Annotated in this window: 44 protein-coding genes (2 of these 44 cut by a window edge); 27 read left to right on the forward strand and 17 right to left on the reverse strand. The window is 53.0% G+C overall.

The genetic code is table 11. The annotated features are described in order from the left end of the window. Both MT343_RS06730 and MT343_RS06735 read right to left on the reverse strand, forming a co-directional pair. Positions 1-101, reverse strand: partial view of a DUF4442 domain-containing protein gene (locus MT343_RS06730; protein WP_145469372.1) — the beginning only. The gene continues 382 nt to the left of window position 1, outside the view; the window shows 101 of its 483 coding nt (coding positions 1-101); its start codon is at positions 99-101; the stop codon falls past the left edge of the window. A gap of 123 nt (positions 102-224) precedes the next feature. Beyond that, entirely contained in the window at positions 225-986 is a 762-nt protein-coding gene (locus MT343_RS06735) for a GNAT family N-acetyltransferase (RefSeq protein ID WP_145469373.1), read from the reverse strand. Positions 987-1100: 114 nt separating this feature from the next. On the opposite strand from MT343_RS06735, the gene MT343_RS06740 reads away from it, so the two are divergent. After that, positions 1101-1700 (forward strand): hypothetical protein, encoded by a 600-nt coding sequence (locus MT343_RS06740; RefSeq protein WP_145469374.1) that lies wholly within the window; start codon positions 1101-1103, stop codon positions 1698-1700. Positions 1701-1712: 12 nt separating this feature from the next. Here MT343_RS06740 and MT343_RS06745 read toward each other — a convergent pair whose 3' ends face one another. Next, positions 1713-2300 carry a TlpA family protein disulfide reductase gene (locus tag MT343_RS06745; RefSeq protein WP_186435939.1) on the reverse strand — a complete coding sequence of 196 codons (588 nt, stop codon included), beginning with the start codon at positions 2298-2300 and terminating at the stop codon, positions 1713-1715. After that, positions 2269-3648 carry an oxygen-independent coproporphyrinogen III oxidase gene (gene hemN / locus MT343_RS06750; protein WP_145469376.1) on the reverse strand — a complete coding sequence of 460 codons (1380 nt, stop codon included), beginning with the start codon at positions 3646-3648 and terminating at the stop codon, positions 2269-2271. Before hemN ends, MT343_RS06745 begins: the two co-directional genes overlap by 32 nt. Before the next feature lie 224 nt (positions 3649-3872). Here hemN and MT343_RS06755 point away from each other — a divergent pair, with 224 nt between their 5' ends. Further along, on the forward strand, positions 3873-4535 hold the full coding sequence (locus MT343_RS06755) for a TetR/AcrR family transcriptional regulator (RefSeq protein ID WP_145469377.1): 663 nt from the start codon (positions 3873-3875) through the stop codon (positions 4533-4535). Between the two features lie 97 nt (positions 4536-4632). Here the strand turns inward: MT343_RS06755 and MT343_RS06760 are convergent, their stop codons facing one another. Both MT343_RS06760 and fliK read right to left on the reverse strand, forming a co-directional pair. Then, on the reverse strand, positions 4633-4920 hold the full coding sequence (locus MT343_RS06760; protein WP_145469378.1) for an EscU/YscU/HrcU family type III secretion system export apparatus switch protein: 288 nt from the start codon (positions 4918-4920) through the stop codon (positions 4633-4635). An 11-nt stretch (positions 4921-4931) separates the two neighbouring features. Continuing rightward, positions 4932-6899: a flagellar hook-length control protein FliK gene (gene fliK, locus MT343_RS06765; protein WP_145469379.1), complete on the reverse strand. Its 1968-nt coding sequence runs from the start codon at positions 6897-6899 to the stop codon at positions 4932-4934. A gap of 114 nt (positions 6900-7013) precedes the next feature. On the opposite strand from fliK, the gene ccmA reads away from it, so the two are divergent. From ccmA to ccmI, 9 genes are read left to right on the forward strand one after another with little or no spacing between them, the layout of a single operon-like run. Next, on the forward strand, positions 7014-7661 hold the full coding sequence (ccmA, locus tag MT343_RS06770; RefSeq protein WP_145469380.1) for a cytochrome c biogenesis heme-transporting ATPase CcmA: 648 nt from the start codon (positions 7014-7016) through the stop codon (positions 7659-7661). Further along, positions 7658-8326, forward strand: a complete 669-nt coding sequence (gene ccmB, locus MT343_RS06775) for a heme exporter protein CcmB (protein ID WP_145469381.1) — start codon at positions 7658-7660, stop codon at positions 8324-8326. The genes ccmA and ccmB overlap by 4 nt, the downstream gene beginning before the upstream one ends. A 5-nt stretch (positions 8327-8331) precedes the next feature. Further along, positions 8332-9078: a heme ABC transporter permease gene (locus tag MT343_RS06780; RefSeq protein ID WP_145469382.1), complete on the forward strand. Its 747-nt coding sequence runs from the start codon at positions 8332-8334 to the stop codon at positions 9076-9078. After that, positions 9078-9266, forward strand: coding sequence for a heme exporter protein CcmD (gene ccmD, locus MT343_RS06785; protein WP_145469383.1), 189 nt, complete (start codon positions 9078-9080; stop codon positions 9264-9266). Before MT343_RS06780 ends, ccmD begins: the two co-directional genes overlap by 1 nt. Further along, positions 9250-9711 carry a cytochrome c maturation protein CcmE gene (gene ccmE, locus MT343_RS06790; RefSeq protein ID WP_145469384.1) on the forward strand — a complete coding sequence of 154 codons (462 nt, stop codon included), beginning with the start codon at positions 9250-9252 and terminating at the stop codon, positions 9709-9711. The genes ccmD and ccmE overlap by 17 nt, the downstream gene beginning before the upstream one ends. 19 nt (positions 9712-9730) lie before the next feature. Further along, positions 9731-11707: a heme lyase CcmF/NrfE family subunit gene (locus MT343_RS06795; protein ID WP_145469532.1), complete on the forward strand. Its 1977-nt coding sequence runs from the start codon at positions 9731-9733 to the stop codon at positions 11705-11707. Continuing rightward, entirely contained in the window at positions 11704-12219 is a 516-nt protein-coding gene (locus MT343_RS06800) for a DsbE family thiol:disulfide interchange protein (protein WP_145469385.1), read from the forward strand. Before MT343_RS06795 ends, MT343_RS06800 begins: the two co-directional genes overlap by 4 nt. Beyond that, complete coding sequence (locus MT343_RS06805) at positions 12216-12677, forward strand: cytochrome c-type biogenesis protein (RefSeq protein WP_145469386.1); 462 nt, start codon at positions 12216-12218, stop codon at positions 12675-12677. Before MT343_RS06800 ends, MT343_RS06805 begins: the two co-directional genes overlap by 4 nt. After that, positions 12674-13891, forward strand: a complete 1218-nt coding sequence (gene ccmI, locus MT343_RS06810; protein WP_145469387.1) for a c-type cytochrome biogenesis protein CcmI — start codon at positions 12674-12676, stop codon at positions 13889-13891. The genes MT343_RS06805 and ccmI overlap by 4 nt, the downstream gene beginning before the upstream one ends. 86 nt (positions 13892-13977) lie before the next feature. Here the strand turns inward: ccmI and MT343_RS06815 are convergent, their stop codons facing one another. The 8 genes from MT343_RS06815 to MT343_RS06850 form a co-directional block, all read right to left on the reverse strand. Next, positions 13978-14967 carry a hypothetical protein gene (locus MT343_RS06815; protein WP_145469388.1) on the reverse strand — a complete coding sequence of 330 codons (990 nt, stop codon included), beginning with the start codon at positions 14965-14967 and terminating at the stop codon, positions 13978-13980. A 132-nt stretch (positions 14968-15099) separates the two neighbouring features. Continuing rightward, entirely contained in the window at positions 15100-16122 is a 1023-nt protein-coding gene (locus tag MT343_RS06820; protein WP_145469389.1) for a DUF2804 domain-containing protein, read from the reverse strand. A gap of 158 nt (positions 16123-16280) precedes the next feature. Further along, positions 16281-22160, reverse strand: coding sequence for an OmpA family protein (locus MT343_RS06825; protein ID WP_145469390.1), 5880 nt, complete (start codon positions 22158-22160; stop codon positions 16281-16283). A gap of 2 nt (positions 22161-22162) precedes the next feature. Beyond that, positions 22163-23338 carry a DUF11 domain-containing protein gene (locus tag MT343_RS06830; RefSeq protein WP_145469391.1) on the reverse strand — a complete coding sequence of 392 codons (1176 nt, stop codon included), beginning with the start codon at positions 23336-23338 and terminating at the stop codon, positions 22163-22165. 14 nt (positions 23339-23352) lie between these two features. Continuing rightward, positions 23353-23814, reverse strand: coding sequence for a DUF11 domain-containing protein (locus MT343_RS06835; RefSeq protein ID WP_145469392.1), 462 nt, complete (start codon positions 23812-23814; stop codon positions 23353-23355). 13 nt (positions 23815-23827) lie between these two features. Further along, complete coding sequence (locus MT343_RS06840) at positions 23828-24847, reverse strand: hypothetical protein (protein WP_145469393.1); 1020 nt, start codon at positions 24845-24847, stop codon at positions 23828-23830. 10 nt (positions 24848-24857) lie between these two features. Beyond that, positions 24858-27899, reverse strand: coding sequence for a DUF11 domain-containing protein (locus MT343_RS06845; protein ID WP_145469394.1), 3042 nt, complete (start codon positions 27897-27899; stop codon positions 24858-24860). Between the two features lie 728 nt (positions 27900-28627). After that, positions 28628-29779: a DcaP family trimeric outer membrane transporter gene (locus MT343_RS06850; protein WP_145469395.1), complete on the reverse strand. Its 1152-nt coding sequence runs from the start codon at positions 29777-29779 to the stop codon at positions 28628-28630. 653 nt (positions 29780-30432) lie between these two features. Here MT343_RS06850 and acs point away from each other — a divergent pair. Continuing rightward, positions 30433-32385, forward strand: coding sequence for an acetate--CoA ligase (acs, locus tag MT343_RS06855; protein WP_145469396.1), 1953 nt, complete (start codon positions 30433-30435; stop codon positions 32383-32385). A 168-nt stretch (positions 32386-32553) separates the two neighbouring features. Next, positions 32554-33228, forward strand: coding sequence for a response regulator transcription factor (locus MT343_RS06860; RefSeq protein WP_145469397.1), 675 nt, complete (start codon positions 32554-32556; stop codon positions 33226-33228). 159 nt (positions 33229-33387) lie between these two features. Here the strand turns inward: MT343_RS06860 and MT343_RS06865 are convergent, their stop codons facing one another. Further along, positions 33388-36768, reverse strand: coding sequence for a PAS domain-containing hybrid sensor histidine kinase/response regulator (locus MT343_RS06865; RefSeq protein ID WP_145469398.1), 3381 nt, complete (start codon positions 36766-36768; stop codon positions 33388-33390). A gap of 202 nt (positions 36769-36970) precedes the next feature. Between MT343_RS06865 and MT343_RS06870 the strand changes: the two genes are divergently transcribed. The 8 genes from MT343_RS06870 to MT343_RS06905 all read left to right on the forward strand — a co-directional run bounded on the left by MT343_RS06870 (position 36971) and on the right by MT343_RS06905 (position 46041). Further along, the gene (locus MT343_RS06870; protein WP_145469399.1) at positions 36971-37285 is read left to right on the forward strand and encodes a DUF485 domain-containing protein; all 315 of its coding nucleotides are present in this window, start codon (positions 36971-36973) and stop codon (positions 37283-37285) included. A gap of 9 nt (positions 37286-37294) precedes the next feature. After that, complete coding sequence (locus tag MT343_RS06875; RefSeq protein WP_145469400.1) at positions 37295-38956, forward strand: cation acetate symporter; 1662 nt, start codon at positions 37295-37297, stop codon at positions 38954-38956. 163 nt (positions 38957-39119) lie between these two features. Then, positions 39120-40919, forward strand: coding sequence for a DUF294 nucleotidyltransferase-like domain-containing protein (locus MT343_RS06880; RefSeq protein ID WP_186435940.1), 1800 nt, complete (start codon positions 39120-39122; stop codon positions 40917-40919). After that, entirely contained in the window at positions 40919-41536 is a 618-nt protein-coding gene (locus MT343_RS06885; protein ID WP_145469402.1) for a 3'-5' exonuclease, read from the forward strand. The genes MT343_RS06880 and MT343_RS06885 overlap by 1 nt, the downstream gene beginning before the upstream one ends. Positions 41537-41622: 86 nt before the next feature. Further along, the gene (locus MT343_RS06890) at positions 41623-42342 is read left to right on the forward strand and encodes a methylamine utilization protein (RefSeq protein ID WP_222428570.1); all 720 of its coding nucleotides are present in this window, start codon (positions 41623-41625) and stop codon (positions 42340-42342) included. Positions 42343-42351: 9 nt separating this feature from the next. Beyond that, positions 42352-44751 carry a bifunctional diguanylate cyclase/phosphodiesterase gene (locus MT343_RS06895; RefSeq protein WP_145469403.1) on the forward strand — a complete coding sequence of 800 codons (2400 nt, stop codon included), beginning with the start codon at positions 42352-42354 and terminating at the stop codon, positions 44749-44751. Continuing rightward, complete coding sequence (locus tag MT343_RS06900) at positions 44748-45605, forward strand: DUF3034 family protein (protein ID WP_145469404.1); 858 nt, start codon at positions 44748-44750, stop codon at positions 45603-45605. The genes MT343_RS06895 and MT343_RS06900 overlap by 4 nt, the downstream gene beginning before the upstream one ends. Positions 45606-45651: 46 nt before the next feature. Next, the gene (locus tag MT343_RS06905) at positions 45652-46041 is read left to right on the forward strand and encodes a group I truncated hemoglobin (RefSeq protein WP_243989471.1); all 390 of its coding nucleotides are present in this window, start codon (positions 45652-45654) and stop codon (positions 46039-46041) included. Between the two features lie 111 nt (positions 46042-46152). Here MT343_RS06905 and MT343_RS06910 read toward each other — a convergent pair whose 3' ends face one another. Next, positions 46153-47928 carry a sodium:solute symporter family protein gene (locus MT343_RS06910; RefSeq protein WP_145469406.1) on the reverse strand — a complete coding sequence of 592 codons (1776 nt, stop codon included), beginning with the start codon at positions 47926-47928 and terminating at the stop codon, positions 46153-46155. Positions 47929-47942: 14 nt separating this feature from the next. Next, complete coding sequence (locus tag MT343_RS06915; RefSeq protein WP_145469407.1) at positions 47943-48212, reverse strand: DUF4212 domain-containing protein; 270 nt, start codon at positions 48210-48212, stop codon at positions 47943-47945. Positions 48213-48681: 469 nt separating this feature from the next. On the opposite strand from MT343_RS06915, the gene MT343_RS06920 reads away from it, so the two are divergent. The 6 genes from MT343_RS06920 to phnW form a co-directional block, all read left to right on the forward strand. Then, the gene (locus MT343_RS06920) at positions 48682-49221 is read left to right on the forward strand and encodes a DUF2147 domain-containing protein (RefSeq protein WP_145469408.1); all 540 of its coding nucleotides are present in this window, start codon (positions 48682-48684) and stop codon (positions 49219-49221) included. A 223-nt stretch (positions 49222-49444) separates the two neighbouring features. After that, a complete protein-coding gene (locus tag MT343_RS06925) occupies positions 49445-52240 on the forward strand; it encodes a TonB-dependent receptor (RefSeq protein WP_145469409.1) in 2796 nt (931 codons plus the stop codon). A gap of 157 nt (positions 52241-52397) precedes the next feature. Further along, complete coding sequence (locus tag MT343_RS06930; RefSeq protein WP_145469410.1) at positions 52398-53633, forward strand: NAD(P)/FAD-dependent oxidoreductase; 1236 nt, start codon at positions 52398-52400, stop codon at positions 53631-53633. Positions 53634-53731: 98 nt separating this feature from the next. After that, entirely contained in the window at positions 53732-55081 is a 1350-nt protein-coding gene (locus MT343_RS06935; protein WP_222428571.1) for a DUF5690 family protein, read from the forward strand. Between the two features lie 2 nt (positions 55082-55083). Beyond that, positions 55084-55812, forward strand: a complete 729-nt coding sequence (locus MT343_RS06940; protein ID WP_145469411.1) for a UTRA domain-containing protein — start codon at positions 55084-55086, stop codon at positions 55810-55812. Positions 55813-56743: 931 nt separating this feature from the next. Next, positions 56744-57671 carry the 5' portion of a 2-aminoethylphosphonate--pyruvate transaminase gene (gene phnW / locus MT343_RS06945; protein WP_145469412.1) on the forward strand. It continues 188 nt past the right edge of the window, so 928 of the gene's 1116 nt are visible here — the first part of the coding sequence; it begins with the start codon at positions 56744-56746; its stop codon lies off the right edge, out of view.

Below are 57671 nucleotides of genomic sequence, written 5' to 3' on the forward strand. Positions count from 1 at the left end.
TAGCGGACTTTGACACCCGCGCCGAGATAAGGCCCGTAAACATTAAGGATGCGGCGTAAACCGGATGCAGAGGTCAGCCACTGGGTGAATTTTTTAATCATAACTTTCTCACGGCATTATTGGCGGCCGCGCAGTCTAGCGGTTGTGGCTGATGCGGAAAAGACAGAAATAAAAAGGAGCCCGCAGGCCCCTGATTATCTTAAGCAGCAGACGCCGGTTCAGCGTCAGAGATCAGTTTTGGTGAAGTGACGTAGGTAGCGCTGGTTGATGTCTTCGCGGGCGAGCAGAATCAGGGCGTCGGCGACATTAAAATCTTTATCGAGACAGGGCTCGCCGCAGACTTTGACGCCAATGCGCAGATAGGCTTTCAGCAGCGATGGCACCAGCGATTTACCGTCGATATCGACATCAATACGTGGCATATGCACTTTAGGTTCAGCACGCATGTGCTCGGGCGTGAAGTGTTTTTCGCGCAGATGATTCACAATGGCGATGGTGCGGGCATAGCCTTCGTTCAGTGGAATACTGGCGCAGCCCATCAGGTAATCGATATTGTGCGCTGACATAAATTGAGCGATGCCGGACCACAGCAGTCCGATGGCGGCGCCACTGCGGAAATCCGGATCAACGCAGGTGCGGCCAATTTCCATATAGGTTTTTCCCGGCAGCACGATGTTGCTGAGGTCAAACTCGGTGGCGGAGTAGAATCCACCGGCGCGTTGTGCCAGCTCGTTGGTCAGGATGCGGCTGTAGCCAATCACCTGGTCGCTCATCACGTCTTTTACAATCAGGTGCAGACAGAGGTCGTCGAAATCATCTTTATCGATGCCTTCGCTGGCGGTGGGCAGGCTGGCGCCCATGCCTTCGGCAAAAACACGATAACGCAGTTCGAGAGCCTGACGTATCTCCTTTGGATCCTGTGTAATACGGGCAACCAGTGGCGATTCGAGGGTTTCAGTCTGTTGGCGTGCAGTGGCTTGCTGCATAGTCAATCCTGTTATCTTGTTGATCAGCGCGACTCTAAGTCAGGGCTGTGACATTTCTATGACAAGTCCGACATTCGTCTAAAGGGCGGCTATGCTAAGTGACGGGGAGGATTTATGAAACCGTTAATTATTACAATTCTGTTACTGTGTTGTGGAACAGTTTCTGCGCAGCCGGTTCTTGGTGAAAACACCGCTGCGGAGCTGGTTTCCCGTGCATTGCAGGCTGAGCCCCTGCTGTGGCTCCCTTTTCCTATGCCTTATGAAATTGAGCGCAGCAGTAAAGATAAAGATGCCGGATTGCTGGATGGCCTGTTCCGTTATGGGCTGTTGCAGCGTGATAAGCAGATGAGAGTGGCAGAGGTTGAGGAAGACGGCCGGCGTAAACGCAAAGTGCTGGCGACCTGGATTTACGATTATCCGCTGGAACACCGGGAGCAGGGTACTCAGGAAGGGTTTTATTACGGGACCGGCAAACTGAAAAAACTGGTGGAGTTATCGAGCCCTTATAAGATCGGTGATTACTATTACGCCGAGGCCTATATTCAGTGGTATGTCGATGACCTGCAGCACTGGGCTAAAGATCCGGCTTTCCGTACCGCCCGTACCCTGCGCCGTAGTCTGGAGTCCTTTCAAAAGCCGTTTGAAAAACGGGTTTATCTGCAATACGACGGGGATAGCTGGGGTTTCTGGAATGGTGAACCTGGTTTGCTCTGAATCGTTATCTGTTTATAGCTGAGTACGCAGCCACAGCCCGGGAGGTGTACTCAGTCCTCTGTCCTGATGCAGAATTTCCCCGTTGTTGTCCATCACGTAATAGCTCGGGTAGCCCTGTACCTGATACTGCTCGGCGGTGCTCTTGTTACCCAGCAGAACTTCGCCTGTGAAGCCTATCGAATGAATAAAAGTTTCAACTTCCTGCCGGGTTTCCCAGTCCAGCGCAACCGCTACAACGCGCAGATCTTCACTACCCAGCAGATTGAGTCCGGGCATGCTGACGCGGCAGATGCTGCACCAGGGCGCAAAAAAGTATACCAGTGTACGCGGATGGGCTGCAGGCCAGTTCAGATCTCCGGACGTCAGATGATTGCCGGGGTTCTGGCTGCTATTGGCAGCGTCTGGCTGATTACCTTGTAGTATGGGGAGCTGCAGTGAGGGGGCATAACTGCCGGCATGCAGCATATGGCGGCTGAGCCAGTGACTCAGGGCGCTGAACAGTAAAACAAACAGAAGGAGTTCGGCCGCGCGGCGCAGCCATTTGCTGCGCGCGCTGCGGGGAGAGGATTCAGATGGCTTTGGAGAATCGTTGCTGCTCATGTTGTTGCAGATAGGTATCAAATGCCATACAGGCATTACGTACCAGTAAGCGTCCTTTGTCGGTGATGCGGATGGCATGCTGATCGATGATTACCAGGCCATCATTCACCATCGGTGCTAACTCATCAAGGCTGCTTTGCAAATGTTGACGACTGTCGATGGCAAACATCTGATCGAGTGCGGCAAATTCGCATTTCAGATGACAGAGCAGTTCGGCAATCACGGTGCGCCGCAGTTTGTCTTCGGCGCTGGCAATCAACAATTTCATCGTCGGCAGGCGGTCATCATTCAGCGCATGCTCCCAGGTTGCCTGAGTTACCTGATTCTGCAGGTAGTAATCGCCAATCTGGCTGATGGACGACACGCCAAAGCCTATCAGATCGCAATCACCGTGGGTTGTGTAGCCCTGAAAATTACGGTGCAGTTTCCCTGCCGCCTGAGCGCGGGCCAATTCATCATCGGGTTTGGCAAAATGGTCCATGCCGACGTAGTGGTAATCAGCAGCAGAGAGTTTAGTGATGCAATGACCCAGAATGGCCAGTTTTTCATCGGCGCCCGGCAGATCGTCGGCACAGATACGGCGCTGTGGCTTAAAGCGCTCCGGCAGGTGGGCATAGTTAAAAACCGATAAGCGGTCGGGAGACATATCAATAATGCTGTCCAGAGTGCGGTCGAAACTTTCCAGTGTCTGGAAGGGCAGACCGTAGATCAGATCCATATTAATAGAACGGAAACCCAGCGCGCGGGCATCGTTCATAACGGCGCGGATCATGGATTCCGGCTGAATACGGTTAACCGCTTCCTGCACCTTGTGCTCCAGATCCTGCACGCCAAAGCTCAGGCGGTTAAAGCCCAGTGAACGCAGTACTTTCAGAGTGTTTGGGCGCAGCTCGCGCGGGTCGATTTCAATAGAGTAATCGGCGCTGTCGGCGTTGCTGAAGCTAAAGTTCTGACGCAGGAACTGCACCAGATCAACCAGCTCGTCATCACTGAGAAACGTCGGTGTACCGCCGCCCAGATGCAGCTGTTCAACCACGGCTTTCTTATCCAGAAGGGCACGTTTCAGCAGAATTTCTTTCTTCAGTTGCTCCAGATAGGGGGCGGCACGCCCGGTATCTTTGGTCACAATTTTATTACAGCCACAGTAGTAACAGACGTGGCGGCAGAACGGGACGTGAATATAGAGCGACAGTGGCTTGCCGGAATCACGTTGACTGAATGCTGCCCGTTCACCCAGATCGTCGGTTGCCGGGCGGAACTCAACGGCAGTCGGGTAGGAGGTGTAACGCGGACCGGGTTTGTTGTAACGCTGGATCAGCAGAGGGTCCCACAGGAGTTGTTCAGTCATGGTGTCGTCACAGGTAACAGAAATCAGCCGTCATTGTAGAGCGTAGGGCTCGCCGGGCCTTGCGCCATATCAAGATGCCAGTCGTGACGTTTAATTGACATTTATTCAACTTTTTACGACTTTGGCCGCTAACAGTCTTGATTTTGCAAAAGATCAGACGTTTTATAGTTAAATTCGATATATAACGACATCTGTAGAAGCAGAGACTTGGAAGGGGTGGGGACATGCCAAAGAAGCCGTTTACAGCGGAAGAGATTGCGGCACAGCGTGAGCGAATTATGGACAGTGCCTCCAGCGTGATGGCCGAAGTTGGCTTTCATCATCTGTCCATGCGCAAGCTGGCGTCGCAGCTGGGAATGACTGCGAGCAATATTTACAACTACTTCCCGAACAAAGAATCTTTATTTATTCATACCCGCCGTCGTGGGTTTGATCTGGCGTTTGCTGATATCAACGAGCAGATGTCGAGCAGTAACAGTCCCACCGATTCTCTCTATGCTTTTGCCGGACAGCTGATTGCCTTTGCCCAGCGCTTTCCCGGTTATTACCAGCTGATGTTTCAGCCACCACTGCTCAGTCTGGATGAAACTGAAGCTGTTGATCAGGATATTCAGCTGCAGGTCGGACGTCTGGTTGAAGAATGGCAACGACATCTTTTATCGCTGCTCAGTGATGCTGTGCCATCGCTGGCGGAGCGCAGCGAAGCTGCGCAACAGCAACTGGCGTTGTTCTTCGTTGCTTCTATTCACGGTCTGATTGATTCCTACCGCTACCGCGCATTGCCAATGTTGCTGGCCGGCGTGGATCTGATTCCGGATGAAGTGGTGCAGGCGCATATCAGCTGGTTACTGTCGACGCTGGAGCGCCAGGCCGAACGTATCGTCTGAGCCGTCTGATGCTTAAATAAAAAACGCCGGTTTAACCGGCGTTTTTTTGCTTCTTTGGCAGCCAGTCTTAGGGCCGTCAACACTAATTAAACAGGCTCTAAGATACCTGCCCCGGAGTCTTACCTTCCAGCGCATACACAAAGGCCAGAATCTCGGCAATCACCTGATACAACTGCTGCGGGATTTCATCCCCCAGATCGAGCTGTCCGAGCCAGCGCATGAGTGAGGCATTTTCGTAAACCGGCACCTGATGCTGCAGTGCCAGCTGAATAATGGCCTGAGCCAGCTCATCCTGTCCTTTGGCACTGACTTTGGGTGCACTGACACCGTCATAACTCAGGGCGATGGCTTCGCTGGCTTCAAGCAGTGATTGTGGAATGCTCATTGTGCGTCTCCTCAGCTGTGCACATCCACCAGGCTCTGTCTGATGCTGTTGCGGCTGGTTTCCGGCAGCCGGCCATGGCGGGCGCGTAACTCGCTGACTTCGACTCCCATCTGTTGCAGGCGACTGCGTAACGGCTGCAGGCTGCGTTGCAGTTGCGCCAGTGTGTCCTGCTGTTCTGACCAGAAGGTCGCGGCCAGCTGCGGCAGGGTCATGTCCAGCTCCACGTCCAGCGGCCCCAGTTGCTGCAGTTCGAAATGCAGTTTCAGACGCCAGCGTATGACTTTTTTCTGTTCGTTGTCGCTGCTGCTGGTTTCTTCTTTCTGTAGTTGCAGGCGGATTTCTCTGGGCTGCTGATCATCACGGAAATACAGCGGAATACTGAGGCTGTTGTCGCCGCCATTCTGCAGACGCTGGGCCTGGTCAACTTCAAGTTGAGCCAGAGTACTGTGCAGCAGGCGAAAGCCTTCCGGCAGGTTGTCACGCAGACCGGCTGGCAATGACAGTGGCAGCTCCCGTGGTGCGGAGAGCTGTCCATCTCTGCCACGGTGTTGGGCAATGACCTGCAACCAGGCAAGCAGCGCTTTGCCCATCGCGGCTTTAGTGTCGCTGTGCAGAAGGTGCTCAATCTGTTGCAGCAGGCTGTTGCTGATTGCAGGAGCGGGCGTTTCTGTTGCTGTTTCAAGTCGCTCGCGCGTCGTCTGCAGGGCTGCTGTTAAGGCATCTGCTGGACTGACCGGTGCAGCTCCGGAAGTGGTATTTGAAGTATCGCCTGCAGCCTGTAATGCCGTTTTGAGTGTTTGCAGATGTTCCGCCGCTTGCGCCATTCCGGCTTTGGCCCAAAGGGTACGGAACAGCGAGCTGCTGTCAGAGGTTACTGCAGAGTCTGGTGTCGCTGCGCCAGAAATACCTGGGCCAGAAATACCCGGAGCTGGCTGTGTGAGTGCGCTTTGCAGCAGGGTCATTACTTTGTTTTCGTACATAAGGCCACTGTTCAGCACACTTTCACGCAGGGCTGCGGGCTGTTGCAGCTGCGGTATTTGCGGCAGCTGGTTCAGCCACTGCTGCAGCGGCTGACGCACACTGGCTGGCAGTCCGGGCTGTTGTAACAGTTGTTGCAAAGCTGAGGCTGAGCCCGATAAGAGCCGCGCACTATCCGTTCTTGATCCCATCTGAGTTGCGCTGGGAGGTGCCTGTTCTGAACCGGATGGCGCGGTCACCGTACCGGGCAATCCGGCTGCTGAGCCTGCGAGTAGTGCAGTATTGTTGCCCGCTTGTGCTCTGGTCGGGTTGGTATAGATACCGGCTGAATTTACTCCGGCTGGCAATATGCTGCTGAGCGACGCAGAGGTTGTGGCTGTTGTGTTCAGCAAGGGCAGGCGACTGGCCAGAAACTGGCTGATCAGAGCCGGCAGAGGCGCTGCCGGTTGTCCTGGCTGTGAGACACCGGGGTTGTTGCCTGTGGCAGCAGTTGTTGGCGATACAGGTATCTGTGCCGCGGTTTTGTCGTTGCTTTTCAGACTCGCGAGCAGCGCTTCGGCGGCCAGTTTCAGAGTGCTGGCTGAAGTTTCTGGTAACGGGCTGGTCTGCGGCGGGAGTTTTATATCCGTTATGCCCAGGCGCATCTGGCCGTCTGCATCCTGGCTCAATTGCAGGGTTAACCGGGTATTGCGTGGCAGTGGGTACTGACTGCTGACCTGCAGGGTTTGAGGTTTGCCGGAGCTATCCTGGCCTTCGAGGGTCAGACGGTAACCTTCATCGGTGGCGATGCTGCTGATCACCCGGGCATTAAAATTCTGCGTGGCAGACTGGCGCGCGGCTTCTGAGCTTGTCCCGGCAGTGCCTGTCGCAGCTGTACTGCTTTGCTGAACATGGCCGGATGCCGGGGTGTCCACAGCCTTGCCAGCCTCCGCCTGAACCTTATTCAGAGCGGCCGCCTTCAGGGTCGCGGATGAGATAAGAGGGACGGATTCGGGTTGCATAATGTTGATATCGGCCAAGGTTTACGCATCTTTACCCATCTTAGTTCGGCGGCTTCCGTCCTGACAGAGGGATTTTGTATATAATGCCGCGGATTTTTTCGAATAAGGTTCATCATGACCGCCACGTCAGGCTCCACCATTATCGACTTGCAGGCCCGGCAGTTGCTGTGTGAACGCGACGACCGGGTGTTGTTTGAGCAGCTGGATGTAGCGGTTGGCAACGGTGATCTGCTGCAACTGGCGGGGCCGAACGGCGCCGGTAAAACCACGCTGCTGCGTTTGCTGGCCGGACTGAACCGTGACTATGAAGGCGAACTGCTGTGGTGCGGAGAGCCTCTGACCGATGATTTTTCTGCTTATGCTTCACAGCGTTTATATCAGGGCCATCTGGCGGCGGTGAAAAAAGCGCTGACGCCGCTGGAAAACCTGCGCTGGCTGGTCAGCAGCTGGAACGTCAGTGACGATCAGCTGTGGGCGGCACTGGATGAGGTTGAGCTGGGCGGTTATGAAGAAACCACCTGTCAGCAGCTGTCAGCCGGCCAACAGCGTCGCGTGGCTTTGGCACGTTTATGTGTGGCGCCAACCCCGTTGTGGATTCTCGATGAACCCTTTACCGCACTCGATAAAGCCGGCGTGCGCTGGCTGGAAGGTCGCCTGCAGCGTCAGGTTGAAAGTGGCGGCGCGGTGATTATTACCAGCCACCACGCACTGGAGAATATTGCCAGTCTGCGACAGCTGGAACTGGGGAGTGCCCGCGCATGAGTCTGGTAACCGCAACCATTAAGCGTGACCTGTTACTGGCAGCGCGCAATCCCGGTGAATGGCTGAACCCGCTGATGTTTTTCTTAATGGTCGCAGCACTGTTTCCGCTGGCCGTTGATCCGGACCCTAAGTTTTTAAGCAAGATTGCCGGTGGCGTGATCTGGGTTGCCGCCTTGCTGGCAACCCTGTTGTCGCTGGATGCTCTGTATAAAGCCGATGTGGAAGATGGCTCGCTGGAGCAGTGGCTGGCGTCGGGAGAATCGCTGTATGCGATGTCGCTGGGCAAGGCGCTGGTGCACTGGTGTATCAGTGGTCTGCCGTTAACCCTGATGGCGCCGGTGCTGGGGCTGATGCTGGCGCTGCCGGATGATGCTTTCTGGGCGTTGATTCTGAGTCTGGCGGTGGGAACTCCGGTACTCAGTCTGCTTGGCGCGGTCGGCGCGGCGTTAACGGCGGGTGTGCGCAGCGGTGGTTTGTTACTCAGCCTGCTGATTCTGCCGCTGTATATTCCGGTTCTGATTTTTGCTGCCAGTGCGGTGTACCATGCGGGCATTGGTATGGCCTGGAACGGCCAGATTGGTTTTCTCGGCGCCATGCTGGCGCTGGCGTTATGTCTGACGCCCTTTGCTTCGGCGGCGGCGTTAAAACTCAACTTATCGCGGTAGTTGTTATGTGGCAGTGGCTTAAACAGCTGTATCACCGTCTGGGATCACCCAAATGGTTTTATGAAATTACCACCGGCTGGATTCCCTGGCTGGCCGTTCTGTCGGTGATCGGCACGGTGGTCGGACTGGTTCTGGGGCTGCTGTATGCGCCCGCGGATTATCTGCAGGGCAACAGTTTCCGCATTATTTATATCCACGTACCGGCGGCCATTCTGGCGCAGAGTGCTTTTATGATGATGGCCGTGGCCGGTGCGGTGTACCTGATCTGGCGGATGAAAATGGCGGCCTGGGTGGCGAAGGTGATTGCGCCGATCGGTGCCAGCTTTTGTCTGATTGCGTTGCTGACCGGGGCCATCTGGGGCAAACCAACCTGGGGTACCTGGTGGGTGTGGGATGCGCGTTTAACCTCGATGCTGTTGCTGCTGTTTTTGTACTTCGGCGTGATGGCGCTGCAGCAGGCGATGGAGTCTGAAGACAGTTCTTATCGTGCCGGCGCCATTCTGTCGCTGGTTGGGCTGGTGAATATTCCGATTATCAAATATTCAGTGGAGTGGTGGAACACCCTGCATCAGCCGGCCACGCTGAAGCTGACGGAGAAGCCCAGCATGCATCCGGACATGCTGATACCGCTGCTGATCATGATTGTTACCACCTATGTGTTCTTCGCTCTGCTGGTCATTCTGCGTACGCGCAATGAAATTTTATGGCACGAACGTAAGCGCAGCTGGGTCAAACAGATTCTGGAGTCCTGATGGAATTCAACAGTGTTAGCGAATTTCTGGCCATGGGTCACCACGGCCTGTACGTCTGGCTGTCTTATGGTCTGACTGCCGTGATTATTGCTTTAAATGTGGCTCAGCCGTTGCTGCGTCGTCGTCGTTTACTGAAAGAGCAGGCCCAGCGTCTGCGCCGGGAGAAAAAGCATGCACCCCAAGCGTAAAAAACGTCTGACTCTGATTCTGTTTATGGTGCTCGGTGTGAGTACTGCCGTTGGCCTGCTGATGTATTCGCTCAGCCAGAATATCAATCTGTTTATGACGCCGACCCAGATCGCCAGTGGTGAAGCACCGGTTGGCCGTACTATCCGCGCTGGTGGTCTGGTCGAACCGGGCAGTGTCGTGCGCGATGACAGTGGCCTGGGTGTGCGCTTTGTGGTCAGTGACGGTATGTCGGAAGTGACCATTGCCTACGAAGGTATCCTGCCGGATCTGTTCCGCGAAGGGCAGGGGATTGTGGCGATGGGCAAACTGGGTGAGGACGGTGTATTCGTCGCCTCGGAAGTGCTGGCCAAACACGATGAAAACTATATGCCGCCGGAAGTGAAGGATGCGCTGGAAAAAGCGCACCAGAACGGTAAGCAGGCCTTAGAAGAAGCGAGATACTGACATGGGAAATCTGTCCGGAATGCTGCCTGAGTTTGGCCAGCTGGCACTGATTTTTGCGCTGCTGGTGGCTGCGATTCAGGTGGTGGTACCGCTGGTCGGTGTGCGCCGTGGTCAGGGTTGGCTGATGGCTTATGCCCGCCCGCTGGCCAGTGCACAGGCGTTATTTCTGATCATCAGTCTGGTGATTCTGGCTTACTGCTTTGTGGTGGATGATTTCTCGGTGGCTTATGTTGCCAAAAACTCCAACACCGCTTTACCGACTGCGTTCAAGATCAGTGCTGTGTGGGGCGCTCACGAAGGCTCGCTGTTGCTGTGGGTAACCATGCTGGGCTGCTGGGGGCTGGCGGTTGCCTGGTTCAGTAAATCGCTGCCGCTGGATATGGTGGCGCGGGTGCTGTCGATTATGGGGATGGTGTCGGTGGGCTTTATTCTGTTCACCCTGGAAACGTCTAATCCCTTTGAACGTAACCTGCCGAGCATGCCGCAGGAAGGCGCTGACCTGAATCCGCTGCTGCAGGATTTTGGTCTGATTGTGCACCCGCCAACGCTGTATATGGGCTACGTCGGTCTGTCGGTTGCCTTTGCTTTTGCTCTGGCGGCGTTGCTGGGTGGGCGTCTGGATGCCGCCTGGGCACGCTGGTCACGTCCGTGGACTATGGCTGCCTGGATTTTTCTGACCCTGGGTATTGCTCTGGGCAGCTGGTGGGCCTATTACGAGCTTGGCTGGGGCGGCTGGTGGTTCTGGGACCCGGTTGAGAATGCTTCATTAATGCCGTGGCTGGTGGCCACTGCGTTGCTGCACTCGCTGGCGGTGACTGAAAAACGCGGCCTGTTTAAAAGCTGGACGGTGTTGCTCGCTATCTTTGCTTTTTCCCTGAGTTTGTTGGGTACCTTCCTGGTGCGCTCCGGTGTACTGACCTCAGTACATGCCTTTGCCTCTGACCCTGAGCGCGGGGTGTTTATTCTGGCGCTGCTGGGTATCTGTGTGGGTGGCTCCTTATTGCTGTATGCCATTAAAGCGCCGACCGTGGCGTCGGTGGGCCGTTATAGCTGGGTGTCGCGTGAAAGCTTCCTGCTGCTTAATAACCTGCTGTTGCTGGTGGCGGCCTTTGCCATTCTGCTGGGCACCCTCTATCCGCTGATTATCGACTTTATGGGCATGGGCAAGCTGTCGGTGGGTGCGTCCTGGTTCAACTTTATGTTTGTACCTATCAGCGTCGTGCTGGGGCTGGTGATTGCGCTGGGTGCTATGGCGCGCTGGAAAGCCGATGACCTCAAGCGTCTGGGCTCTGAAACCGTGGCGGCGATGGTTGCCGCTGTGCTGCTCGGTTTTGCCGTCCCACTGCTGGCTGACGGCACAATGAACTGGAAAGTGCTGCTGGGTATGGGCGTCAGTTTCTGGTTGATTGGCGCCACGCTGGTGGATGTCTGGAAAAAAGCCCGTGGCCGTTTAAGCCGTATTCCGCAGCTGGGTCTGAGCTATCAGGGCATGGTACTGGCGCATCTTGGTGTGGCGATCACTATTATCGGCGTCACCATGGTCGCGAATTACAGCACAGAAGTGTCGGTTCGTATGGCCAAAGGCGATTCGGAAATGCTTGGTGATTACCGCTTTGAATTTGTTGATGCCGGCCATGTGGAAGGACCGAACTACGTGTCTGATGCCATTCGTTTCCGTGTCTATGACGGCGAGCGCGAGATTGCTCTGCTGCAGCCGGAGAAACGCCGTTACAACGCCAGCGGTTCGATCATGACCGAAGCGGCGATTGATGTATCGTTGTTCCGCGATGTGTATGTCTCCATGGGGGAACCTCTGGCCGATGGTGCCTGGGGTATGCGTCTGCAGGTAAAACCTTTTATGCGCTGGGTATGGCTGGGGGCGATCTTTATGTCGGTGGGTGGTTTGCTGGCCATGCTGGATAAGCGTTACCGCCAGCGTAAAAATGCACCACAGAATAATGCTCAGGCAAACACTGCACAGGAGGTGAGCGCATGAACCGCGCGTTCCTTTTTATTCCACTGGTCGGTTTTATTGCCATGGGCATTCTGTTCTGGATCGGTCTGGGTCAGGAGGATAAAACCTCGCTGCCGTCACCATTAATCGGTAAGCCGTTTCCGACCTTTATTCTGAATACCGTTGAGTCTGGCGAAAGCACCAATCATTTACCGCAGGAGCCGGTGTTGGTGAATGTTTGGGCAACCTGGTGCCCAACCTGTAAAGCCGAGCATGCTTTTTTAAATGAGCTGGCCAAAGAGGGCGTTAAAATCGTCGGCATTAATTACAAAGACGATGATTTTAAAGCCCGTCAGTGGTTGCAGGCTTACGGCAATCCTTATCTGTTTAATATCGCCGATCCTGATGGCAAGTTAGGTCTGGAACTCGGCGTTTATGGCGCGCCGGAAACCTTTCTGGTCGATAGCAAAGGGATTATCCGCGCTAAGCATATCGGCGATCTGAATCCTGCGGTCTGGGACAAACTGCAGCCGCAATTTGAGGCGATGCAATGAAGCAAATTTTCCTGTTTCTCTGCCTGTTGCTGCCACTGTCAGCACTGGCAACGGTTGATGGTTATAAATATCCCTTTGACGATCCTGACGATGCCGCGCGCTTTGAGCAGCTGGCACAGGATTTACGCTGCCCGAAATGTCAGAACCAGAATCTGGCGGACTCCAATGCCCCGGTCGCGGTTGATCTGCGCGATAAAGTGTACGAGCTGATGCAGGAAGGTCAGAGCGACGAAGAAATTGTCGGCTATCTGGTCGACCGTTATGGCGATTTTGTGCGTTATAACCCGCCATTCCGCGCAGAAACCTTTTTGCTGTGGTTTGGTCCTGCGCTGGTTTTCGTATTTGGTTTGTTATTACTGGTGCTGATCCGTCGCGGTCAGAAACAACCAGCAGCACCGTTAAGTGCAGAAGAGCAGGCACGTCTGCAGGCATTAAAAAATAAGGCGAAATCTTCATGATCTGGGCACTGTTATTACTGAGTCTGTTACTGCTGATGTTTTTGCTGGTGCCGGTCTGGCACCGGGAAAAAGCTGATGACCGTTATCAGAGTGAAGAAAATCTGCGTCTGTATCAGGAACGCACCGATGAGCTGGCGGCCAGCGATCTGGATGAGGAACAAAAGCAGGCACTGCAGCTGGAGCTGGATCGTGAATTTCTGGCGTCCAGCGGTAATGCCGGTCGTCAGGCAGTAGCATCTCCTGCACGTTATCGCTGGCCGGTTGCTCTGGCGTTGCTGCTGTTTTCTGTGGCCGGAACCGTCTTGCTGTATCAGCAGTGGGGTGCCGCGAATGAACTGCGCGCCACTGAGTTGCTGGAAAAAGCCAGTCAGGTTGAACTGACGCAGCCGGAACGCAGTGAATTAATTGAGCGCCTTGCCGCTGCCGGACAAAAGCAACCGGGCAATATCGAGTGGAATTACCTGCGCGGCCGTTTACTGAATGCCAATGGCGATTTTGCTCAGGCCGCAGAAGTCTTTGCCGATATTCTGGTTGCCTTGCCGGAAGAGGCAACCGCTGACCGTGCAGCGACCATGACACTTCTGGCTCAGGCACGCTTCTTTGCCGCTGATCAGAAAGCGGATAACGGCATGTACCAGCTGTTAAAAGACGCACTGGCACTGACTCCGGGTAATCGTCAGGCGTTAGGTATGGCCGGTATGCTCGCCTTCGAATTAAAAGATTATCAGGGCGCCGTTAATTACTGGCGTCAGCTGTGGCTGGGCATGGGCGATTCCCCGGAAGCGCAAATGCTGGCACAGGGTATTTTACGTGCGGTTGAACACGTGCGTGAGCAGGGTGGTGAGGTGGATTTAAGCTGGATGAAACGCAGCGAAATTAAAGTGCTGGTGGATCTTTCTGCTGAAGCTAAGGCCGCCGTTGATCCGGCGGATACTGTGTTTGTTCTGGCCCGTGCTGTCAGTGGCCCGCCAATGCCATTAGCCGTACAGAAGCTGACAGTCGCTCAGTTACCACAGGTGATTACCCTGAGTGACGCACAGGCGATGGCGCCGGGTATGAACCTCAGCAGTCATGAACAGGTTGCTCTGGTGGCGCGGATTTCCAAATCGGGCCAGCCAATGCCACAAAGTGGTGACTGGCAGGCCGAGCAGTCACCCGTCAGTAATCATGAAGAAAATCTGATTAAACTGACCATCAGTGACTTGCTGCCTTAGTATTCAGCAGTGCCTGGCATTCAGCGACAGGCAGAAATAAAAAACCGGGCACTGCCCGGTTTTTTTAGCGCGAATATTTCCGTTTTTCAGAAATTCCAGAACACGCTGCCGGTCAGAGCGTAGGCATAAAAGGTGTTATCCGGCAGTTCTACGGTTTGTGCTGAATTCAGCTTTTCTTTAATGCCATCACGCCAGCTGCCGTTGGCATCCAGCATAACCATCGCACCGACTTCCGGACGGAATTGGTAGCCAATACCGGCGGTTAAACGCAGATCAATGCCACCGCCAAAATTGCGGGTAAGCGCTTTGTTATTTCCGCTGTTCAGTACGTTTTCATACAGGTTTAACCCTAACTGAGCACCGGCAATATAACGCAGCCCCAGTGACTGGTTCATAAAGTAGCTGTCGTATTCATAGCCACCGGTCAGGCTGAAAGAGCTGGCATCTTCGAATACAACCTCCAGGGTATCTTCTGGTTTATAGCGGGTTGCCGCAAAGTATTCGGCTTCGGTGGTAATAATATTACCCGCAGAATCCTTAAAGGAGCCGTTACTGATACCTGTCTGAATCGGATTAAACAACGCCGGAGTATTGCGGATATAGTCTTCGATAGAATCGGCAAAGCTTTCGGTCTGATCCGTGCTTTCCCAGCCGAAGCGGGAAAAGCTGATTTTCTGATAATGAATACCCAGCAGCCAGTAACCGCCATTGCCCATATGGTAGGCCATGGTGGTATCCAGAGCCTGATAGTTCATTGCCGCTACATCTTCCTGCACCGGGCCGGAAAAGCCACTGGCGTCCCACTTTTCTGTTTCTTCCTGAGCAATCAGCGTTGAGGCTGTCTTAATAAAGAAACCGAAATGTTCGTCAATGGCGGTATAGCCGCCGGAGCGCTGAACAAAATTGGTGGCAGAAAAACTTGAATCGACCTTTGAACCGCCAAAGTTATCGAGGTGCTCCGAGTAATTCACATTCTCAAAGCCGGCAGCAAAGAAGCTGTAGGACGTATTGGAAAATTCGGCCTGTGCCAGAGGAGCGGCGAGGCAAAGTGCAAGGGTGAGGCGGTTGGATTTCATAGCGGCATCCTGCAGTCATTTGTCAGAATGACTATACAAAAGCCGTCAGATTTTCGCTATTGGCGTGTTTGATCATTCGCGTGGCCGGATAATATTGGCCCGCGAATGAACATCGGCTTCCGCAACCGTCTTTTACCAGCGGGCGTAGTGGTCTTCGACCAGACCCCAGGCGCCTTCAAGGTGAATGCTTTCATCCGGCAGATGAATCTCGCCATGATACTGGCCAAAGTACTGATTAAAGTTGGACGCGATAATCAGCGCATTGGTTTTTTCCTGACGCCGGCCTTTAGGCTCAAAGTGCAGATCAATGCTGCCATCGGCGGAGCGCAGCGCCCAGGAATGATCCGGGTGATAGCGGTCAAAACGGAAATCCACCATATCCACTTTAATCATCTTGCCGTCTAACCAGATGGCATTTTCGCTGAAGCCGGTTTCGTTTACTCCGGCGGCGAGGTTAAAGCCCAGACGACGGCCATCGCTCAGCCGGCATGACAGGCTGCCCCAGTTCCAGAAGGTTTCGTGGCGCATAAAACCGCCGGTCCAGTCGACGCCAGCCAGTGCGCCAATGGCCTGCAGATCGTATTTTTTCCCGTGCCAGTCGACTACTCCATTACAGACCTGAGCGGTGCTTTTCTGGGTAAATACCCAGCCCTGGTAACCGGCGCGGGTACAGATCGCGAGCGGGTTATAGGAGGTGCTTTCGTCGATGGTGGCATCAATGTGTACGCCCTTGGCCAGTGACACCGATACTTTGCGCACACCCGGAGTACGGCTGGCTTTGATGCTGAAGGTATTAGCGCCTTTGCGGAATTCGGCATTGCCGTCATTCGGCCGTGGTTCGATATGAGTGTTTTTGCCCAGCGGTTGCAGAAAACTGAATTCTTCAAAGGCTTCAGTTTCCGGATCGTATAAATACAGAAAAGCGTTGCTCACCAGTTTCAGATCGACAATAGCAAGACCGACAATTAACTGTGGGCTGATAAAACTGACAAACTGAAACTGATTAAAGCCAAAACGTTTGGCCAGCGCACTGCGCTTGCGATCCATCGGCGAGCGCAGATCATAATCGAGATAATTCAGTTCGCTGACGCCATCAGGAAAGATGCCAAATGCCGGTTGGCCCTGAGCGTTAATCAGTTGATCACGGGAGGTCATGCCAGTTCCTTATCGGTTTTTGTTATCAAGCAACCGGATAAAAAACCGGCACTTTTATTTGAGAATGATGGCGTATTGTCAGCGTTTGCAACGGTTGCGTCCAGTCAGTTAGTGACAGTTCTGATATTCCGCGGGGGCAGTATTGACGCGTGCGGCGCTTAGTAGAACGCCGCACGCAGAGTGGCGAGGGTTTCCTGATCCGCTTTGAAGCGCATCTTCAGGTACACGCCTTTGGCGGTGAAATTGGCGGCAGAGAAATCGGTATCGATAAAGCCGGTAAAGTTATAACCCAGTCCGAGCCAGACGTTGGTCTGCGGAATCCAGCCAACCGATACACCGGTACCGTGCGCGGTCTGGCCGGCTTCGTAGCTGTGCAGACGACGGCCGTGGGCACCGATATCCCAGGTCGGATTCAGATGATGACGCCATTCAGCCGCCATAAAGTCGGTGGTGGAAGCGTAATCATCGCTGTTGTACTGATCGAGCACGCGCTTGATACCGTACTGGGCGGCCAGCTGGTTCGCCGGCGTGAACAGCCAGTTGCCGTGTACATTGTTGATCAGTTTGCGTGAGCGGCTTGGCGTGCCTTCGCCGCCTTCAGCCTGCTGCACCCAACGGGTTTGCCAGAGCAGGGCATAAGGGTGGCGACGCGGGCGGATGGCCAGATCGAAACTCGCTTCGAGCTGGTTGCTGTAACTGCTGCTGCCGTCTTCTTTGAAATAATTCAGGCTGCCACCGGTGGCCAGCGCATCGTTAAGCGGATGGTACAGGCTGGTACGGGCTACCCATTTATCGCTGTCGCTGCCGTCGCGGTATTCCACACGGTTATTCCACTGCCACAGGCTGGTGCGATATGACATACCGGCATGGGTGGCGTGAAAATCTTCGGTACTGTCTGAGGTTTCGCCCGGTGCATTGGCTTCCAGGTTGCGCGCCTGATCAAAGCCGAGGCTGACGTTCAGGGCGTCGGTGAGGGCGATTTCCTGAGTCAGGCCAGACACGGCAAACAGACGGTAGGCATCATCCTGCTCAACCTGTTCGATGCTTTGCTGAGCTTTGGCGCCGCTCCATGGGGTGGCGCGCATACCCAGCACAGTGCGCTCCGGTGCTGCAGATTCAAACCCGGTTTCATGCTCGGCAAACAGGCTGAGGTCATTGGTCAGGCGGTAGTCGGCGCCAAGACGCAGCTGGTCGTAGGCATCGCTGCGGGCGCTGGCATTGGCCAAGAGCATACTGTTCAGCGTCAGGCGGTCGTTCAGTACGCGGGTACTGAAGCCGGCGGTTAACTGGTCGGTGTACTGGTCTGCTGTTTCGTTTTCTTCCTGTGCGCTGAGCAGACCGAAAGAGATCTGCTGGTCGTTATCCAGACGGTGTACCCAGTCGAGCTGAGTCTGGTATTTATCGAAACCGGTGCTCAGTTGCTGATGGTGGAAACCTTCCAGTTGCAGGCGGTCACGGTCGCTTAAGTAGTAGCTGCCCTGTATGCCTTCTTTGCGGTAGTCATTTTCACCCTGCGCGGTCTGATCGAGGCCGAAGTTTTCGTCCTGGCTGCGTACATAAGCGGTGGCCTGCAGTTGTTCGGTACGGTGTGTCACTTCCAGCAGGTGTGCATTGGCGGTTGCCGCAGTAGAGTTAATAACTTCTTCGCTCTGGGCTACTTCGGCCTTGATTTCGGTATCACCTAAGGTGATGCGCGCATCGGCGGCGGTCAAGTGACGGTCATCACCGCTCTGATTCTGGGTAATGGCGGTCACACCGGCTTTGATGCGCTCATCCAGCAGTTTGACTCCGGCGCGGCCGCCGCTGATATAACCGAGGTTATCGCCGGCTTCGGTTTCGTACTCAACCACGATATAGCGCGGATTAAAGTTTTCATCGGTGCTGCTGACCGGCCCTTTGAAGTACAGGGTGCCGTCCTGATAGTCGATAACGTAATCGGCATCACGGTTCAGGTCTTCGCTGCTGATAATAACTTCGCTGCGATAACGGTCGCGGGTTTCAATGCGGATTTTTTCACTGTTCAGCACAATATTTTTATTGCGCAGACGATACAGACCGGAGGTGCCGTCACCCTGAATTTCATCACGCACAAAGCCGTTGCTGGTTTGGCTGGTAAAGGCTGACAGCTCAACCACATCGCCATGGTAAACCGCCTGAGCACCGGTCAGCTTACGGCTGTAACGGCCCAGAGTGCTGTTGTTCAGATCGGTGTTGATATCACCGAACATAGCGTAGAAGCGCTCACGCTCCAGACGTACATACAGTTTGCGTGCTGAGCTGGCGTCCAGCTGTTGCTGGCTGGCATCACCGTACAGGGTGTAATAACGGTCGGGCTCGATCACGCTGGCAAAGGCTTCGGCTTCCGGTTTGCCGGAGTCATAGGCGGCGGTCAGTAACCACTCACCCAGCACCTGACCCTGAGCAAAGAAGGCAACCCGGCCATCGTGCCAGAGATTGTCGTCGACACCAGCGGCCTGACGGCTGTTGTGGTCACCATTGCCGCTGTTATAACCGACCGCCAGATCGCCCAGACCGACCAGAATCCAGTCACGCGGAGCCGGTTTCAGCCACACACGCAGCTCATCTTTCTGGCCATTGGCGTGGCGGAAGGTCAGCACCGCTTCACCGGCCTGGTTGGTGGGTGTCAGGCGGATCAGCGCCACACCGTTATCACCCACGCGGTATTGTGGCTGCTGGATATTGCCCAGCGGGTTGCCTTCAATCTGACGCGATTCATCGTACAGGGTATAAGGCGCCTGGACTTCAACATCGCCAAGAATATTGGCGCGGATCGGGAAGCCGTCTTTATCGGTCAGACGCACAGCGATAGTGGCCGGCGTCAGACCGTCAGCCACGGCATTGCTCTGGCTTTCTACCAGTTCTGCTTTGGCCGGTTCCTGAGCGTACTGAACAGTGCGCTCAAACTGATCGACGATGTCACCGTCTTTATTAATCACAAACACGCTGAAGCGGTTAGGGCCGGGCTGAATATCAACACCGCGCCAGATACTGACGGCCAGATCGCGTTTGCTGTTACGCGTAGTGCCATCAAAGTTCAGCGGGCTGACCGGCTGGTCATCGAGCAACAATTTAATGCGCTCACCGGCGCCGTGGGAGATGGCAATTTTCACCGAGCCAATCGACGGGCTGCGATCGAGCGGCGGCCACAGCCACTGTGCCTGATCGGCGGCGGTTTCAAACCAGTGCTGATCAAATTCCGGCATTGGCTGTTCAGCGATCAGTGCGGCCGGATTACCGGCTGCTGTAGCCGGTAAATTACGGATAAAGCCGGGCAGGCTGGCCTGTACCGAAGCTACCTGCATGTCGCTGGCAATAGTCGCCAGACGGATATCCGGATCGCCGCTGAGTACTTTGACTTCAACACGACGGTTTAATGCGCGGCCATCACGGCTGGCATTGCTGGCCACCGGCACCGAGGAGCCTTTACCAACGGCACGGATATTCTGCGGCTCAACGCCCAGCTGTTCGGCCAGATAACGGGCCACCGATGATGCCCGGGCTTCAGACAGTGCCTGATTATCGGCATAAATATGTTTATTCCGGCGTGCAATCGGCGTGCTGTCGGTATGGCCAACGACCTGTACGGTTAAATTGCGCAGGCCTGCCAGACGGTCAATCACGTTTTTCAGATTCGATTTATCTTCCGGCGTTAAAACATCAGAAAAATTATCGAATTTCGGCGGATTAATCGGTTTTACCTGGCCATCGTCCGGCGGCAGCTGCAGCACGGCGGTGGTACTGGCTGGTTTAATCTGCTGCTTGGGCTGACCTTCGGCCTGGAAGCGGGTAATGGAGCGCGTGGTTAATTCACCGCTGTCGGCTTTATCGCTGACGATGGCCGAAAACTGCAGCTGGTGTGACCAGTCGGCCGGTTTATCGCCAAGTTTATAAATCAGCGTACCGTAGGAAATCTGTGGATCTTCCCACGGGACATTATCCAGTACGCTGCTGCCGGGCTCGTAAATAACACCGTCGGGCAGGGCGATCATCTGAATAACGTTGTTCACTTCCAGACCGTTGCCTTCGAGGTCGACGGTAAAGCGCAGTTTTTCCGGCACGGGGGAATTGTAAGGCAGTTTGCCATCAGCCATAGCCGCCAGAGGTACCAGCTGATGACTCAAACGCTGACGGATTTCGCCACTTTCAGGGGTTTTCATTTTCAGCGCAAAATCGACGCGCCAGAAACTGCCGCCCTGCACATCAACAAACTGACTGAATGCACGGCCGGCATGGAAACCGCGTTCATCGCAGCTGACCACTTCCATATAAGGTGGAATGGTGGCGGTATCCAGCTGTACGACGTGGGTGCCCGGACGGACGTTTTCGATATGCCATTCACCATTGGCATCGGTGACGACATAGGTACCGTCTTCCATAAACAGACGCACATTGGAGACGGCTTCGGCATCGAGGTTGCCGTTACAGTCGTCAAGGTAGACGCGGCCAAATAAACGCGCGCTGTCTTTAAAAAATTCGTCGGCAATCTGTACCTGAGCCTGAGCGATGTTACTGGTTACATCGTCGTCAACCAGCCAGGCTTTGTTGATTAAAGCGCCTTGTGCCTGGGCGGTAATCTGCGTGACGTAAGTCAGTAATAATGAACCGTTAGCGGCGATATCGGGCAGGGCAAAAGTCAGCTGGCGGCCGTTATTGCTGATAACCGGGTCGGCAATTTTTTCATCGTTAATACGTACAGAGCCATTGCGCAGACGCATTCCCAGTGGCAATTGGTCAACAATGCTGGCGTCTTTTACGACCACCTGGGAATTATTCAGACGAATGGTGAACTGTACAAAATCACCAATGCCGGCTTCGTTTTTATTGGCGGTTTTGCTCAGTAATACCCCACCCTCAAGCGGGTCGGCGGCGATATCGGAAATAAATACCCGGCCGCCCGCCAGACTGAATACTTCGCCACGGGAAATGGTATTCAGTTCGAACGGCCCATTCGGCACATTATTCAGATCGTCGCTGCCCAGCTCCGATGGCACACGGTATTTAGCCGGCGCTTCAAACTGCAGCTGATAATTACCGGCCGGCACATAAGGGAAGCGGAAGCTGCCATCCGGGAAGCTGTTGGTATCGCTGGCCAGTGCTGCGGTGCGAACAGTCTGAGCAGAGATTTTAGGACCGGTGACAACACTGGCTGGCCATGGAGTAACACCATCGTCGTCAAATACGCTGGCCGCGAGGCCGGTATCGGCATTAATCAGGGTTACGGTAACGCCATTAACCGGTGCGCCGGTTTGTGAATCAAATACACGGCTGTAAGGATCAAAGCGGGTATTCAGGGTCACGCTGTCGGTACTGTCGGCACTGTCCTGATAACGGGCAGTTACGGTCTGGCCATATTTCAGCGATAACGCACAATCGTAATTTGTGGCGCTGGCATCGGCTAAACGGGTCGGTAAAACACCGACAAATATACCGGTGTTGTCGCCGGTTTCGGTTAAGCGTAAATGTTCGATGTCGCTGCCATTACTGTTGCGGACATCGATTTCAATCTGGTCGGGGCGGGCTGAATTCAGATTTTTATCCAGCTCCACTACCTGAATAATTAAAGGCTCACCAATTTTGAAACCGTATTCGACGGCATTCAGCTGGTAGCTGCCAGGCAAAGACTGTGCATTGCCGGATAAATCGGTAAAAGCGGTTAATGCAGAAAAATTACCGCTGCTGTCGGCACATTCACTGCCATTAATGGCGGTGCCGGAAGCGGATGATCCGCCGTTGTGCAGTAACAGCATCTCGGCCGGCGTCGGAGCGACGGCTGCCGGATTAATTTCTTCGGTAACCAGTGTTGCAGAACTGCTGACACTGTCGGTTAAACCATTGCTGCGTTCAAAAGAAGCAACAGCGGTATTGGTAATGGGAGTATTGGCCGGGGTAACCGCGGCCAATACCTGCTGACTGAACAGCAAGCAGCCGGCAACGGCAAATGACAGACAGCCGCGAACGGCGGTCGGATGACCGCTGTTCAACAGTTGAGTGCGAATGCGTTGCAGGCTGTTCAGCATAATCAGTCGATCTTCACTGTGAAGGTGATTGTGCTGGTTTCATTCGACTTCACCGTAGCGAATACCGCTTCGATGTTGCTTCCGTTCAGAGCCGGACCAGTGGTCGGTGCAACGTAAGTCAGCGTTGCCGCTGGTGCGTTAACGCTTGTAACGTCTGCACACAGTTCCGGACTGTTGCTGCTGTCACAGAAGGTTGTGTTAGCCGGAATAGCATCACTGATGTTTACATCATTGGCATCCGTTGCGCCCAGGTTGGTCAGCGTAATGCTGTACTGAACGGTTGCACCAGGAATGGCTTTCGGATTGTTGGTTTCATTAATCGGATCCCACAGCACAACCGAGGTTTTGATGAAACCGTTTTTGGTTGGGTTAGTTGGATCAGTCGGATCAGTGGTTTCGAAATCCGGGAAGGCCAGGAACAGGGCGTCCCATGCAGATTCGGTAGCATTACCGATTGCAGATTCGTCATCACCCGCTTGCGCGTCATCAGCAAATACAAACTGAACAGCATCGGTGTCGGTATTTGCAACATCATTAACAACAGCAACAGGGTTGGCTTCGCCAACAACAGTCACTTCGCTTGCGGTTGCTGTTAACTGTACGGCGAATACATCTTTATCCACACCTTTGATTTCACTGGTTGGAATCAGAACCCAAACCAGTGCCGTGGTGTTGCTGGCATTTCCGTCTTCATTCAGAGAGATATTACCAGTCAGTTCGGTTGCCGGAGCGGCAGCACCAGCAGCGCTGCTGTACAGTTTAAAAAGGCTGCTTACCGGATCTTTGGTATCGGTCAGTGAGGTGTAATCTGTACCGGTAAAACCCAGTGCCTCAGTGCCGTCACCATTTGTCGGCGCCAGGGTGAAAGTGGTTGGCGCGTTAGTGGTGTTGGCCAGATCAAATTTACCCATCACGTAGTATTTGCTGCCAGCAACATCAATTTCAGTTGATGCATTTGGCGCTGCAATATCAGCACGTGCCAGATTAAAGTCGATTTTTACGTCGACCTGCAGTTTTTTCTCAGCTTCTACCTGAGTTTGCGCAACGCCATTCACTTTATAGTTAAGGGCTGCGGTATTTACGATTTCAATACCGGCTTTTGTCGCCGCCTGAGCCCCAAAACTTACGAGGCCGGCGAAGGACATAGCAGCAGGCAGAATCAGTTTTTGTATTTTCATACAGATTCTCCGGGTTATTTAATACGAACTTTAAATTCCACTTTACCGCTGGCTCCGGCTTCGACCGGCTGAGTCAGCATCCAGCGGATGTGGCTGTAGTCTTCCGCTTTTGCCGCACGGGTATTGCCCTGTGCAGTGACGGTCAGTTCGCTGGCTTTGCCAAAGTTCTGACCTCCGTCAACGGAATAGGTAATGGTGCTGTTGGCACCGGTTGCACTGTTGGCGATGTAAATCGTTTCGGCAGGAACCGGGTTATTGATTACAACGCCTTCAGCAGCTTCCTTGCCGTTATTGTTGTAAGAAATGCGGTAACCGACTTTATCGCCGGGTACTACTTTCTCAGGTGTTTGCCACTCTTCCACAACGCTGCCGTCGGCCTGTTGCACCGGAACGATTTTAAAAGCCTCGGTAATCAGGCTGACTTCGGCCATTGCCAGAGCAGGAAGAAAAGCAAATGCGAGCAGAAGAGTGCGCATAAATACCTCGTTATTAATCGATGGTTGCGGTGAATTGAATGGTGTAATCGCCGGCGGCTGCCTGATTACCCAAAACAAAGGTCACACGACCGTTGCTGCCAGCGTTGGCGTCATAACGACCCGCATCTGCATCGGCTGCAGAATCGGTGTTGCCTGAGGCATTGGTCGTTGTCAGTGGTGTGCCTGCCAGATTGCTGTTAGCCAGTAACAGGGAACCGGCGTCGTAGGTCAGGTTTAGTGGCAGGTCATCGACAATGCGCAGGTTATTAACGGCGGCGGTTACCTGAACCAGAATCTGGTAAGTCACCACACTGCCTGGCACTTTTACGCTGCCCAGGGTTGGGTGTTCGGTCGACAGAATGCTCTTGGTAATAACAACCAGACCGGCGGTTGCAGTTACTTTATAGCTGCTGGCTTTAATCGCGCCGCCGGCATTATTGGCCAGTACCGCATCGGTACCGCCATCGCCCTGGCCAGCCAGAATATCGCCCTGATTACCGGCTGCAGCACCTGGGGTCGCAGAGGTCACGTTGAATTCGATATTGGCGATATCGTCGATGCCCTGTGCAACCGGAATATCAACCACCACAAAGATTTTGGTGGCCTGTTCCGGGGTCAGGTTAATTTGTGTGACTTCGGTTTCGGTGCCCTGAAATCCTGGTACGCCGTCATCCAGATAAATTTTGACGTTGGTAACATCGAACGCGTCGCCGGTACCGTTGCTGACGGTCAGGTCGAAGGTTTCATCACCGTTACCGGTGTTTTTGATGGTGTATTCAATGACCTGAGCAGTGCTGCCGGCCTGAACTTCCAGAGCATTGGTGGTGCTGCTGGTTACTGCAACGTCGATTTTTTCCTGTACAACAAAAGCCGTGCTGCTGCTGACGGTCAGCTGTGAGGTTGCATCGGACGGTGCGTAGTAGGTAGCCGTTGCCGTGTTTTCAATCTGGGTACCGACAGAGGTTGCCGCCCAGCCACTTGCCGAGGCAAGCATACCTGCGAGAAGCAGGGACGTACGTTTAATGGTCTGCATGGAATGCTCCTTATTGGACCTTTACTTTGTAGCGAAACTTGAATTCCGGCTGGCTGCTGCCAGACGCGGGGTTTAACGTGCCTTTCGGCATAAAGCGGATATAGGTGACATTGGCGTCAAAGCCTTCGGCATCTGGCTGCGGAACGTAGCCATAGGTAATGCCGTCGCTGCTGTCGGTATCGTTGGAAAAATCGAGATCATCGTTGGCAGCATTTAATGCGCTAAAGCCGTAGGTAAGACCACTGTTAGCAGCACCCTGAATAAAATCAGCCGGGCCTGCGCCATTAAAATCGGCGACATAAAGGCTGGTGGTGGCAGCAATTTGTTCGTCAATAACAAGAGTGTCAGCATCGGTCTGGCCTTCACCCTGATTTAACGCAGTCAGGGTATAAATAATTTCTGCACCCGGAATGGCTTTGGGGTTAGTGCTGCCATTAACCGGATCAGAAATAACTTCAGCGTTTTTAGTCAGATTTAATTGCGGGAAGAGCAGAATCGGATAGCTCAGATCTTTACTGCTGAATACGAGATTTTCATAGCCTTCTTCCGCTCTGATACTGGCTTTCCAGTTACCTGCGGATGCATCTGTTGCCATTGTGATGCTGTATTCATAAACCTTAACAGCATTGCTGGCAGCAACAGGGGTTAAGGTGGTGTTATTAAGTAACTGATTGCCACTTGGGTCGAATAAACTCAATGTCGCAGCGGTAATATCGTCAGCACCGAAAGGGTCGGATACTTCGCCGCGAATATAAATTGCCTGCCCACGTTGAGCGGCATTGAGAGTGTTACCACCAGGGTATGGCGCGTCATAAAGTGCAACGCTATCAACATTAATAACGGTGTTGGAGGTCAGTGCGACCTGACTGTTGTTGCCGTTACGGCGCAGGAACAGGTCGACAGGATCTGAGTATTGGCTGCCAGACTGGCGGATGCTGATCTGCAAAATATCACCATTTAATAATGGTTCTGCATTTTGCACGCTAAGGTCGGTATTAAATTCCCGGATAACTTCCAGTCCGCTGTTATTGCCGGCAGTCAGCAGTTCGGCGGTCAGCGTCCGACTGGCCAGCAGTATGTCTGTACCGGAGCGTCTGGCTGACAGGCGGATATCAAAGGTATGGTTATAGGCCCTGTTATCACCACCGTCGTAACCATTGCGGGCATAAAAGCGGAATGGAATACCCTGGCTGTAATTCAGCACCATATCCGTTTGCAGCGCAGGGGTTAACTGCCAGTTAACTGTGCTGTTATTGGTAATTTCGATTGCGGAGCTGCTGTCCGTCGTTGCTACCCGGGTCAGGGTGAGGTTTGGCTGTAAATAGAGAGGCTTATTGCCTTTGATGCTGAGAGCACTGTTAACCGTGATTACGGGTGACGTCAGAGACAGGTTCAGACCAGCTCCGCTGAGGATCGCAGTGTTGGTAAAGCTGTCACTATCCTGAGCACCGGAAGACAAGACGCCATCAATCGTCAGAATGCGTGACTCACCGGCTGGTATCGTCAGCGCAGAAAGGCTGACCACGCCGCGGCCGAAATTTCCGGCAGGTGCTGGTTGTGTTGTTAATTGCGCACCGGCAGGGTGGCTGAAAACCTGAAAGCTGCTGATCAGTGAAGGGATATGATCTGTCAGTGTCATATTGCTCACTACAGCAGCGCCACTGTTTGTGATTTCAATTTCAAAGCGCAGCGTATCGCCCGGACGAACCTGACCACCATTCAGATCCAACACCCGTTTAACCGAAGTACTGAGATCCGGATCAACAATAGCGAGAGTAACCTGCTGACTGTTATTACTCATGCGGTGATCGAAGGTATTGCTGCTGGTACTGATTGACAGACTTTCGCTGTTAAGAGTGGTTGCAGCCGTGGACAGAGTAACTGACAGATCACTGTACTGATTACTGGCCAGGTTGCTGAGCTGACAGATAACCGCATTGCTCTGCGATGAACACAGCCAGTTGTTGCCAGAGAACGACGACAGGCTAAGGCCGTCAGTCAGAGGAATTTCAACCTGAACTGCATTGGCTGAGCGGGGACCATTATTGGTGACACGGAGTGCCAGCACGGCATTATCACCACGTTGTACCGTTGCCGGATTGTTCACCGTGAGACTGAGGTCGGCGACATCGCGATTCGGAATACTGATAATCTCTGCGCTCAGATAGACGCGATCCTGACCACTGGTATAGACCGATGTGACGGACTGAGAGCCGGCCGTAAGGTAGTTGCCGATATTGTAAATATCTACGTCGACACCAGAGGTGCTGCTGGCTGTCGAGTTGGAATAGGAGTTGAACTGATTCCCCTGAGGGTTACCGCTGCCGCTTAATACAGAGCCGTTGAAGCGCAGATTTTCTGAGTTGGAAATATCGGCATCACCTTCCCAGGTAATGTGCGCGTGCTTGCCACCCAGTGCTGCCGGATTATCGGCTACAACGAAGTTATTCGGGGTAAGGGTAATCGAGTTGTTCCAGAAATTACGGAAGCCATCAAAGATATTCACTACCCGCAGAGGCTCCTGCGCGTTTTCATACACAATCACCAGAGCCCAGCCACCATATGAGCGGCCACCGGTACAGTAAGAACTACTGCGATCGAAATTAAGGCCGGAGACGTTGTATGTAGCGCTGACAGAGCTGACGCGATTGGTAACGTCAGCCCGGGCGCTGTAGTAGCTGAGACCGTCGATATTCTCGTTGTAAATGACATCGGCGCTGATATTGGCGCCGGAAAAGTTAACCTGAGTGTCGTTACTGCCCGAGCCTGACCAGTACAGAAACGCGGCAACGACATTACTGCTGGCAGGGATACTGATAGCGGCACTGGAGTTGTTAAGTAGAGAGCAGCCATTGCTGCCAGAGCGCATGGTGTTACCGGTCAATGCAAACGACAGGTTACCGGCATAGCTTTCGCGCAGAATAATATTTTCAGCGGCAAGGGTTTGGGCGGAGATAAGAACAAAAACAAAGACGAGCGTGATCCCTTCCAGACGAAAGATATAAGCAGGCTTATTAATAACTTTAATGTTAAATGTTACCCGTTCGCTCAAAGTGTAATCCGTACCCTTGTGCCAGTTATTCCTGGTGCTGTGCGTTGTGCGCGCATCTTAGGTAGGGCATATGGTTGAGTCAATTTGCTGGCAGGCGACCAGCAATGGGTAAAACTGTGATGTAACACGCTGTTTTTAGAGAATAATTTTCGTTTACTTGAAAAGTGACATTTTTCCTCACATTCAATAGCAATGCAGGAAAAAATCTTAAAAAAATACACGTCATAACTGTCGTTTATGAGGGGAATGTGACAAAAAATGTCACCAGGTCTTTTCCCTCTCCTCGAAGTAACCATTTGTAACCAAACGAGTATTTTTGTGACATTGATATGATTGTTTATAATTAACCGTCAATTTCACAATGAATACATCTGCATATATGCCAAAAATGAGTCGTCAGTGAGTGTAAGTGAACGCTGCTGTATTGTTCTGTAACCGGCCGGCAGGCGATTTATCGATGTTTTCCCAGCAGTCTAAGCAATGCGTTTTATTCACATTGATAAGAAAGCGCATCGTCTTTTCAGCTTTTCTCCGCGATACCGACGTACCAAAAGATGCACCAAAAGACGTACGGAAAAATGTGGAAAACACTTAGGCAATGCCAACAGCATTATTGAGAATGTTGTTATAACCGGCTGGGTTATACGGAGCTGGTGAATTTTGGGTATTGATCAGGCAATAAAAAACCCGGCCGGAGCCGGGTTTTTGTCAGACGCGTCAGGTACAGATCAGAAGCTGTACTTGGCGGTGAAGTGCAGGCGGTTCATATCGCCTTCGTTCTTGGTGGTTGTCACTTTTTCCAGTGTAGCCATGCTGTATTCCACACCATAGGTTACTTCTTTGGTTGGGGAATACATCAGGTTCAGACGGGTGCTCGAAGACGATTCAACCAAGCCTGCAGCAATGGTGTCGTCATCGTAGTCAGCATCCAGCATGGAATAAGCGATGGTGCTGCGCATCTTATCGCTCCAGAAGTGACGGTAAGCAACAAAGGCGGCATTAACGGTTGTTGTTTTCAGATCGCCATTAGCTGCGATTGTTACGTCACTGACAGCACCGAGGCCGACGTAACGACCGACATTACCGGTGGTGTAGCTGAACTTCAGATCGTCAGCGCCGAGCTTGACCATACCGGACAGGCTGACACCGAAACCATTGGTGCTTTCGTCGATTTTGCCTGCACCGGATACTCCATTCTGGTAAGCCATCTGGCGGCCAATGGCGGCAACGGTAAAGGCATGATCACCGGCTTTGATATTGTAGCGGGCGACCATATCCGGCAAGCCAACATCATCGGTAACACCAACACCTGCAACGGTGCTTTCCGGGTTTTCCAGAGCAAACTGGAAGTCACCCATGGTGTAGCGGATCTGTGCCTGACGGTTAAATACAGTACCGTCACTTACGCCGAGAAAGTCTACGGTTTCTGGCAGGGCGCCAACGTTCATAAACGTCGACCAGGTCTGACCAAAAGTCAGATTGTTATAGGTGAAGAACGCATGGCGTAAGCGAGGGTTATAGGAGTTGGAAACAACCTCGTTACCAGCTCCACCTGCCGCGAGTGCCGTCAGAAAATCCATTTCAATAAAACCGGTTACTTTCTCACCGCTGTCGGTGGTGGTAACGGTTTTAAAGTTCAGACGTGACGATTTGGCACTGAAGTCGACACTGCTGGTTTCTTCGCCGGTACCGCCACTGGTTTGTATGGTTGACGGTACATAAAAATCACGACCCAGGCTGCCTGCGCCAATATCACCATCGGAATAGGTGCTCATCATGGCGTCCATCTTGATATAGCCGCCATAGCTGAACTCGGTATTTGCTGCCTGAACAGCCATCGGCAGTGCCGCGGCCAACAGAATTGCAGAAGTCTTACGCATGTCGCTCTCCTTATTATCATAGTTGTGCCTGCTCACTATGGTGCACAGTTTCTGTGCGACGAAATTAGCCAAAGGTCGAAGCTGCAAGGCGTTAAGTAGAAGTACTTACTAACTCTCTGCTGAACTACGGATAAGCGTCGGCGCTTTACAGCAGCGGGAACGGACCTTTGTGTGCCGTTCTGGTGCGGATGAGCGGTGGGTATGAGCATATTTCCGTCAAGCAGCTTATACCGTTAACTTCTGTCGCTTCAGATCTTTGGTTGCATGTTATTCATTCGGGACAGGCACAGGTGAATATCCGGGGTAATATGCGGGCTGATCAGTTTTCCTTTAGATATCAGCAAGATAAGTAATAAAGAAACACTGGTTCAGCGTTTCATTCAGGGGTATTAAACAGATACTGGTATTTGTATTCCGGCACACAGCCGGAAAGCGGATGCCTGGTTTAAAAGGGATGCATCAGGGCAATCTGGCCAGAAGTAAGGGAGCTGAAGGTTGATCGTCTGTAATCCGCGCCTGATTGCCCGGTTTTTTCGCCGATAGACCATTGTCTAATTTGGGGAAGAGCGGCCGGTCACTCAATATGAGTCATAAGATATACATTGCCGCCGGGCACTAGCGAGCTTTAAAAATAATCACTTAGGGAGAACGCTATGAGCGACCAGAAGGTTTATCCAGTCAAACCGGAATTTGCTGATTCCGCCTGGATTAACAACGAGAAGTATCTGCAGATGTACCAGCAGTCCGTCATCAACCCGGAAGGGTTCTGGCGTGAGCAGGCAGAACAGCGTATTGACTGGATAAAACCTTTCACCCGTGTGCGCAACGTGTCGTTTGACGATCACAACGTCAACATCAAATGGTTTGAAGACGGTACGCTGAATGCCTCAGCCAACTGTCTGGATCGCCATCTGGAAACCCGCGGTGATCAGACCGCCATTATCTGGGAAGGCGATGATCCGGGTCAGGATCGTCATATCACCTATAAAGAGCTGCATGAAGAAGTTTCCCGCTTTGCCAATGCGCTGCGTGGTCAGGGCGTACGCAAGGGCGATATCGTCTGCATTTATATGCCGATGATTCCGGAAGCTGCGGTTGCCATGCTGGCCTGTACCCGTATTGGTGCCGTTCACTCGGTAGTATTTGGTGGTTTCTCGCCGGATGCTCTGGCGGGTCGTATCGAAGACAGTAACGCCAAAATCGTCATCACTTCAGACGAAGGTGTGCGTGGTGGCAAGAAAGTGCCACTGAAAGCGAACGTGGATGAAGCGCTGACCAATCCTGCGATCCGCTCACTTGAAAAAGTGATTGTGGTTAAGCGCACCGGCTCTGATGTCGCCTGGCATCCGGCCCGCGACGTCTGGTATCACGATCTGGTGAGCCTGGCTTCTCCGCATTGCCCGGCAGAAGAAATGGGCGCTGAAGATCCGCTCTTTATTCTGTATACCTCCGGCTCCACCGGTAAGCCTAAAGGTGTGTTGCATACCACCGGTGGCTATATGGTTTGGGCGTCTATTACCCACCAGTACGTTTTTGACTATCACGATGGCGATATTTACTGGTGTACCGCCGATGTGGGCTGGATTACCGGTCATACCTATCTGCTGTACGGACCGCTGGCTAATGGCGGTACAACCCTGATGTGCGAAGGTGTGCCGAATTATCCGGACATCAACCGTTTCTCGCAGATTGTCGATAAGCATCAGGTCAACATTCTTTATACCGCCCCAACTGCTATCCGATCGCTGATGGCCGAAGGCGCGAAAGCCGTTGAAGGCACGCACCGTGAATCCCTGCGTCTGCTGGGGTCGGTGGGTGAACCGATTAACCCGGAAGCCTGGGAATGGTATTACCGTACCATCGGTGAAGAGCGTTGCCCGATTGTCGATACCTGGTGGCAGACTGAAACCGGCGGCATCATGATCACCCCGTTACCGGGTGCTACCGATGCTAAACCAGGCTCAGCAACCCGTCCGTTCTTTGGTGTGCAGCCAGCACTGGTAGACAACTCCGGCATGCTGCTGGAAGGTGCGGTTGAAGGTAATCTGGTGATGATCGACAGCTGGCCGGGTCAGGCCCGTACTGTATACGGCGATCATGAGCGTTTTGTGCAGACATACTTCTCTACGTTCCGTGGTATGTACTTTACCGGTGACGGTGCGCGTCGTGACGAAGACGGTTACTACTGGATTACCGGCCGTGTGGATGACGTGATCAACGTATCCGGTCACCGCATGGGTACCGCTGAAGTAGAAAGTGCGCTGGTTGCACACCCGAAAGTGGCTGAGGCTGCGGTGGTGGGTTATCCGCACGATATCAAAGGCCAGGGTATCTACGTATACGTCACTCTGAATGCCGGTGAAGAATCGAGCGAAGAGCTGGTGAAAGAACTGCGCAACTGGGTGCGTGCCGAAATCGGCCCGATTGCGGCACCCGATCTGATTCAGATTACCCCGGGGCTGCCAAAAACCCGTTCAGGCAAAATTATGCGCCGTATCCTGCGTAAGATTGCCGCTAACGAACATGATTCTCTGGGAGATATTTCTACTCTGGCCGATCCGTCGGTGGTGGAATCACTGATCGATAAGCGCCTGAATCGCGGATGATCAGCACGGATGATTAAGTCATCATTGCGTGTCTGACGGAGCTGCCCAGGGAATTCTCTGGGCAGTTTTTTGCGTTTTTACAGTGGACACAAGCATCTGCTGATAAAATGTCGCACAATAACAATAGTCAGCGGTTAAACCGCTGAGCAGGATTCTCCGGAGGGGACTATGCAGCTCGCACAAAAAATCATCATTGCTGATGATCACCCATTATTCCGCACGGCTATGCAGCAGGCGGTTAAACAGCTGGTACCCGATGTTACGATTGAGCAGGCAGAATCGCTGCCGGAATTGCAGCAGGTGGTGGAGCAGCATAAAGACGCCGATCTGATTCTGCTGGATCTGCAGATGCCGGGAGCACACGGTTATTCCGGGCTGGTTTTTCTGCGGTCACATTACCCGGAAATTCCGGTGATCGTTGTCTCGGCCTGTGAAGATCCGGCCATTATGTGTCAGGCGATCGATCATGAAGCGTCCGGTTATATTTCCAAATCGTCACCGCTGGAACATATCGCCAAAGCCATCGAAATGGTGTTACAGGGGGATATTTATCTGCCCGATGCCGCACGTCGCCATCAGCATCAGCCAAACCAGAATGCGCTGGATCTGGCTGAACGTCTCGCCAGTCTGACACCACAACAGTTCCGTGTACTGACCATGATGTCGGAAGGCATGCTGAACAAACAGATCGCCTACGATCTTGACGTCAGCGAAGCCACTATCAAGGCTCATGTAACGGCCATTTTCCGTAAGCTGGGTGTGCGTACCCGTACCCAGGCCGTTATTTCGGTGCAGAGTCTGGATTTTGAAAAACCGGATACCCTGATGGCGACTCAGGTCTGACCGTCGCCTGCCAGTCAGAAGCAGCATAAAAAAAACAGGAGCCATTGCTCCTGTTTTTTTATGCTCTTGCCGCCGTTTATGCTCTGGTCGGCTGCCGCATTATTCAGCGGATAAGACGGCGGATCAGAGCGCGTAATGCCGCAGGGCGTACCGGTTTTTTCAGGAAATAGAAGCCGAGAGATTTGGCTTCTTCTGCAATGACGGTCGTGGATCGGCTGAGATTAATACGCCGGGAATATCCTCATTAAAATGACGGCGCAGCATCGACATTACCTGCAGGCCGGTGACGTCGTTGTCGAGCTGGTAATCAGCGAGCATGATTTGCGGCTTGAATGGCACCTGTTCAGCTTCGTGCTCGTCGCTGCAACTGAAAACTTCACATTGCCAGCTGCTGAGCAGGGCATTCATACCGGCCAGAACTTCAGCGTCATTATCAATACAGAAAGTCTGTAAGCCCTCAAAACTGCCGGACACACGTGCCTGCTGATCGCGGTTATCCTGCTTCACCACATCGGCTTCGGTCAGTGGCAGGGTGATACGGAAGAGGGTGCCATTACCCACCCAGGAATCGACTTCCACGCTGTGTCCCATACGCTTAGCCATACGATCAACAATGGCGAGCCCCAATCCCAGTCCTTTGCTGTCCTGCTTGCCCTGATTAAGACGTTTGAATTCGCCAAAAATCTCCCCCAGTTTAGAGCGCGGAATACCCGGACCGGTATCCCAGACTTCGATAACCAATTGCTCACCACGCTTACGGCAGCCAAGCAGAATGCCGCCTTTATGGGTATAGCGCACGGCATTGCTGAGCAGATTCTGCACGATACGGCGCAGCCAGTGCGCGTCGCTTAATACCCAATAATCACAGGGGCGGAAGCGCAGCACCAGACCTTTCTCCGCCGCCAGCGCGGTAAATTCATCACGCAGGGGTTTTAACACGGCACTTAACTGAATAGGCCGCAGGCTGGGTTCAATAGCTCCGGCATCCAGTTTGGATATTTCAACCAGCACCGATAACACATCTTCAGCCGATTGCAGTGAGCCTTCCAGATGGGTCAGCAGATGGCGTTGCTCCTCCGATAAATTGTGCTGGGCCAGGGTTGAGGCAAATAATTTGGCGGCATTTAATGGCTGCATCAGATCGTGTCCGGCAGCGGCCAGAAACCGGGTTTTACTGGTATTGGCTTCGATCAGCTGCGAGGTCAGATCATCCAGCTGCTGTGTACTTTTTTCGACGCGGCGTTCAAGGCTTACATTGGCTTCTTTTAAAGCCTGTTCGGCTTTTCGGTGAACCGTAATGTCAGTGAAGCTGGTAACAAAACCTCCATCCGGCATCGGATGGCCCTGCATGGATATCACTACACCATGCGGCAGCAGGCGTTCAAACTGATGGGCGGAGCCGGCACTTAAAAAACGCATTCTGCGTGCAACCTGCTGCTCTATGCTGCCGGGGCCGCAGAAACCGCGCTCGGCATTAAACGCAATAATGTCGGCAACGGGCTTGCCCACCTGAATAAAGCCCGGAGGGTAATTAAACAGCTCCAGATAGCGCCGGTTCCAGGCCACCAGATTGAGATTACGGTCAACCACGCTGACGCCCTGATGCAGATTTTCTACCGCAGCCTGCAATTGCTCGCGGCTCATGGCAAAGGCCTGACTGGCTTCGCTGGCGAGGAAGGCCAGATCGCGGATCTGAATCTGTTCGCCACCTAATAAGGTCGAGAAGATAACCCGTGCAGAAGATGAGCCGACCACCGAGGCCAGTAACTTCTCGGCATCGTGCAGCAAATCGCTGGATGCCATGGCATGGTCGTACTGAATACCGTGATGAGCCTGATAGTCGGCAAAAAAAGATTCGGTTTTTTTGTAGCCCAGAATCCGCTCCAGCACCACGCGAACATCATCCACTTTGCAGGTGAACGACGGAGCCACCTGATTACCCGGATTCAGAGCCTTGGTGCTGGTGAAGTCGGAGGCCAGCATACGTTCCCGCACAGAAGCGTTGGTGACCACCGAGAAGAAAATATACAGCGATACGTTAACCGACAGGCTTAGTATCACACCGAAACTGAAATCATCCAGATTCAGTCCCAGCATCTGATAAGGCGTTGTATTGCTCTGTTCAATGCCCTGCGCCAGCACCGGCCAGAGCAGGGTGTAAATCCAGATAAAGGTGCCACTCAGTAGCCCGGCAATAGCGCCCTGACGATTACCTCCCTGCCAGATCAGACCACCGATCAGTGGTGGGGCAAATTGCGCGACGGCGGCAAAAGATAACAGGCCAATAGCTGCCAGCGATTCAAATTCCCCGACCATGCGGTAAAACAGATACGAACCCAGAATCATGACCACAATCACCATGCGGCGCACGGTCAGCACCAGAGTGCGCACACTGGATGATTGCTGAATATCACTCTGTTGTTGGGTATTGCGGAAGAACGCAGGCAGTACCAGCTCGTTTGACACCATGGTGCTGATGGCAATGGTTGCCACAATGATCATACCGGTCGCCGCGCTGCCGCCACCGATAAACGCAATAATGGCCAGAACGTCCTGACCGAGGGACACCGGCAGGCTGAGCACATAGGTGTCCGGAGCAAATCCCAGATCGCGCATAAATAGATGGCCGGTTAAGGCGATGGGTACGACAAACAACAGCATCAGCACCAGATACAGCGGAAACATCCAGCGTGCGGTATGAATGTGGCGCACCGATTCATTCTCGATGACACCAACCTGAAACTGACGTGGCAGGCAGAGAATGGCAAACCCGGCCAGCAGGCTTTGCAGAATAAAGGCAAGGGAGATCACATCGCTGTTAAACAGCGCATGGTCGGGCATCACTGTTTTGGACAGGGTGAATAAATCCAGCGGCGAGTCGAACAGGGAGGTCATCACCCAGATTCCCACCGCGAGAATCGCCAGCAGTTTCACCATCGATTCAAAGGCAACCGCCAGAATCATCCCCGGATGCTGTTCGCTGGCGTCAATGTCGCGGGTACCAAACACAATGACAAACAGCGCCATCGCCCAGCTGATATGAAAGGCGGTGTCCTGCCAGAAAAAAATCGGGCCGCCGCTGTCGGCACCCAATGGCTGTGTGACCAGCTCAAAAGTGGTGGCAATGGCTTTGAGTTGCAGTGCGATGTAAGGCACAACACCAAGCACTGCGACGATGGTTACCAGAATGGCGAGGGTGTGGTCACGGCCGTAACGGGTGGCAATAAAGTCGGCAATGGAGGTCAGGCGTTTTTCTTTGGCAATGCGGATGATTTTCCCCAGCATGCGCCAGAAAAAAAGCAGAAACAGAATCGGGCCGATATAAATACTGAGGAACATCCAGCCGCTGGTGGCGGCCATGCCTACAGCACCATAAAAGGTCCAGGAGGTGCAATAAACCGCCAGCGACAGACTGTAAATCATACCGGTGTTGTGCACCGGTCTGCCGCTGTGAGCCCGGCGGTCGCCGTACCAGGCAATACCGAACAGCGTGCCAATGTATAACACAGAAATTGAAATGAGCTGCCAGGCCGGAATCATAGCTTTCCTTGTTGTATTTTTTTTGCCTCTGGGGAGCTTAACACGAGCCCCTGTTTTCACTCTGCGTCACTGTCCTGATCTTAGACCAAGGTCGTACAGGGTGAAAGATCCGGCGGCGTACTTCCTGAGACTATGGTCGGGCTGGGGGGGCGGGCCCCGTTGAGTAGAATGCCAATGAGTTATTCATTGTCAGGAGTCAGGCATGCAGTCCGATGTCTACCAAAAAATTAAAGATCACCCGGATTTTCAGATTCTGGTGTCAAAGCGCAAATCCTTTGCCCTGAAACTCTCCGCCATTGTGCTGGTGATGTACTTTTCTTTTATTCTGCTGGTTGCTTTTGCTCCCGGCGTTCTGGCCGAGCCGGTTGCTCAGGGCAGCGTTACCACCTGGGGAATCCCTATGGGTGTCTTTATTATTATTTCATCGTTTCTGCTGACCGGTATTTACGTTAAACGTGCGAACACCGAATTTGATGAAGAAAATCAACGCATCATTGAAGAATGTCTGAAGGGTTAAGGAATCCGTATGTTTAAACGTTTGAAACCCTTTGCATTATTTCCACTATTGTCCCTGAGCAGTCTGGCTTTTGCCGGCGATGCTATCAGCGGGGCCGTAGAGCAGCAGGCCACTAACTGGTCGGCCATTATTATGTTTCTTATTTTTGTGGCCTTTACGCTGGGTATTACCGTCTGGTCCAGTCGTCGCACCCGTTCCGCCGCCGATTATTATGCGGCTGGTGGTGGTATTACCGGTTTTCAGAATGGTCTGGCCATTGCCGGGGATTATATGTCGGCGGCATCTTTTCTGGGGATTTCCGGCCTGGTGTATTTATCCGGTTTTGACGGCCTGATTTATTCCATCGGCTTTCTGGTCGGCTGGCCACTGATTCTGTTTATGATTGCCGAACGGCTGCGTAATCTGGGCAAGTTTACTTTTGCCGATGTGGCTTCGTATCGTCTTGGGCAGACCCAGATCCGTACGCTGTCGGCTGTTGGATCGCTTTGTGTTGTTTCTCTTTATCTGATTGCCCAGATGGTTGGCTCGGGAAAACTGATTCAACTGCTTTTTGGCTTGCCGTACGACTATGCCGTCGTGCTGGTGGGTATTCTGATGGTGCTGTACGTCACCATGGGCGGTATGCTGGCTACAACCTGGGTACAGATTATTAAAGCGGTATTACTGTTATCCGGTGCCAGCTTTATGGCCCTGATGGTACTGGTTTATGTCGGTTTTGATATGGGAAATTTATTCCAGCAGGCAACCGAAGTTCACGAAAAAGGCATTGCCATTATGGGGCCGGGTGGTCTGGTATCCGATCCGGTGTCTGCAATCAGTCTCGGTATTGCGCTTATGTTTGGTACCGCTGGTCTGCCGCATATTCTGATGCGCTTCTTTACCGTGGCTGACGCCCGCGAAGCGCGCAAGTCCGTTTTTTATGCCACCGGATTTATCGGCTATTTCTATATTCTGACCTTTATTATCGGCTTTGGCGCTATCGTTCTGGTGTCGACCAACAGTGAATTTCTTAATGAAGCCGGCGCTTTAATCGGCGGCAACAATATGGCTGCAATCCATCTGTCAAAAGCAGTGGGTGGCGACTGGTTCCTCGGCTTTATTTCTGCGGTTGCCTTTGCCACGATTCTGGCGGTGGTTTCGGGACTGGCTTTGGCCGGAGCCTCGGCGGTGTCTCATGATCTGTATGCCAATGTCTTCCGTCCGGATGCAACGGATGAAGAAGAAGTGCGGGTGTCGAAAATTACCACGCTGGTGCTGGGTGTGATTGCGATAGGGCTGGGTATTTTATTCGAACAACAAAATATCGCCTTTATGGTCGGTCTGGCCTTTGCTATTGCTGCCAGTGCGAATTTCCCGGTGCTGTTCCTGTCGATGTACTGGCAGCGCCTGACCACCCGCGGAGCCATGATCGGTGGCTGGCTGGGCCTGTTAACGGCGGTTTCTCTGGTTATTCTTGGGCCGATTGTCTGGGTGCAGATTCTGGGTAATGAAAGTGCGGTATTCCCATATAAATACCCGGCCTTGTTCTCGGTCATTGTTGCCTTCGCCGGGATCTGGTACTTCTCAATCACAGATAAATCAGCCGCCGGAGCACAGGAGCGGGAGAAATTTGATCAGCAGTTTGTGCGCTCTCATACCGGGTTGGGTGCGGCACAGGCAGCGGATCACTGAACCTGTTTTATAGGTGTAAACAGGTCTGAGAATATTGGCCGGTTTTGCCGGCCTGTACGATTGCCTCGAGCTGGGGCTCCCCTTGGCACCGTCCTGTGACGGTGTCTTTTTTATTTTATACTGAATGGAAAGCGGTGCTGTCGCCGCAGAAAGGAGACAGGTTATGACGATTCAGATAAACCTTAACCAGCCGCCGTTCAGTTTTTTGTCTGAGCAGCAACTGGAGTGGTTAACCAAGCGCCTGGATCTGGTTTTCTTTGCTGCCGGTGCGGTTATTCTGGATGAGGGAGATGTGTCTCCCGGGGTCTACATCGTCTACAAAGGTGTGGTCGAAGAAACCGATAAAAGCGGCCAGCAGGTTTTTTCCCAGTATGGCAAAGAGGATATCTTCGACGTACGTGCCGTACTGGAATCTTCCTGTAAACATCGCTACACCGCGATAGAAGAAACCCTCTGCTATTTACTGCGCGCCAAAGATTTTATTCAGCTTCTGGATGAATCCAGTGATTTTTCTATCTATTTCAAAACCGATCTCGGCACCCAGGAAGAACTGGTCGATCAGCGCAGTAATGATGTCTCTGAATTTATTCTTGCCCGCATCGATGAAGACAGTGTACGCCCGCCGGTTTATGTTACCGGGCAAACCAGTCTGGCGCGGGTTGCGGCCATTATGGAAGAGCAGAAATATGACGCAGTACTGGTTCGGACCGCTCGTCAGGTCGGCATAGTAACCGGCACCGATTTACTGCGCGCCACTTTGCTCGGCGATAAAACCAAGCAAAGTAAAGTGGCTGATATTGCTCAGTTTGATCTGGTCGAAGTGAAATACGGAGATTTTCTGTTCAGTGCGCTGCTGAAGATGACCCAGCATCATATTGAGCGGGTTATTGTCACCCGTGATGGCGATATCGTCGGTATGCTCGAACTGATGGATATGCTCAGTGTGTTCTCGACACACTCTCATGTTATTGCCATGCGTATTGAGCAGGCCAAAACCATGAAGGAACTGGTGGTGGCTGCCCGGCGCCTTGAGGTTCTGATCGACAGCCTCAGTACCCAGGGGGTAAAAGTCGTGGCGATTATGGAGCTGATTACCACACTGAACCGCCGCCTGATGGAGCGGGCATTCGAGCTTATTTTCCCCAAACGGCTACAAAAGAGTGTGTGCATTCTGGTTCTGGGCAGTGAGGGCCGGGGAGAGCAGATACTGAAAACCGATCAGGACAACGCCATTATCCTGCAGAATGAGCATGACCGTGAAGCGGTGCAGCCGTTATTGCAAAACCTGCATCAGGCGTTGCTCGACTTTGGCTATCCGCCCTGTCCGGGGGGCGTCATGTTTATTAACGACAGCTGGATTAATACCGTTGACGGCTGGGTCGGCAAAGTACAGCGCTGGATGCGCTCTGGCCGTCCGGAACCTATGATGAATATGGCGATTTTTATGGACGCTGAACCGGTATGCGGAAACCGGGAGTTATTTGTACCGGTAAAAGCCAGCTGGCAGACCGAGGCACTGCGCTCCAGTATGACATCGGCCTGGTTTGCCAAACCAGCTCTGCAGTTTGAAACGCCGCTGACTTTTCTGGGTAAAATCCGCGAAGACCACGGCACCATTGATATTAAAAAAGGCGGCATTTTTCCATTGGTTCACGGTGTCCGTGCACTGGCATTTGAATATGCGATCAGCGACTGCAATACCCTGCAACGACTGGATAAATTACAGGCGCTGAACGTTCTGGATGATGAAACAACCCAGGGCCTTAAAGATGCTTTACTGTTCTTTTTACGCATCCGTCTGCGCCAGCAGCTGGAAAGCGGGTCGGATAATCCGGGACTGACACAGCAACTGCAGCTTAACAGTCTGCGCAGTGTTGATCGCAGCTTGCTGCGTCATGCGCTGCATCGGGTTAAAAAATTCAAGCAATTACTGGTCAATCATTATCATCTGGAGAATTTCTGATGGCGCCGTTCTGGTTGCTGAAAAAGCTGCCGGGTTATATGCCACCGGAAGGGCGCTGGCGTCATCTGGCCGAGCCTTACGATGGCGATGAAGTGGTGGTGCTGGACTGCGAAACCAGCTGTTTCGATAAGAAAAAAGGCGAGCTGCTGAGTGTCGCCGCGGTACGGGTAAAAGGTGGGGAAATCCGCCTGTCAGAAGCACTGGATCTGACCATTAATTCCAATGCCGTAACCGACCCCAATGCGGTGCGGGTGCATTATCTGCGGCGCGAAGACCGGCGTCAGGGCGTTGCTGTTTCGGAAGCGATTGAGAAGGTTCTGGATTTTGTCGGAAACCGGCCAATCTGTGGTTTTTATATCGAATATGACCGCGCCATCCTTAACCGCTATATCAAACAATTGCATAATTTTCAGTTGCCGAACCGCTTTATCGAGGTATCTGAACTCTATGTACGCCAGAAGCGTAAATATATCCCCGAGCTGCAGCTGGATCTGACCTTTGAAGGGCTGGCCAAAGATCTGAAGGTTCCCATTATTGAACGCCATACCGCCATGGGAGATGTGATCTCGACCGCACTTATGTATATCAAGCTGACGCATTTCAATCAGCGCAGCTGATATGCTGCCCGCCGGATCTCATACTTTGCGCTAAGGCCGGTTTGCAACTATTTTTAAGCGATGGTTGCAGATGACTGAGGTGGTAAGTGTGGCGATTATTCCGGCAGGGACATGGCGGCCCGTCATGGGCTGAGCGGGTTCTGACAACGTTTCTGTTGTTATCCTTTATTCAGGTTCATTCTGTCCGGGCTGAGCCTGAGTCTGGGCTGGTGCTGGAATTTCACGATCAGCAGGGCAAACCCTTGGCAGATGTTGTCGTCAGTGTGCGTGGAACGCCTGTCAGAAAGGCCCCGGCAGGAAATATCCCGGTAGCGGTGATGGATCAGGTGAACAAACAGTTCCGGCCTTCGGTTCTCATTGTTCAGCAGGGGCAGCGTGTCAGCTTTCCCAACAGCGACAATATCCGCCATCATGTTTATTCCTTTTCGTCTCCGAAAATCTTTGAAATCCGTTTATATGCCAACACACCAAAAGAGCCGGTACTGTTTGATCAGCCCGGTCTGGTTGTGCTGGGCTGCAACATTCATGACCAGATGGTTGGTTATATCTATGTTAGTGACGGCGACGATACCTTCATCAGTAACGGGGATGGACGAATCCGTATACCTGATCTGCCGGCAGCATCAACGCTGAGCGTCTGGCATCCCAGATTGTCGCTGAACGAGAATGAGCGGCAGACTCTGACTCTGCAGCAACTGAACACCATGCCCCGGACTGACGGGCATATACAAATAACACTGTCACTGGCCGTTGCTGCGCCAGAGCAGCAGGAGGGGCAGGGCTTTGGTAATAAACTACGCCGCTGAGGCCACAGCATGAGGCTGAATACCTTCCGCAGCCAGATTCTGCTGCTGACCGCCGGTCTGACCGCCCTGACCTCGTTGTCGATTCTGACACTGGTACTTTACAGTGCTGGTGAAACCATCCGCAGCAAAGTAAATAATGACCTGAGCGCGGCGGTGGAGGTGTTTAAAAACACCGTTGCCATGCGTCAGCAGCAGCTGCTGACGTCGGCCGAAATACTGGTCTCTGACTTTGGTTTTAAGCAGGCGCTGGCCAGCCAGGATAAAGCCACGGTGGCGAGCATGCTGGAGAATCATGGTTCCCGTATCCGTTCTGATCTGATGTTTCTGGTGGATGTCAGCGGTCAGGTGACGGCCAGTACTGACAGCGATGTGCGTGAAGGTGAACAGTTCAGCTACGCCCCGGCACTGGCACAGTCGCTTAAAGGTGAGGTCAGTGCCGATTTTTTTGTGCTGGGAAATCATATTTATCAGTTGCTGCTGATTCCGGTGCAGGCGCCGCGGGTGATTGCTATTGCCGGGGTTGGCTTCCGTATGGACGAGTCTCTGGCGCAGCAACTGGCCCGCAGCAGCGGTATTGAGGTTACCTTTGTTGAACAGCAAAGCCTGGGTATGCGCTCTCCGCGTGGGGTCAGTAATCTGGTGTATTCATCATCGCTGTCCGGGGATGAGCAGATTTTGCAGGCGATGAGTTCCCCTGGCTATGCACAGGCTTTGGGTTACTGGGGGAATGACGCTGCACAGCGTTTTGCCAGTCAGTGGCTGACCATATCGCGTCACGATACGGTACCGGTAAGCGTGGTGCTGTCTGCTGATCTGCGCTCCTCTTCTGAGGGATATGTCCGTTTACGTAACCGTATTCTGCAACTGGCACTGATTATTGTTTTATTGGCGGTGGCAGGCAGTACTCTGATGGCACGCCGTTTAACCGTACCGCTGAAGCGGCTGGTACGTGATGCCCGGGCGATAGCCCGCGGGGAATATCACAGCATCGATCCGCCACGCAGAGCCAATAATGAAATTCAGACACTGGTGTCTGCTTTCCGCACCATGAACAATGACCTGGCTGGCCGCGAGCAGAAAATCCGTTACCAGGCGTTGCATGACAGCCTTACCGGTCTTCTGAATCGCGTCAGCATGCTGAGTGAACTCGAACAGCGGGTAGAGACTGGTGAGTCATTTATGCTGGCCGATGTGAATATCCGCGGATTTAAAAACATCAACGATTCGTTAGGTCCGGATGTCGGTGATGGTTGCCTGACCCGCGTCGCGCAGCGGCTGGCTGCGCTCAGCCAGCAAGGAGCGCTGGCACGGGTGGCGGGCGATGAATTTGTTCTTTTAATTCCATGTCCGGATACGGCAACCAACCTGTGGGCTGAGGCGCACGGCTGGAAAATACTGCACAGTATGGCGACACCAGTGAATGTGAATGGCATCAGTGTGAATATTGATGTCAGGGTCGGGTTGGTGTTGTTTCCGGCACAGGCCAGCACCGCCGCGCAGTTAATCCGGCGTACAAACATCGCGCTGGAACATGCCCGCAGCCATAAGCTTTCGCTGTTTTTATATGAAGACGGCATGGATCAGCAACACCTGCAGAAACTGCATATTCTGAAATCGTTAAAGCAGGCGCTGAACGACAATGATGGCCAGTTACAGATGTACTATCAGCCGCAGAAAAATCTGCTGACGGGAAACGTCGATAAAGCCGAAGCTCTGATCCGCTGGTTCCATCCACAGGATGGTTTTATTCCCCCGGATGTTTTTATCGAACTGGCCGAACAGACCGGCCTGATCTGCCAGCTGACCGATTGGGTTATTGCGCAGGTGCTGGAGCATGTGGCTGTCTGGCGGCGTAATAATATTGATCTGCAGGTATCTATTAATATTTCTGCTCAGGATATTTGCCGGGATGGCCTGACCACCCTGATTGAACACAAACTGCAGGATCTGCAACTACGGCCGGCGGATATCTGCCTGGAAATAACCGAGCGCGACATGATGCTGGATGAAGAAAAATCACTGCAACAACTGCAGTTGCTGCGCGAGCATGGTTTCAGTATTTCGATGGACGATTATGGTATTGGTTATTCGGCGTTATCCAAACTTGCACGCATGCCGGTGGACGAAATTAAAATCGATAAATGTTTTATCCTGAATCTGGCAGAAACGCATGATGACCAGATCATTGTCCGTTCAACGCTGAATATGGCGTGTGAATTAGGCCTGAGAGTGACCGCCGAAGGGGTGGAAAATCAGGCATCAGAAACCTGGCTTCAGGCTGCCGGTTGTAATTATATTCAGGGGTATTTTCTCTGCCGGCCGATGGCGTTCGAAAGTATTGCGGGCTGGCTGGCCGATTTCCGGCAGCATTCTGACACGGCTGAGCGGCAACAGGAGATACAATCATGAAAGGCTGTTTTTCACCGCTGAAATACCTGACCTTGCTGGGGCTGGGTTCTCTTTTTAGTGTGCCGCTATTGGCACAGGGACGTCTGCTGGCAACCTCCGGTGTTACTCAGCTGGAAGGGGCGGCTGGTGGCGGTCTTGTGCCCTGGGCGCTGATCAGTGGTTACAGTGAGCAGGGCGAACACAGTCTCAGCGCGTTTACGACCCGCACCGATGTGCAGGATTTTCGTCTGGAGGTGCTGGGCGCCAGCTGGAGCTACAACAACCGTCTGGAACTCAGCGCAGCACAGCAGAATTTCCGCTTAAAAAATACCGCAACGGATATCCGTCAGGAAGTTTATGGTGGCAAACTCCGGCTCGCCGGTGATGCTGTGTTTACGGCAATGCCACAGCTGGCGCTGGGGTTACAGCATAAACGTCTGCTGGATGGCGATACGGCCGCCGCCGTTGGCGCGGATAACGATACCCAGGGAACGGATATTTATCTGTCGGCCAGTAAAATCCATCTGGCAGCACTGGCGGGGTACAACGTTTTATGGAACGCAACCTTGCGTGCCAGTAAAGCCAATCAGATGGGTTTGCTCGGGTTTGGCGGAGACGACAAACGCAGTTATCAGCTGCTGCCAGAGATTTCGGCATTGGTGCTGCTGCGTGATGGATTGGCCGTGGGAGCGGAATACCGCACCAAGCCCGATAATTTAACTGCATTTCGCGAAGATGATTACCGTGATCTTTTTATTGCCTGGTTTCCGCATAAACAGCTGAACCTTACCCTGGCCTGGGCGCAGCTTGGCAGCATTGCCGGCAGCGATGATCAGGACGGTCTGTATGTATCGTTAACCGGGTATTTTCAATAGGAGAGCCGTGATGATCCGTTCTTTGGTTTGCAGAAGCACGCTACTGATGGCAACGTCTTTACTGAATCCTCTGATGGCAGAAGACACCCTGTACGAACGATTGGGTGGTGCTGAAGGCATTGCGGTTGTGGTCGATCATTTTATTGAAGAAATCAGTTTTGACCGGCAGATTTATCCATTTTTTAAAGACTCAGATATTGAACGCTTCCGCAATAAATTCAGTGAACAGCTGTGCGCGGTAAGTGATGGTCCATGCCGTTACAGTGGCGATGATATGTCCAGCGTACACACCGGAATGAATATCGGTGAAGCCGATTTTAACCGGGTGGTGGAATTACTGCAGAAAGCACTGACAGACAGTGGCATTCCTTATACCGATCAGAACCGGTTATTAAAAAAACTGGCGCCTTTGCGTAACGACATGCTGCACCGCTGAGTTTATTGCCAACATTCCTGCGCTGCTATCCCGATAATTTATCACCGGCAAGCAGCATAAAAAAAAACCGGCCGAAGCCGGTTTTTTTATGGTTGTATCAAACGTCTGATCTTAGTGATCCTGCGCTTCACCAGCTCCTTTAGGGAAGCGGATGTCTTCAACCATGTGACGGATATCATCCGGTACAGGTGCAGTCATGTTCGACACAATGAAGGCTGTTGCGAAGTTCAGCAGAGCACCCAGAGCACCGAAGGCTTCCGGAGAAACACCCAGAAACCAGTTGTCCGGAGTGTTCGCCAGCATTTCAGTACCGGCCACGAAGAACCAGCCTTTGTAGGTAAAGATGTATACCAGGGTAGACACCAGACCAACCAGCATACCGGCAACCGCACCACTGTTATTCACTTTACTGCTGAAGATACCCATCATCAGTACAGGGAAGATAGAGGAGGCTGCCAGACCGAAGGCCAGTGCCACCACCTGTGCGGCAAAGCCCGGTGGGTTCAGACCCAGGTAACCCGCTACCAGAATGGCACCGGCCATGGCGATACGTGCAGCCATGAGTTCCTGTTTCTCACCGATATCCGGCATAAAGGTACGCTTCAGCAGGTCGTGGGAAATGGCTGTCGACATCGCCAGCAGCAGACCTGCTGCAGTGGACAGTGCCGCCGCCAGACCACCGGCCGCTACCAGAGCGATTACCCAGTTTGGCAGGTTAGCGATTTCCGGGTTAGCCAGTACCATGATGTCACGGTCGACTTTCACCATTTCGTTACCTTTCCAGCCGAAGGATTCAGCTTTTGCGGCAAACTCAGGGTTCTTGTCGTTGTAGTACTGGATACGGCCGTCGCCATTCTTATCTTCGAATGCCAGCAGACCTGTGGTTTCCCACTTCTTGAACCAATCCGGACGTTCAGCATAAGCCAGGTTACCTTCGGCGCTGCCAACCGGGCCAGGCTGAATGGTATTGGTCAGGTTCAGACGGGCCATAGAACCCACAGCCGGAGCAGTGGTGTACAGAATGGCGATGAACAGCAGAGCCCAGCCAGCGGATGAACGCGCATCAGACACCTTAGGTACGGTGAAGAAGCGGATAATCACGTGTGGCAGACCGGCTGTACCCATCATCAGCGACAGGGTGTACATCAGCATGTTGAAGGTACCGCCTTTCTGCGCGGTATATTCAGCAAAACCAAGGTCAACCAGTGTCTGATCCAGTTTTACCAGCAGCGGAGTACCGTCAGCGGTGTCACTGAGGAAACCCAGTTGTGGAATCGGGTTATTGGTCAGGTTCAGAGAGATAAAGATCGCCGGTACGGTGTAAGCAAAAATCAGTACACAGTATTGCGCGATCTGGGTGTAGGTTACGCCTTTCATTCCGCCCAGTACGGCGTAGAAGAATACGATACCCATACCTGCATACAGACCGGTTGCATAATCCACGTCGAGGAAACGTGAGAACGCCACACCAATCCCTTTCATCTGGCCGATTACGTAAGTCAGTGACGCTACGATCAGACAGATAACCGCCACGATACGGGCAGTACGGGAGTAGTAACGGTCGCCGATAAAGTCAGGCACAGTAAACTTGCCGAATTTACGCAGGTAAGGAGCAAGGCAGAGTGCCAGCAGAACATAACCACCGGTCCAGCCCATCAGGAAGATAGAAGCATCATAACCCTGGAAGGCGATCAGACCTGCCATAGAAATAAAGGAAGCGGCAGACATCCAGTCAGCTGCGGTAGCCATACCGTTGGCAACCGGGTGAACACCGCGGCCAGCCGCGTAATATTCACCGGTGGTTCCGGCACGGGCCCAGATAGCGATACCGAAATAGAGGGCGAAGCTCAGGCCCACTACGATGTAAGTTAAGGTCTGTAAATCCATGCTCAACTCCTCACTTATTCATCGTCATCAACGCCGAACTCACGATCGAGCTCGCGCATTTTTTTGGCGTAAATTGCAACAATGGCGAGGAACACATAAATGGACCCCTGCTGTGCAAACCAGAACCCCAGACCAACGCCACCTACCGGAATCATGTCGAGTACCGGACGGAACAGAATGCCGAAGCCATACGACACCACTGCCCAGATAACCAGTAAAATGAACATTAATTTCAGGTTTTTGCGCCAGTACGCGTTCTTATCGTCTTCTGACTTGAAAGCCATAACCCCTCCTAGTTTTTATTTGAATGCAGAATCAACCTAGCAGCATAGCGTCAGAACACGACAGCTAGACCTTGGTAGTACCAATTTTGAACACTCCTGTTCAATGATTGCTTTTTCTATTAAAAACAAAGGGTTAACTAAGCTTTTCAGGGGCCCGGAAAGCACGGGGTGACCATGGTCGCAGGTGGCAAAAATGGCGTGCTTTGGTGCTAATACGTACGCCTTTAGTCCGGTATAAAAGCGCTCCGGCGACGGCTGATTATTAACAATTGGCCCGATTTGCCGGGTTTGACAGAGCCATCGGTACAGCCAAATGGCGGATTTTTCCCGGAAGATACCTTATGATCGGCCTACCTGGCCTAACCAATAACTGATAACGCAAGCGGCCGGGGTCCGGTTGTGTCGCGGCTCGTTGTAATACGGGCATTGCCCTCCGGCCGGAATTGCACCAGCTCTGGAGAGTTTGTCTGTGAAAAAATCCATATCCGCTCTTGCTTTTAGCCTGTTGTCATCTGTTGCCATGGCCGATCCTGCTGTGGGCCAGTGGGTAACCATCGACGACGAAGACGGCAGCCAGGCCAGCGTCGTTGACATCAACATTAACGAAGAAGGCAAGCTGCAGGGCACTATCGTAAAACTGCTGCGTGAAAAAGATCAGGGCAAATCCTGTGAAAAATGTCCGGACGATTTTAAAGATCAGCCGGTTGAAGGCCTGACCTTTATGTGGGGTCTGGAAAAAGAAGGTGAAGGCGAGTGGGAAAGCGGCCGTATCCTCGACCCTAAATCCGGCAGCATTTATAAATCCCAGCTGGAAGTTGCCGAAGATGGCCAGAGCCTGAGCGTTCGCGGTTATATCGGCGTATCCTGGATTGGCCGCAGCCAGAAATGGTTGCGCTACGAAGCCCCAATTGCAGAAGCAGCTGCAGAAGCTGTAAGCGCAGACAGCAGTGCAGAAACTGCAGAAGCCGCACCGGCTGAAGCTACAGCTGAAACCGCCGCCGCAGAATAACGATTAGTTTTTTATTCTGCTGAAGCCCGCTTAATCGCGGGCTTTTTTGTGTCTGTAATCTGCTCATATCGGCAATGTGATTTCTGCCCGTTGTTGAACGCCACAGTCATAACCCCGTCATATTTTCTTCCTAATCTGCACTGGCTAACTGGATTAGACCAGATTCGGATGCCGCCGGCACAAGGGGCGTGATTGCGGCTTACTGGAAACTATGGGGATTAGGATGAAGACGTTTAAAACTGCAAAACTGCCACTGCTGGCGACACTGTTGCTGGGCAGCCAGCTGGCACTGGCCGATGCCAGCCTGATGGGTTCGGTGATTGATCAGAGTTCGATATTACCCGGTGCAACGGTTACCGTTGTGGAAACCGGTGCCCGTGTTCAGAGTGATGAACGCGGCCAGTTTATTCTCAAAGGCCTGCAGCCCGGCACCTACAACCTGAAAATTACCTATGTAGGTTATGAGCCGCTGCAAACCACCGTGACCCTGAGCGCCGATGAGCGTAAAGATCTGGGCGCACTGAAAGTGGTATTTACCGGCGCAGGTATCGAAGAAGTGGTCGCGGTTGGTCATATTTTTCAGGGCGAAATGAAAGCGCTGAACACACAGAAAAACGCCAACCGTATTCTTAATGCCATTTCGGCTGACGGCATCGGTAAATTACCGGACCGCAACGCCGCCGAAGCGGTACAGCGTATTCCCGGCATTTCGATTGAGCGCGATCAGGGCGAAGGCCGCTTTGTTGCCGTGCGTGGTTTACCGGCGCAGTGGAGTTCCGCATCGCTGAACGGCGACCGTATTCCGACCGCCGAAGAAGAAACCACCTCGCGTGCGACCGCGTTCGATTTTTTCCCGACCGAAATGATCGAAAGCGTGGAAGTCAGCAAAGCCGTCACGCCGGATATGGAAGGCGATGCCATTGGCGGTAATGTGAATTTTATTACCCGCCGTGCGCCACAGGAGACCACACTGGATGTCACCGTTGGCAGCAACTACAACGATAAAGCGGAAGAGAGTGGTTATAACCTGAATATTCTTGCCGGTGACCGCAGTGACGATGGTAAGTGGGGTTATATCGTTAATGCCAGCCAGTATGTGCGTAACTGGGCGACCGATAACTTTGAACCACGCCGCAGTGGCGAAGGGATTAAACGCCTTGAATTGCGCGATTATACCGGTGAGCGCGATACCCGTGGTTTTAACGGTGCCGTGGAATATAAATTCGATAATGGCGATACCCTTTATGCCCGTACCCTGTACGGCACCCTGATCGACGATGAAACCCACTACAAACACCGCTACCGTTTTGATAAAGACCGGATCGAGCTGCAGCATATTCACAATATTCTGACCACCGAACTCAGCGGTCATCAGCTGGGTGGTGAACACTGGGTCGGAGAGGGCGGTCTGCTGGAATGGAAAGCCTCAACCTACGATAACCACTTCTATTACGGCGATGTGCCGAACAGCAAAGACAAGAGTTATTTCGTCGCCCGTTTTGATCAGAAAAACGTAGGCTTTGCAGGTCTGGATAACCGCAGCGGTAAAAACCTGTCGTACAACACCATCGACGGGGGTAACAGCCCATCGAATAAACCATCCACCCATTTGCCGGATGGTTTCAGCATGGACCCGACACAGATGGCGTTGTCTTCCATTGAACTTTATAAGGTCGATGTGCGGGAAAAAGATAAGGTCGTGGCGCAGCTCGATTTTACTCAGGATATGAGCCTCGATCTGCAACTGAAATTCGGTACCAAATACCGTGAAAAAGAGCGGGTTGCGCGTTTCTCCGATGAGTTTTATCAGTGGAAAGACAGTGCGACAACACCGCTTTTGAGCGACTTTGATTTAAGCGATCAGCCAGGCCGTAACGATTATCTGGAAGAAATTAACGCCGGTTACGCCGATGATTTCAGCCAGGTGGCGGATATGTCGGATCTGGAAAATTTCTGGAACAAAAACCGCGATCAGTTCGAACTGATTGATGGCGAATCCTACACCGTAGCCAACGGTGGGGCGCTGGGTCGTAACTTCGATGTGAACGAAACCCAGATGGCCGGTTACGGTATGGCGACTTATCAGCTGAACGATGATGTCAGCCTGGTGGGCGGTGTGCGCGTCGAACGTACCGAGACCGAAGTGTCCGGTTACAGCGCCGAAGACAATGCCGGCACGCTGGTGATTGTGCCGGTTAAAAAGACCAAGTCTTACACCTCGGTACTGCCGTCGGTACATATGACCTACGCCCTGACCGACGACAGCAACCTGCGCGCTGCCTTCAGCCGTACCTTTGCCCGTCCGGACTTTGGTTCGCTGGCTCCGGGTCAGGCCTATTCTGAAGCCGATGGTGAACTGGTGGTAGGCAATCCGGGACTGAACCCGACGTATTCCAATAATCTGGACGTTTTATTCGAGCGTTATTACGACAATGTCGGCGTAATTTCCGGCGGCCTGTTCTATAAGCAGATCAGCGATCCGATTTTCAGCAAGCGTTCTGAAGTGACCTTTAAAGGTGAAACCGTTGACCGTGTGGATTCGGTGAACGGTGATAATGCCTGGCTGGCCGGTGCTGAGTTTGCCTTCAGTCGTCGCCTCGATTTTATTGCCGATGCGCTGGAAAATGTCGGCGTACAGGCTAACTACACCCGTATGCGTTCTGTGATGGAATTAACCAATGGCCGCAAAGCCGATATTCCGCGTCAGGCCGACTCTCTGTATAACGCCGCGTTATTCTACGATGACAGCACCTTTGCCGTGCGCATCGCTGTTAACCATAAAGGCGCTTATATTCAGGAACACGGTGACAGCAGCGATGAAGACAGCTACTACGGTGATTACACCAGCGTTGATCTGAGCGCATCTTATCAGGCAACCAGCGATCTGATGGTGTACGCCGATATTAATAACATCACCAACGAACCGATGAAGTATTACCTCGGCAGCGAACGCCGTCCGTTGCAGGTGGAATACTACGGTTACCGCGCCAATCTGGGTGTTAAATACAGCTTCTTCTGATTTATTGCAGTAACAAAGAACACCGGCTCCGGCCGGTGTTTTTATTTGTGTTCTGCCTTGATACAACGTTTTCTTTCTCTGAACCTGCCTGTCATCGTTTTGTCATCCGTACTCTTTTAAATACTTTCATCTGGACTAGACCAAAAGAAGTATCAAGATGGCGGAAAAACAGCAGGTGGTTATTATTGGCGGCGGCATTTTAGGCCTCGCCATTGCCCATTATCTGCAGAACAGTGGTGAGGCACAGGTCTGGCTATTTGAGCGCGGCGAATTAGGTGCAGGCACCACCAGTCAGGCGGCGGCCTTATTAACCCGCGCGCGCAGCAGCGACAGTGCCGCATTAATGGTGCACGAAACTCACAGCACTCTGCGCATGCTGGAGCAGCGCTTTAATCTGCCCTTTGCGCAACGCAGCGGTTGTTTGCACATTGCCTCACAGGCGCATGAGCGCGAGCAATTGCTGCGTTATAGCCAGCAGGCGCAGCAGCTGGATGTTGGCACACAATGGCTGGACAGCAGCGATATTCAGCGCCTGCTGCCCTGGCTGGCAATCACGGCAGACAGCAGTGCGCTGTATTACCCCGATGACGGCCACGCCGACCCTTATACCCTGGCACAGCTTTATGCCCGTTCGGCCCGTGCCGCAGGAGCACAGATTATTGCTCATTGTGCGGTCAGCCGGCTGGAATCACAGGGTGGTGTATTTACCGGGGTACATTTAGCCAGCGGTGAATTTATCCGTGCCGACAGTGTGGTGCTGGCGGCCGGCCCCTGGAGTGCAGCGCTGGCTTATGACTACGATATCGCACTGGCGATGGCACCGGTACGCAGCCATTACTGGATAACCAACAACCAGCCGCAGGTTGATGCCAGGCAGCCGATGGCAATTATTCCTTCGGCCAAAGCCTATTTCCGCAGCGAACAATCGGCACTGTTATTCGGTGTGCGCGACAGCCAGTGCTGTGTCGCCGACCCGCGTGCATTACCGCACGATATTCACAGTTTTCATTTTGCCGAAGATGCCAACGGCTGGCTGGCACTGGAAGAGCACTGGCATAACCTGTTGGCGCTCTGTCCGCTGCTGGAGCAGGCGCAACTGGCGCATTACTTAAGCGGTGTGTCGTCTTATACGCCGGATGGCAAGCCTTTGCTCGGGCGTCTGGAGCAGCACAGCAATGCCTTTGTTGCCACAGGCTGCTCCGGTGCCGGTATTGCCTTCAGTGGCGGTATTGGCCGTTTGCTGAGCGAACAGATTCTTGGCAAGCCCACCTTTGTTGCCGCCGAAGAATTCTCACCGGCCCGTTTTGCCACCCTGCAGCCGCCAGCCGATCCGATGAGTGCGGAATTCCGCCAGCACTGTGCCCGTGCGCGCAGCGGCAAGAGTACCGGCTGAATGCAGCATTTTCATACAGCCGACATATCCCTCGGGTATTTCCTGTTTATAAGAACTGATTGCGCTGCAGGCACAGGTGCCGCAGCGGGAGTATTGCCATGTTAATTATGCCGTTTCAGCGTTTTCACCAGCGGGTTCAGCAGCGTCTGCAGCAGGCGTCTGCACTCTGGTTTGTGGTGTTTGCCATCAGCGCCGCCTTTATGACGTACTTTTCTATGTACGCCTTCCGCAAGCCTTTCTCGGTGGCGATGTACGATGGCCAGACCCTGTTTGGCATGGATTACAAGGTGATTCTGATTTTTGCTCAGGTGCTGGGTTATCTGTTGTCGAAGTTTATCGGTATCCGTGTGGTGTCGGGCATGATGCACGACCGCCGCGCACTGGCCATTGTGTTACTGGTCGCCAGTGCACAACTGGCATTGTTTTTATTTGCGGTATTACCGGCGCCATTAAAACCTCTGGCGATGTTTTTTAATGGTCTGCCGCTGGGCATGATCTGGGGGCTGGTATTCAGTTATCTGGAAGGGCGTAAAACCTCGGAATTACTCGGGGCAGGGTTAAGCGCCACCTTTATTGTTGCCTCAGGCATGGTACGCAGCGTGGGCAAAGCGTTAATTGTTTACGCCGATGTGCCGGAATTCTGGATGCCGTTTTTAACCGGCCTGATTTTTATGCCGCTGCTGCTGATTTCGGTCTATGCACTGTCGATGATTCCGGAACCGGATGCGACAGATGAGGCTGAACGCATGAAACGCCAGCCGATGACCGCCGCCGACCGCTGGCAGTTATTTGGCCAGTACTGGTTTGGTCTGAGTCTGCTGATTCTGGCATTTTTACTGTTCACCGGCTTACGTGATTTCCGCGATAACTTTTCTGCCGAAATCTGGCAGGCGCTGGGTTATGGCAATGAACCCGCGATTTTTACCTACGCCGGGGTGCGCATCGCCGGTATGGTTCTGGTCGCGCTGGCGTTATTAATGTTTATCCGCGATAACTTCCGTGCCTTTACCGCTAACCATCTCGCCATTGTGCTGGGCTGCTTTATTCTCGGTTACAGCACCTGGTTGCATCAGCAACACTGGCTCGACAGCAAAATCTGGATGGTCGCCTTAGGTACGGGTTTGTATCTGGCCTATATTCCGTTTAACTGCTTTCTGTTTGACCGTTTTGTCGCTCTGGCCGGTGGTGTGGCCAATGCCGGTTTTCTGATTTATCTGGCCGACAGCGCCGGCTATACCGGCAGTGTAGGATTGCTGTTGGTTAAGCATTTTTATGCAGCGGACATCAGCTGGCTGAATTTCTTTGTCAGTGCTGTTTACAGCACCGCTATTATTGGTGGGGCGCTGGTCACGCTGTCGTGGCTGTATTTTCGCTGGCGCTTTTTCCGCAATGAGCAGCAACCTCAGAAACAGCCGCTGGCTTCTGTTGCTGCGGCGAGGCTAAAATAGCCATGCATACCGATGCCGGATTGAAAAAAATGCTGCCAGCCAATATCGAAATACGCGACTACCTGGCCGGACTGATCAAACAGTCACGGCTGAAACAGAACGAACGCCTGCCATCCGAACGCGAACTGGTGGAACAGTTTAAAAGCACGCGAATTACCGTGCGTGATGCGCTGTCGAAGCTGGAATCGGAAGGGCTGATTTACCGCTCCAACCGCCGCGGCTGGTTTGTCTCACCGCCACGGCTGGAATATGACCCGTCTTCGCGGGTGAATTTCTACCTGCTGGCGGAGCAACAACAACGCACTCCGGCCACCGAATTAATTTCACAAAAGCGCATTAAAGGTCCACAGGCCGCACGCACAGCACTGGCCGTTGCCGCTGACGAAAAACTGATTGAGCTTGTGCGTCTGCGCTCCCTTGATGGTCGTCCGGTGCTGTACGAATTTATCTACCTGCCGGAAAGCCGTTTTCCGGAACTGATGAAAAAAGACCTGGAAGGCTCGCTTACCACCCTGATGCAGCGCGATTACAACGTTGAGATTACGCACGAAGATAACCGTATCTGCGTGTCAGCGGTGTACGATCAGGTGGCTGACGCGCTGTCGCATATTAACGGCGCGCCCTGTCTGGAAATTCGCCGTATCCGTTATGAAGGGGAGCGTAAGGCGGTGGAGTTTGATATTGAGCACTGGGTTCACAGCGCGATAGAGCTGCGGATTCCCAGTCACTGATTTTCTTTTTTCAGCTGTTTTTTGGGAGGGGCTTGGTAGGAGCGGCTTGGTGGGAGCGGCTTTTAGCCGCGATACTGTCTCTGTGGCCGCTGCGCGGGTTGGCTTTTGTAATCATATCGAAGCCTTTGCGGGTGCTCCGCCCCCTGCGCCCCCATGCAAGGAGAAGTATCTCCTTCCGATCCTCTCTTGCGGCTGTCCGGTGCTGTTCAGCCAACTGCGTGGCCAATCCGGCCCGCACAGCAATTCGCCCGGAGCCTTTTACCGTTTGATAATTGAAATGAATTGGCTCCGGGCTGTACTGTGCTTTCCACCGGATTGTCTGCCTGGTTGACTGGCACCGCACAAATGCCGCGTTTATTCAGACGCAACGCAGTTTTTCAAAACAAACAAAGCAGGAATTGAAAAGCGGTTTCGCGTTATGGTTTTATGCGCCTGCAGGACGCCGGTTTGAATCATTCTGCGCCGGTACGTCCCGGCATGGATGCCGGGCGAGCGAATAGGGCCATGGATGGCCCATTATTCGCGTTACCGCGACCGCAGGATTATTCAGAACGGATTAAGTCCTGCACAGCGCGAAGCGGGCCAATTGTGTGCTCCTGCACAATCGGCGTTTCCGCCTTCCATGGCGGTCAGGAGTAAGCGCCCGACCGGCGTGAGGGGTAAGACCCCTCAAAGAGGTCATAGGGCCGGGCGGGAGCCCAAAAAGCCATCCCGCGCAGCGGCCGCAGTACAAACCTCTTCAGATTAAACCTCATTCCGCTTGTGCAAAGCCTGTCTGTTTATAGCAGCCCAACACTCTGCATTACTGTCACAAAAACTTCATTAAACTGCCGTTGCCGCTCACTCCGTTAACTTTTATAGTTTGCGCATTCTGGTCTAGACCAGAATAAAGAGAATACAAAAACCAACTCGGCGCAAACGTGACGGACTTATGAATAACCCTTATTTATTACTCACTCCCGGCCCCCTGAGTACCACGGCCAGTGTAAAGCAGACCATGCTGCGTGACTGGTGTACCTGGGATGACGATTACAACCTGGGGGTGGTGCAGCCTATTCGTGAACAGTTGGTAGAGCTGGCGCTCTGTGGTGAAAAAGAGTGCGCTGCAGAGGAATACAGTGCGGTGCTGCTGCAGGGCAGTGGCAGTTTTGCGGTAGAGAGTGTCATCAGCAGTGCCTTTTCGGCCGACGATAAATTACTGATTTTAGCTAATGGTGCTTACGGTCAGCGCATTGCCGATATGGCGCGGGTACACCGTATTAATTATGTGCTGTTAACCGCCGCCGAACATGAATGGGTGAGTCTGGAAGAACTGAATCAGGCTTTGCATGATGACCCGGCCATTACCCATGTGGCGCTGGTTCATTGTGAAACCACCTCCGGCATTCTGAATCCGCTGGCGGCCTATGCTGAAGTGATTAAAGCCGCCGGCAAAACCCTGATTGTCGATGCTATGAGCTCGTTTGGTGGTATCGAAATTCCGCTGGCAGCATTGGGTATCGATTTTCTGATCAGCTCGGCCAATAAATGCATTCAGGGCGTGCCCGGTATGGGCTTTGTGATTGCAAAACGCGATGCGCTGGCCAAATGTGCCGGCCGTGCGCGCACGTTAAGTCTGGATTTATTTGACCAGTGGCAGTGCATGGAGCAGGGCCATGGTAAATGGCGTTTTACCTCGCCAACCCATGTGGTGCGCGCTTTTCAGCAGGCGCTGGCGGAACTGGCAGAAGAGGGTGGCATCAGCGCCCGGGCACAGCGTTATGCCGAAAACCACCGCACCCTGGTCGATGGTATGCAGGCACTGGGTTTCGAGTGTGTGGTCAGCCGCGATAAGCAATCGCCGTTTATTTCGACCTTTA

Source organism: Venatorbacter sp. C2-1, assembly GCF_022832715.1.
Lineage (GTDB): Bacteria > Pseudomonadota > Gammaproteobacteria > Pseudomonadales > Oceanobacteraceae > Venatoribacter > Venatoribacter alkanivorans.

Excerpts from the sequence above, each read along its gene's own strand:
- MT343_RS06795 (WP_145469532.1), top strand. The coding sequence starts at position 9,731 with ATGCTGCCTGAGTTTGGCCAGCTGGCACTGATTTTTGCGCTGCTGGTG.
- ccmA (WP_145469380.1), top strand. The coding sequence starts at position 7,014 with ATGACCGCCACGTCAGGCTCCACCATTATCGACTTGCAGGCCCGGCAG.
- ccmE (WP_145469384.1), top strand. The coding sequence starts at position 9,250 with ATGCACCCCAAGCGTAAAAAACGTCTGACTCTGATTCTGTTTATGGTG.
- MT343_RS06825 (WP_145469390.1), bottom strand. The coding sequence starts at position 22,160 with ATGCTGAACAGCCTGCAACGCATTCGCACTCAACTGTTGAACAGCGGT.
- MT343_RS06935 (WP_222428571.1), top strand. The coding sequence starts at position 53,732 with ATGTTAATTATGCCGTTTCAGCGTTTTCACCAGCGGGTTCAGCAGCGT.
- MT343_RS06930 (WP_145469410.1), top strand. The coding sequence starts at position 52,398 with ATGGCGGAAAAACAGCAGGTGGTTATTATTGGCGGCGGCATTTTAGGC.
- ccmD (WP_145469383.1), top strand. The coding sequence starts at position 9,078 with ATGGAATTCAACAGTGTTAGCGAATTTCTGGCCATGGGTCACCACGGC.
- acs (WP_145469396.1), top strand. The coding sequence starts at position 30,433 with ATGAGCGACCAGAAGGTTTATCCAGTCAAACCGGAATTTGCTGATTCC.
- MT343_RS06885 (WP_145469402.1), top strand. The coding sequence starts at position 40,919 with ATGGCGCCGTTCTGGTTGCTGAAAAAGCTGCCGGGTTATATGCCACCG.
- hemN (WP_145469376.1), bottom strand. The coding sequence starts at position 3,648 with ATGACTGAACAACTCCTGTGGGACCCTCTGCTGATCCAGCGTTACAAC.
- MT343_RS06840 (WP_145469393.1), bottom strand. The coding sequence starts at position 24,847 with ATGCAGACCATTAAACGTACGTCCCTGCTTCTCGCAGGTATGCTTGCC.
- MT343_RS06850 (WP_145469395.1), bottom strand. The coding sequence starts at position 29,779 with ATGCGTAAGACTTCTGCAATTCTGTTGGCCGCGGCACTGCCGATGGCT.
- MT343_RS06820 (WP_145469389.1), bottom strand. The coding sequence starts at position 16,122 with ATGACCTCCCGTGATCAACTGATTAACGCTCAGGGCCAACCGGCATTT.
- MT343_RS06755 (WP_145469377.1), top strand. The coding sequence starts at position 3,873 with ATGCCAAAGAAGCCGTTTACAGCGGAAGAGATTGCGGCACAGCGTGAG.
- fliK (WP_145469379.1), bottom strand. The coding sequence starts at position 6,899 with ATGCAACCCGAATCCGTCCCTCTTATCTCATCCGCGACCCTGAAGGCG.
- MT343_RS06830 (WP_145469391.1), bottom strand. The coding sequence starts at position 23,338 with ATGAAAATACAAAAACTGATTCTGCCTGCTGCTATGTCCTTCGCCGGC.
- MT343_RS06905 (WP_243989471.1), top strand. The coding sequence starts at position 45,652 with ATGGCAACGTCTTTACTGAATCCTCTGATGGCAGAAGACACCCTGTAC.
- MT343_RS06895 (WP_145469403.1), top strand. The coding sequence starts at position 42,352 with ATGAGGCTGAATACCTTCCGCAGCCAGATTCTGCTGCTGACCGCCGGT.
- MT343_RS06745 (WP_186435939.1), bottom strand. The coding sequence starts at position 2,300 with ATGAGCAGCAACGATTCTCCAAAGCCATCTGAATCCTCTCCCCGCAGC.
- MT343_RS06880 (WP_186435940.1), top strand. The coding sequence starts at position 39,120 with ATGACGATTCAGATAAACCTTAACCAGCCGCCGTTCAGTTTTTTGTCT.
- MT343_RS06780 (WP_145469382.1), top strand. The coding sequence starts at position 8,332 with ATGTGGCAGTGGCTTAAACAGCTGTATCACCGTCTGGGATCACCCAAA.
- MT343_RS06815 (WP_145469388.1), bottom strand. The coding sequence starts at position 14,967 with ATGAAATCCAACCGCCTCACCCTTGCACTTTGCCTCGCCGCTCCTCTG.
- MT343_RS06835 (WP_145469392.1), bottom strand. The coding sequence starts at position 23,814 with ATGCGCACTCTTCTGCTCGCATTTGCTTTTCTTCCTGCTCTGGCAATG.
- MT343_RS06870 (WP_145469399.1), top strand. The coding sequence starts at position 36,971 with ATGCAGTCCGATGTCTACCAAAAAATTAAAGATCACCCGGATTTTCAG.
- MT343_RS06910 (WP_145469406.1), bottom strand. The coding sequence starts at position 47,928 with ATGGATTTACAGACCTTAACTTACATCGTAGTGGGCCTGAGCTTCGCC.
- MT343_RS06900 (WP_145469404.1), top strand. The coding sequence starts at position 44,748 with ATGAAAGGCTGTTTTTCACCGCTGAAATACCTGACCTTGCTGGGGCTG.
- MT343_RS06915 (WP_145469407.1), bottom strand. The coding sequence starts at position 48,212 with ATGGCTTTCAAGTCAGAAGACGATAAGAACGCGTACTGGCGCAAAAAC.
- MT343_RS06865 (WP_145469398.1), bottom strand. The coding sequence starts at position 36,768 with ATGATTCCGGCCTGGCAGCTCATTTCAATTTCTGTGTTATACATTGGC.
- MT343_RS06735 (WP_145469373.1), bottom strand. The coding sequence starts at position 986 with ATGCAGCAAGCCACTGCACGCCAACAGACTGAAACCCTCGAATCGCCA.
- MT343_RS06940 (WP_145469411.1), top strand. The coding sequence starts at position 55,084 with ATGCATACCGATGCCGGATTGAAAAAAATGCTGCCAGCCAATATCGAA.
- MT343_RS06860 (WP_145469397.1), top strand. The coding sequence starts at position 32,554 with ATGCAGCTCGCACAAAAAATCATCATTGCTGATGATCACCCATTATTC.
- MT343_RS06800 (WP_145469385.1), top strand. The coding sequence starts at position 11,704 with ATGAACCGCGCGTTCCTTTTTATTCCACTGGTCGGTTTTATTGCCATG.
- MT343_RS06805 (WP_145469386.1), top strand. The coding sequence starts at position 12,216 with ATGAAGCAAATTTTCCTGTTTCTCTGCCTGTTGCTGCCACTGTCAGCA.
- MT343_RS06875 (WP_145469400.1), top strand. The coding sequence starts at position 37,295 with ATGTTTAAACGTTTGAAACCCTTTGCATTATTTCCACTATTGTCCCTG.
- ccmI (WP_145469387.1), top strand. The coding sequence starts at position 12,674 with ATGATCTGGGCACTGTTATTACTGAGTCTGTTACTGCTGATGTTTTTG.
- MT343_RS06760 (WP_145469378.1), bottom strand. The coding sequence starts at position 4,920 with ATGAGCATTCCACAATCACTGCTTGAAGCCAGCGAAGCCATCGCCCTG.
- ccmB (WP_145469381.1), top strand. The coding sequence starts at position 7,658 with ATGAGTCTGGTAACCGCAACCATTAAGCGTGACCTGTTACTGGCAGCG.
- MT343_RS06740 (WP_145469374.1), top strand. The coding sequence starts at position 1,101 with ATGAAACCGTTAATTATTACAATTCTGTTACTGTGTTGTGGAACAGTT.
- MT343_RS06925 (WP_145469409.1), top strand. The coding sequence starts at position 49,445 with ATGAAGACGTTTAAAACTGCAAAACTGCCACTGCTGGCGACACTGTTG.